Source organism: Aeromonas bivalvium, assembly GCF_000819765.1.
GTDB lineage: Bacteria > Pseudomonadota > Gammaproteobacteria > Enterobacterales > Aeromonadaceae > Aeromonas > Aeromonas bivalvium.
The window spans coordinates 143,955-200,136 of the sequence record NZ_CDBT01000008.1 but is presented as its reverse complement, the minus strand read 5'-3'; the positions used below and the strand labels follow the sequence as shown (position 1 = coordinate 200,136).

Here is a 56,182-nt window from a genome sequence, read left to right as displayed (position 1 = left end):
CGGGGAAGACAGAGGAGGGAGTGACCAAAGCTGACTAGGCTGATAACCATCAGGAGGCACCCATGAACCAGCGACTCTCCCTATGGCATACCCTCACCAGCACCCTGGCGGCCCTGTTTGGCGTGCAATCCCAGCGCAATCGCCAGCGGGACTTTGCCGGCGGCTCGCCCCTTCTGTTCATCCTGATGGGACTGCTGCTTATCGCCGCCCTGGTCGGCAGCCTCTGGCTGCTGGTGAGCTGGGTACTGGGGTAAGGCAGGCCTTGCTCAGGCGCTCGCCTCGCTCTCGATCAGATCTCCGGGATACCAGCCCTGCTCGGGGGCAATGCCGGGCGGATAGAGCGCCAGCAGCTCGGCCACCTTGTTGCGGGTGCCGCCATTGCGGCTGATGGTGCGCTTGACCAGGATCTCGTCGAGCCTGGCACCGCGATAGAGCTCACGGGTCAGCTCGATGTCGTGGTTGCTGATGAGCACGGGCACCCCCTTCTCGGCAGCCGTATGACGGGCCAGCCGGGCCAGGATCGCCTGATCGTCCAGGGTAAAGCCCCCGGCGGAATAGGTGGTGAAGCTGGCGGTGGTGGAGAGCGGGGCATAGGGGGGATCGCAGTAGATCACCCAGTCCTGCTCCGCCCGCTTGATGGCGTCGGCATAGCTCTCACAGATGAAGGTGGCTTTTTGTGCCTTTTCGGCGAAGGCCCACAGCTCCTTTTCTGGGAAGTAGGGCTTCTTGTAGGAACCAAACGGCACGTTGAAGCCGCCCTTCTTGTTGTAGCGGCACAGGCCGTTGAAGCCATGGCGATTCAGAAACAGGAACAGCAGGGAGCGATCGAAACTGCCCTGGGTCTGATTGAACTGGGTACGCAACCGGTAGTAAGCCGCCTTGTGGTTGTTGTCGGCCACGAACAGCTTGCGCGCCTCGGCGATGAGCCGATCCGGCTTCTGCTTGAGATGGTTGTAGAGCGCAATCAGATCCGGATTGATGTCATTGAGCACATAGGCGTCATAGTCGGTGTTGAGAAACACGGATCCGGCGCCGACGAAGGGTTCAAGCAACACACGCCCTGCTGGCAACCGCTCGGCAATCTCTTCCACCAGGGAGTATTTTCCCCCGGCCCATTTTAAAAAAGCGCGTGTTTTCTTCATGGAAATCCGGCGTTAAGGAGGCAGCAACCCAAAAAGGGGGACGATTCTACCCCCTTATCCGACCTGCCGCTATGGCTTCAGCTCTTTTTGTACCTGGGCGAACGACTTGGGCCAGGGTTGTCCCTTGAGCAGGGCCGGCGGCAACTGGCGGATTGCCGCCTTCGCCTGCTGGACGCTGCCGTAATCCCCCTGCAACACCACGAACCAGGGACTGCCGCGAAATTGGGTCTGATAGAGCCAGATCTTGCCGGCCAGACGGTGTTCTGCCACGAACTTGTCGACCGCCGGGCGATTGCTCGCCCCCATCAGCTGCACGCTGTAGTGGGTTCTGGCCTTCTTCTGCAAGGTGGCGACCGGCGTCAGGGGAACGCGGGGGGCGGCCACGACGGGTTCCGGGTGCTTGGTCGAGTCAGACTGGATTGTGCTCGTCTGGCGCTGGGCGGAAGCCGCATCCTGACGAGGCTGCGTCCCGGCCTGACTCTGGGGATTGACGGGGGCGGCCTCGCCGGTCAGCTCCTTGACCACCTGGGTCGGCAGAGCACCGCTGACGCCGGGCTGGGTCATCAGCTTCTCGACCACGTCATCGGAAATGACCAGACGACGCCCCTCATAGTTGCCGGCATCCGCGGTCACCGTCTCGCTCTGTACCGCCTTGGGCAGGTCCTGGCTCTCGGCCTGCCAGTCGCGCACCAGGGCGGTGTTGTCCTGATCGCCACTCCCGGTGCCGACCGCTCCGCTCTGGGCTGATCCCTCCTGGGTCACGGCCCCTTGCGACCCGTCGCCCGGGATGGGCAGAGGCAGCGGGGCATCGAGGGCTTGACTCCCCGCCACGTCTTCCTGTTTGTCCCCAAACAACGCGGGCACCAGGTAAGTGAGCGCCAACAAGATGCCGATGACGGCAACAAACCCCAGCACGACCGTCTTGATGGGCAACTTGGGTTGGGGCTTCTTGGGTCTTCTGTCGGTCATGATATCCTCCAGGGCCTGCATGATGGTGGACGGGTGTCCTTTCGCCTGGCTCAGGATCTCCTCTACCTTGCTTTTGGGCAAGAGGCTGGCCGGTATCTTCTGTGCCTTGGCCTTTTCATACAGGAAGATCCGCTGTTCGGGGGCGCTCAGGGGCGCGACCTCCAGCTCTAGGGCAGGCATGGCCCGCCCCTTCAGCCCAGCCCGTCCCCTGCGACACCAGCCGTCATCCCCGCTGAGCAGGATCGCCAACTGATGGGGTCTGGCCAGGGTGTCGTTGTGGCGGCACAGGGCCCACAGCTCGCCAAGCAGCTCGGCGGGCAGGTCACTGGCCCGCTCGATGAGCAGCAGCAGGGTGGCGGGTTTGCCCTCCAGCATGCGAAAGAAGCTGTCGGCCAGGGCATCCTGAGGATTGAACAAGGGCCTGTCGACCACCTGCTCGAGCAGTAACTGGCGCACCTCGGCCATCTTCATGTCGGGACGGCCGATGAGGCTCACCACTGTCACCTTCTCTGGCAGGCGGCCGAGCAAGGATTCGCAGAGGGTGGCACGGCCGCTGCCGGCCGGACCGGAAAGAAAAATGAAAGGGTGATTGAATTCAATCAGATGCAGCAGCCGTTCGACCAGCTGCCGCTGGGAGGGAAACTGGAGTAACTTACTCACATTCGGACTCGATCACCGACTGCAGTTGGGCATCAGACACATCGGCCACCACTTCGGCATGACCGATCCCCACCGGCAATACCAGGCGCAACTTGCCCGCCAGCACCTTCTTGTCCCGGCGCATGTGGCGCAGGTAAGCATCGAACCCCATGCCGACAGGGCCCTTCACCGGCAGCCCGGCGGCCAGCAGCAGGGCGCGGATCCGCTCCTCTTGCTCGCCATCGAGCTGGCCACGCAAGCGGGCCGTGGCGGCCGCCTGCATCATGCCTGCGGCAACCGCCTCACCGTGCAGCCAGTTGCCATAGCCCTGTTCCGCCTCGATGGCGTGACCGAAGGTGTGACCCAGATTGAGCAGCGCCCGTACGCCGTGCTCCGTCTCGTCCTCGGCCACCACTTCCGCCTTGATCTCGCAGCAACGCTTGATGGCATAGGCCAGCGCCGCCGGATCCAGCCGTTGCAGCCGGGACATGTTCTGTTCCAGCCAGTGGAAAAAATCCGCATCCCAGATGATGCCGTACTTGATCACCTCGGCCATGCCAGCGGCAAACTCGCGCGCGGGCAGGGTCTGCAGGCACTCGGTGTCGATGACCACCAGTTTGGGCTGGTAGAAGGCACCTATCATGTTCTTGCCGAGGGGATGGTTGACGGCGGTCTTGCCGCCGACGGAGGAGTCGACCTGGGAAAGGAGGGTGGTGGGCACCTGAATGAAGGGGATGCCACGCTGGAAACTGGCGGCCGCGAAGCCCACCACATCCCCTATCACACCCCCACCCAGGGCGATCAGTGTGGTATCGCGTCCATGGTTGGTCTCAAGCAGCGCAGACATAATGCGCTCGAAGGTCGCCAGGGTCTTGTGCGCCTCACCATCCGGCAGGATCAGGTGTTCTACCTGATAATCCGTCAGCAGCTGGCTCACCCGCTCGAGATAGAGGGGCGCCACGACAGTGTTGGTCACTATCATGACCCGCTTGCCCTGGATGGCCTGAGTCAGCGCCTCGGGGCGCTGCAACAGTCCAGCCGCAATTTCTATGGGGTAAGAGCGCTCACCCAGTTCGACCTTCAACCTTTCCATGGACGTCCTCGAGATTACATACCGATCAGCTTGACGATTTGATTGGCGACGACTTTAGCACTCTGATCATCGGTGTGGATAACAAAGTCGGCCACTTCCTCGTACAGGGCGTTGCGCTCTTGCGCCAGACGCTCCAATACCTCGCGGGGCGGCTCTTCGGTTTGCAGCAGCGGGCGGCGCTTGTCTCTCTGTGTGCGCGCCAGTTGCTTCTCTATGGTGGTTTCGAGGTAAACGACGATGCCGCGAGCAGAGAGCTTGTTGCGGGTCTCGCGGCTCTTGATTGCTCCGCCGCCCGTTGCCAGCACTATGCCTTGCTGCTCGGACAGATCGCCGATCACCTTCTCCTCGCGGATCCGGAAACCTTCTTCGCCTTCAACATCGAACACCCAGCTGATATCGGCACCACTGCGGCGCTCAATTTCATGATCTGAGTCGAAAAACTCCATATGCAGTTGTTCTGCCAGATGTCTACCTATGGTGCTCTTGCCCGCACCCATGGGACCTATCAGGAAAATATTGCGTTTCTCAGCCATGTCTTTTCGTTAGTAATTACAAACTGTACGACCCCGATGAACTATGGATCGGGGTACCTATGAACCTTATCTTTCGATGGATCAGGAGGGGGATTATCTCAATAGAAATCGGGACTGGCAACCGCAGCCCTTACGCCCCAGCCTCATTGGGGCGTAAGGTTATATGTGTTTTACCCTCACATGTAAAGCATTCAGAAGCTGTCGGTAACTATCCTCGGGGTCACGAAAATCAGCAGTTCCCGCTTCTTGTTCTCGCTGGTGGTCTTGCGAAACAGGGCGCCAAGACCCGGGATGTCCCCCAACAGCGGCACCTTGCTGACATCGTTCTTGATGGTCTGCTGATAGATGCCGCCCAGCACCAGGGTCTCCCCGTTGTTGACCAGCACCTGGGTGGTGATGGACTGGGCATTGATGGAGACCGCATCCCCGGTACCGGTCGGTACCGTCTCCCCCTTGGTGTCCTGGGTCACGGTCAGGTCCAGGATGACCCTGTTGTCCGGGGTGATCTGCGGCGTCACCTTGAGGCTCAGCACCGCCTTCTTGAACGTGACCGAGGTGGCGCCGCTGGAGGAGGACTCCACATAGGGGATCTCGGTACCCTGCTCGATCAGTGCCGGCTTCTGGTTCGCCGTGGTGACTCTCGGGCTCGCGATGATCTCCGCCTTGCTCTCTTTTTCCAGTGCAGAGAGCTCGAGATCCAGCAGGGTGCCGTTGGCGAGACGGGCCACCTGGAAGGCCAGGGTGCCGGCGGCATTGGTCACCGGCAGATTGACGTTGAGCCTGTCTTCGACACTCCCCGCCACCCCTGTGCCATTGGAACTGTCATTACCCTCTATGGTGCCCGAGGTGCTGTTGCCGTGACCATCGTTCTTGCTGACCCCCCAGCGCACCCCGAGCGCCTCGTCGAAGCCGTCATCTATGGTCACCATCCTCGCCTCTATCACCACCTGCTTGACCGGAATGTCGAGGATGTCCAGCATCCGCTTGATGTTGCTGATGACCTCCGCCGTGTCTTTCACCACCAGCACATTGGTGCGCTCATCCACGCTCACGGCACCCTTGGCCGAGAGCAGCTTGGTGCTCTCGGAGGAGAGCAGAGCCGCCACTTCCGACGCCTTGGCGTAGTTGATTTGCAGGTAATCGGTGTAGAGGGGGGCGAGATCCGCCACCTGATTGCGGCTCTCCAGCTGCTGCTTCTCGCGGGCGGCGATCTCTTCGGCCGGCGCCACCAGCAATATGTTGTCATCGAGCCGCTTGTCCAGCCCCCGTACCTTGAGGATGATGTCGAGCGCCTGCTCCCAGGGCACCCCATCGAGGCGCAGGGTGATGTTGCCTGAGACCGAATCCGTGGTCACCAGGTTGAGGTTGTTGAAGTCCGCGATGAGCTGCAACACGGTGCGCACCGGTATGTCCTGGAAGTTCAGTGAGATGGGCTTGCCCTTGTACTGCCTGGCAGCCGTGCCAACCGGTGCCCGTTTCTTCACCTCTATGATGAAAAGCTTGTCCGCCTGATCGTAGCGATAATCGAACTGGCCGGTCACCGCCAGTTCGAATCGGGTGTCATTGCCCTGGCGAAACGTCTCTATCTGGGAGACAGGGGTCGCAAAATCCAGCACATTGATGATGTTCAGCAAATCATCCGGGATCCGGGTGCCATGAAACTTGGCCACCACCTTCTGCCCGGTACTGCTGACATCGACGGCCGCCGAGCTGTTGTCCAGGCGCACCAGAAATTCCCCCTGGCCATCCTTGCCCCGGCGAAAATCGACCCCCTTGACCGAGTTGAAGTAGGCACCACTCTGAACGCCATTGCTGGTGGGCGAGACCATGGGGGTCTTGGCGACGGGGGTCGGCTCAGGCTTGGAGGCCTTGTCGCCGAGGGAGACCAGCAGCTTGTTGCCCTGCTGACGCACCTGATAGGGCATCAGTCTGTCCAGGGCGATCCGCACCTCCAGCCCGGTCCCCTTGCCATCGACCTTGATGCTGTCGACCCCCTGCTGCTGGATGGGCAGCGGGTTGACCTTGAGTGCCCCTACCGCCCCCGGGATGCTGAGCATCAGCTGGTTCGGTTGATAATCCAGGCGATCGGTAAACCCGGAGACGGGTTCGCTGAAGCCGAGCTCCAGCAGGAGTTCACCGGCCAACAGGGGGTTGACCTTGACCTCCTGCAGGGTCGGAATAGCCCATGCCAGCTGCAAGCCAGCGCCCAGTAACAGCGCAGCCACCCTGAAAAGTATCGCCATTGTTGTTCTCATCGACGCTCGTCCCTGATTATCGTTTTACTTCAAGAAGATGGGTCATTACCGGCCGCGAACCTCATGCTCATCCCTGATTATCTTTTTGCCTCGAGACCTGCCATCACCAACTGGGTCTCTCGCGTCACCCAACACCCCTTGCCGTCGGGTATCGTCTCCAGCAGATCGACCGCCGTCTTGCTGATCCGGATGATCCTGCCCTGATCCAGGCCCATGTAATGATTCAGTCCCATGCGCATCGACTGGCCATCGGGCGTGCGGATCAGCGCCCACAACTGCCCCTGACGGCCCATGGTGCCCTGCATGGCCAGGCTCGCCAGCGAATAGTTTTCCAGTACCTCCTTGGGTCTGTCGGCAACGATCTGGGCACAGCCGGCCTTGGGCTTTTGCTCCACCCCGGCGCGACTTTCCGGCTGGGGTGCGATGAATGGGCTTCGTTTGTCGCTCGAATCATAGCCCATGGGGGAGAAGGGCGTGATGGTGGGCAGCGGCTCTATGGCGACTGGCGGCCTGGCCCTGACCTCACTGAGGTAGCCATCCAGGTTTTCCTGGTTGTTGCAAGCGGTCAGCACGAGGGCGAGACCACATCCGATGAAGGGTCTCATTTCTGTTGCCCTCCGGCATTGTCATTGTACTTGTAGGTCTTGGCCAGCATGGACATGGCGATGATGTCGTTGCCCCTCCCCTGGCTCAGGGTAAAGGAGTCGAGGATGACGATGCGCGGCAGGGCCGCCATGGCGGCGGTGAACTTGCCAATCTCGTGGTAGCTGCCGGCCACCTCGATGCGCATCGGCAGCTCGGTAGAAAACTCATGGGGCGTCTCGGGCTCCCAATGGATGCGCTTGAGGGTGAGGCCGTTGTCGGTCGCGATGAAGCTGATGTCATCGAGCAGGCCGGCGACTTCATGGGTATTGGGCAACTGCTTGAGCTGGGTATCGACCAGTTGTTCCAGTTCGGTAAGCTGGGTCTTGTAGGCGGGCAAGTTGGCCGCCAGCATGGCCTTGCTCTCGAACTGTGCCTTGAGCTCCCCCTCCTTGTTGCGCTCCTGGGTCAGGGCGGTCGTGGAGTCCGCGATCACATAGTAATAGATGGCGCCGGCAAGCAGGGCACAGCCGAACAGGATCAGCACCACCTTGGCCGCCTTGGGCCAGTCCCCTATGTTGTTCAGGTCCAGATCGTTGAATTGCTGCAGATTCATGACTTGTTGCCTCCCGCCCCATCTACCGGCGACTCTGTGACCTGAAACATCATGGAGAACTGGCTGAGAGCAACGGGAGCCACATCCGAGGCGAAAATGGTGCTCAGTCGCGATGATCCCAGCCAGCCAGCCCCATCGATGCGCCGCATCATGCTGGCCACCCGGCCGTAGGCTTCCGCCTTGCCGTTTACATCGATGACATCATGCTTCAGTGCCAGTGTGTTGAGATAGACCCCATTGGGAACCAATAATGGCAACTGGTTGAACAGGCGCACCGGCAAGTTGCGTCTCTGCTGCAGCCGCTCGATGAGCTGCATCCGGTCGAGCAGGCCCTGACGCTTCTCCTTGATGAGACGGATCTCGCCCAACTGGGCATCCAGGGTGACCATCTCCCGCACCAAGCGCTGATTCACCTCCCGCTGGCTGGCTGTCTGCTGGTTGATGAACCAGTCCACCGCAAACCCCAGGGAGGCCGTCACCGCGAGACAAACCCCGAACAGCACCCCGAATTGCGCCTTCTCGCGCTTCTGCCTGGCTTCACGCCAAGGCAGCAAGTTTATATTTGACATGGGGTGAAGCTCCGCAAGGCCAGACCAAACGCCGTCATGTACTTGGCGCCATGACCACGGCTCTCATCGCCGCCACGGCCAAACAGGGCAAAGGGATCCGGGTGCAATACCTCCAGGGAGAGCTCCTGGTGCAGCGCCTCGGTCAGGCCGGCCACCAGGCTGCCCCCTCCGGTCAACACCAGCTTGGCCAGCTCCCGCTGTCCCGACGAACTGGCAAACAGCTGAATGTTGCGGCGCACCTGTTGCAGCAGATTCTGCAAATAGGGTTGCAGCACCTCCATTTCATGGTCGGCGGGCAACTGCTGCCGGACCTTGGCGAGCTCGGCTTCTTCCAGGGGAAGGTTATAAAAGGAGGAGATGGCCTGGCTGTACTGATCGCCACCAAAGTTTTGCAGTCGAAAATAGGTCACCTCGCCTTTTTGCAAGGAGGCGAAGGTCATGGCACTGGCCCCTATGTCGATGACCGCCACCGGTTTGTCCAGGCTGGCAAGATCGGGCTGGCAGGCCAGCACGGCGCGCACCAGGGCATGGGCCCCCACATCCACCACCCGGGTAGTCAGCTCGGCTTCGGCCAGGGCACTGACCCGGCCATTGACGCTCTCGGTGCGGGCGGCGCTGAGCAATACCCGCTGGCGATCCGTTTCCGATGCGCCGGCCAGCACCTCGAAGTCCATGCTGACTTCATCCAGGGGATAGGAGATGAGTTGCTCCGCCTGCAACTGCACCTGGGCCTCCAGCTCTCCCTCGCTGAGGTGGCCATCCACCAGGATCACCTTGGTGATCACATTGGAACCCGTGACGGCGGTGGCGACCTGCTGGTTGCTGCCGATGAGTTGACGCTTGAGGGTCTTGATGGATTGACTGACCCGCTCGATATCCTGCACCTGATAGTCGATCAATGCCCCCTTGGGCATGGCGACGTCGGCAACGGATTCGAGTCTGGGCTTGGCCGCAGAGCCGTTGAGGGTGACCGCCTTGATGGACTGGCTGCCAAAATCCACTCCTATCAAGGGGACCAGAGTTCCTTTCTTGAATAGCCCAACCATATACACATCCATGCGTTGCTGGTTTTGGCATTGATTGTAGAACAGCTAACGCCAGATGGCGGGTCGCGTGCAGTTAGAATGGTTGAATTATCAGTGCCATAACACATCCTTCCCAGATAGCGACTATCATGGTCATCCTGGCCCGGCTTGGTGAAAAGAGCCCGGGATGCTAATCTGGGCGCTCTTTGCCCAGCCATTCCCCCACCGGAAAATATCGAATTTTCGTCGGCAGTGGGGGTATACTCTGCGCCCTTTGGTTAATTTTAAGACGATTGGTAGTTCTTCCATGCTGAAATGGCTCGTACGCCTGTTTATTGTGATGATGCTGGGTGCCGTGCTGGGTGTCGCCAGCCTCATTGGCATCTATTTCTACATCAAGCCCCAGTTGCCGGATGTCTCGGCCCTGCGCGACGTCAAACTGGCCACCCCCATGAAGGTGTACAGCCGCGACGGCGAATTGATCGCCCAGTTTGGCGAAATCCGTCGCATTCCGCTGCAGTTGAACGAGATCCCCCAGCCCATGATCGATGCGGTGCTGGCCACCGAAGACGCCCGTTTCTACGAGCATCCCGGCATAGACCCCATCGGGATCCTGCGGGCCGCCACCGTCTGGGCCGTCTCTGGCCGTCCCCAGCAGGGGGCCAGTACCATCACCCAGCAGGTGGCGCGCAACTTCTTCCTGACCAATGAGAAGACCATAGTGCGCAAGGTGAAGGAGGTTTTCCTCGCCTGGCGTATCGAACAGAACCTCACCAAAGACGAAATTCTGGCGCTCTATCTCAACAAGATCCCCCTGGGCTATCGCTCATTCGGGGTCGGCGCCGCCGCCCAGGTCTACTTCGGCAAGGAGGTGAGCGAGCTCACCCTGGACGAGATCGCCATCATTGCGGGCCTGCCCAAGGCCCCCTCCATGCTCAACCCCATTCGCTCCCCCGAGCGCGCCTTCGCCCGCCGCAACGTGGTGCTGGGCCGCATGCTCGATACCGGCAAGATCACCCAGGCCCAGTATGACGAAGCCAGCAAGATGCCCATCAAGGCTCGCTACCATGGCGCCGAGACCACACTGCACGCCCCCTATCTGGCCGAGATGGTGCGCCAGAAGATGGTGGAACAGTTCGGCGAAGATGCCTACACCATGGGGCTGCATGTCTACACCACAGTCACCGCCAACCGCCAGCGTGCCGCCAAGGAGGCCCTGCTGGAAGGCATCATCGCCTACGACACCCGTCACGGCTACCGTGGCCCGAGCGCCCAGCTCTGGAAGGAGGGGGAGCCCCAGTGGGACTACAACCAGATAGTCGCACACCTCAACAAGGAGCCTGCCTACTCGCCCCTGATCCCCGCCGTGGTGACCAAGCTGGGGGACAAGAGTGCCAGCCTGGTGCTCAAGAACGGCAAGCAGGCCGAGCTGAACTGGGATGGCATCAAGTGGGCTCGCGCCTTCATCACGGACTCCCGCCAGGGCAATGCCCCCAAGAGCGCCAGGGATGTGCTGAAAGTGGGTGCCCAGATCTGGGTGCGCGAGCAGGGTGAGACCCTGATCCTGGCCCAGATCCCTGACGTCAACGCAGCCCTGGTCGCCATGAACCCGGCCGATGGTGCCATCGAGGGCCTGGTGGGCGGCTTCAGCTTCGAGTTGTCCAAGTTCAACCGGGTCGACCAGGCGCGTCGCCAGATCGGCTCCAACATCAAGCCCTTCCTCTACGCCACCGCTCTGGAGCAGGGCTATACCCTGGCGTCCATCATCAACGATGCGCCGATCAACCAGTGGGACCCGGCCAAGGGCCCCATGTGGCAGCCGAAGAACTCCCCGGCCGTCTATGATGGCCCGACCCCCCTGCGCATCGGTCTGGCCAAGTCCAAGAACGTGATGTCGGTGCGGCTGATGCGGGCCATCGGGCTGGATACCTATATCGACGGCCTGACCCGGTTCGGTTTCCCCCGCGAACACATACAGCGCCATGAATCCCTTGCGCTCGGGGCTGCCGAGTTCACCCCGCTGGAGGTGGTGCGCGGCTTCGCCATGCTCGCCAATGGCGGCTATCAGGTGACCCCCTATTTCATCACAGAGGTGAAAGACAGCTTCGACAAGACGCTGTTCTCCGCCAACCCGGCCGCCGCCTGCCGTGGTTGCGGCACCCTGGCCGCCGCCGACATGAACGCCCCCGATGCCTACCTCAACGTGCCCGGTGACTGGCGCGCCCAGTGCGCCATCGACCCCGTTGTTCCCAACAATCTGGCGCCCCAGACCATCAGCGCCCAGAGCGCCTTCCTCATCACGGACACCCTGACCACCGCCATCTGGGGCGGTCGGGGCTGGATGGGCACCGGCTGGCGAGCGGCCCGCGACCTCAAGCGCCGCGACATCTCGGGCAAGACAGGGACCACCAACGAATCCCGGGATGCCTGGTTCTCCGGCTATACCCCGAATCTGGTGGCGACCGCCTGGATCGGGTTTGACAATCATCAGCGGGCCCTGGGCCGGGCCGCCTACAACCCGAACATGGGCCGCGATCAGACCGCGGGAGGCGAGTTTGGCGGCAACGCGGCGCAGCCCATCTGGATCGACTTCATGAAGGTGGCCCTCGACAAGGTGCCCGAGCAGCCGATGCCGGTGCCCGAGGGCATCATCAAGCTGCCGATCGATGGCGAGACCGGGTTGCTCTCCCACAGCGGTGCCACCACCACCGAGTATTTCAAGGAAGGGACGGAGCCGACCCGCTATGCGACCCCGAGCTCGGACGGCAATCGCGTCTATGGCGACGGCTACTATGGCGAGGGCCCCGTCTCCACCGACGATCTGTTCTGATCCGAAGCGGCTCCCTCGAGGAGCCCATGAAAAAAACCGGCGCACTGGCACCGGTTTTTTTTTGCATCAGATCCCTGGGTTCAAGACGCCAGATGTGCCTTCATCAGGGTGCGGATGCGGGCCGCCAGCTCATTGAAGCAGGGGCGACGCACCGAATAGTGGCGATAGAGCAGCGAGATGGCCCGCCCCGGCACGGGATCGACCACGGGCCTATAGCTGACCCCGCCCTCGTCACGCTGGGCAGGCACCGCCAGCCGGGGGATCAGGGTCATGCCGCTGCCCGCCGCCACCATGTTGCGCAGCGTCTCCAGGCTGGTGCCCTTGAAGCGCACGTCCTCCCCCACGCCGGCGGCGAAACAGAACCCCATGGCCTGATCCCGCAGGCAGTGGCCGTCTTGCAGCATCAGCAGCTTCTTGCCCTTGAGATTGCCAAGCGGCACCGCCTTGGCCTGGGCCTCAGGGTGCTGCCTGGGCACCGCCAACCACATGGGCTCCTCATAGAGCGGCAGAGAGCCGAAACCATCCATGCCATCCAGTTCCGCCAGGATCACGCAGTCCAGCTCCCCCTCCTCCAGCCGCTTCATCAGCAGTTGGGTCTGCTCCTCATAGAGGTAGAACTCGAGTTTGGGAAAATGTTCGCGCAGATCCTGGATGATGTGGGGCAACAGATAGGGGCCGACCGTGGGGATGAGGCCGATGTGGATCTCCCCCGACATGGGTTCGGCGAAGTGCTGGCCTATGCTCTTGAGCTCGCGCGCCTCCCGCAGCACCTTGCGGGCCTGCTCGGCCATGGCGTCACCGGCGGGGGTGAACAGCACCTTGCGGGAGGTACGCTCGATCAGGATCACCCCCAGCTCGTCCTCCAGCTTGCGCAGCTGACCGCTCAGGGTCGGCTGGCTGACGAAGCAACGCTCCGCCGCCTTGCGAAAATGCTTCTCCTCTTCCAGCGCCACCAGGTATTCGAGATCGCGAAGGTTCATATATCCCCACTGCTTGCCGATAAAATCGGCCCCTAGCATGCCCAATAAGTGCCTGAGGAACAAGGCGATCGACGCCAGAGCCCGCCTGCCATCGCCTCCCTTGGGCGCCCCCGCAGGCCATCAGTCCTGCTGCAGACGGGCCAGGAAGGCGGCGGGATCCCCCAGATAGGCACCGACCGCTATGGGCTGCAACTCGTCCCCCCACGCAAGCCCCAGGGTCGGATAACCCTGACCTCCGAGGCGGCGCAACCAGGTCTGGCTCTCCCTCAGGGCGGGCTCCAGCGCCTGCTGTTCATAGGCGTGGCGAAAGGCCCCCTCCTCCAGCCCCAGCTCGGTCGCCAACCGGGTCAGCGTGGCGAGATCCCCGACCCAGACACCGTCCCGATAGTGGGCGCTCTGGATCCGTTGCAGCAGGGCCAGCTCGTCCGCCCCCAGGAAGCCGGCCGCAAGGATGGCACGAATGGGGGGCGCCGAATCGAGCATGAGCGCCTCGTTGAGCAGCAAGCGGTTGAAGTAGGCCTCACCGAAGGGTTGGCCCGTCATCGCCTGGATCCGTGCGTCGTGGGGTTTGACGTAGTCCCGCAGCGCCGGTCCCATCCGTTGTCGCCGCTCCCCAAGCCAGAGTCCGCCCGGATGGAGCCGGATGCTCACCGTCGCCAGGGTGGCCGCAGCGGCCAGCAGGGGCGCCGCGCCATAGCACCAGCCACAGAGGGGGTCGTACACATAATGCAGTGTCTTGTGAGGTATCGACATGTTGTTCGTCTCTTTGTTCAATGACAAAAAAACCGGGCCCGGGCCCGGTAAAAAACACAGGGAAGCAGGCGTTGGTCTTACCAGCTCATTTCGCCGGTATTGACCTTGGCGCCGATGGCCAGGCCATCATCGACCGGCAGGGAGGGGTAAGCCTGCTTCAACCCTTCGATCAGCGCAGCTGAACCCTTGCTACTGGCCAGCTCCTGCTCGAAACGCTGCACATAGTCACGGGTAAAGGTGACGGCATCCACGCCCTTGGGCTCGTCCCCCAGGAAGTGGCCGGGCACGACGCGCTCGGGTTTCAGGGCCAGCAGTTCGTTGAGGGTCTTGACCCAGTGGGCGCGGGCTTCCCTGGTCTGGCTGTCGGCCATCCATACGTGTACGCCGCTGTAGACAGGCACGCCACCGAACGCGGTCTTGATGGACGGCGCCCACAGGTAGGCAGTCGGAGTATTCATCTCCTTGACCTCGATCGTCTCCCCTTCCAGGGTCAGATGGCTCGCCGTCATCACCTGGGGAAGGGTCAGGCTCTTGGGCGCATTTTCACCCAGGATCGGACCCCAGTACGCCAGCTTGGCATCCTTGGTCTTGTTGATATGGTCGACCACGTGCTGATCGGCCAGCACCTTGACGTTCGGGAAGGCCGCCATGATGGGCTCCAGACCGAAATAGAAGTCGGGGTCGCCACCACTGATGTAGACCGTGGTCAGCTGCTTGCCGCTCTGCTTGATCATCTCCACCAGCGCCTGGCCGCTCTTCACGTCAAACTGGGCATCGATCAGGATGGCTTCCTTGTCACCGGCCACCAGGGAGGAGGAGACGGGGAAGATGGCATGTTCACCGGGGTTGTAGACGGTGACGCTGAGTGGCGCCGCCATGGCGGCGCCGCTCAGCAGGGTGGTCGCCAGGGTCAGATTGCGGATCAGGGTGCGGTTCATTCGATATTCCTCAACAGGTTAGCGGGGGTTCATCAGATGGACACAGTGTATTGGATCACTTAAGTTACAAATACCGCATGAAAAGCGCACCACTGTTGCACACATCGAACATATAGAGGTCTGAAGATGGATCGACTCACCGCGTTGCGGGTCTTCGTCAGCGTCGTAGAACAGGGCAGCCTGAGCGGTGCCGGAGAGAGGCTGGAGATGTCCCGGGCCATGGTCTCCCGTTACCTGGCCGAGCTGGAGCGCTGGATGGGGGCCCGCCTGCTCCACAGGACTACCCGTCGCCTCAGCCTGACCGGGCCGGGGGAAGAGGCGCTGAACCGGGCCAGGGCCATGCTGGCACTGGGGGAGGAAATGGAGCAGATCGCCATCCGGGGCGACGAGACGCCCAAGGGCCAGCTGCGCATCACCAGCAGCTACTCCCTCTCGGATGCCCTGCTGGTGGGGGCGGCCAACGAGTATCTGGCACTCTACCCCGACACCGCCATCGACATACTGCTGCTGGACAGAACCGTCAACCTGGTGGAGGAGCGCATCGATCTGGCCCTGCGCATCACCAACGATCTGGACCCCAACCTGGTGGCCCGCCGCCTCGGCACCTGCCACTCCGTGGTCTGCGCCAGCCCGGCCTATCTGGCCAGACACCCGACCCCGCAGCGCGTTCAGGATCTCGCCCTGCACAACTGCCTCACCTACACCTATTTCGGCAAGAGCCTGTGGGAGTTTCAGGGGCCAGGCGGCCCCCAGTCGGTGCCGGTCAGCGGCAACCTCAGCGCCAACATCTCCAACCTGCTGCTGAGTGCCACCCTGGCGGGCGCCGGCATCAGCCTGCAACCCCGTTACTCGGTGGTGCAGCACCTGGCACGCGGGGAGCTGGTGGCCCTGTTGCCTGAGTGGCAGCCCAAGCGGCTCGGGGTCTACGGTGTCTATGGCACCCGCAAGCAGATGTCTCCCCTGCTGCGCAGCTTCCTCGACTTTCTGGTGGCCCGCATGGCCGAGGATCCGCTCTGGCAATAAAAAAGGGGCCGAACGGCCCCTTGTCTATCGCGGTATCAGGCTTCGAAGCCCGTCATGGGGAGTGGCTCCTCCTCCCCGGGTGCGAGGAAAATATCCTGATAGGCCATGTAGATGGAGTAGTTGAGGGCGGGCAACACCACCAGCAGGCCGATCAGCATCAACAGGGTGCCAAGCAGCAACATGGCGCACCCCAGCAGGCCCCACCAGAGGAAGGGCCACATGTTGCGCAGGCACCCCTGAAAACTCAGCCTGACGGCCTGCCAGACGCTCACATCGTGAAAATAGATCAGCGCCGGGGCGAAGGTCACCGCCATCAGCACGGGTACCAGCAGGGCCATCCCCACCAGCAGGCAGAGCAGCACGCCCCTGGCCTGCTCCACCGTCAGGGTGAGCTGCTCCGGATCCTGGCTGAATATATCCTCCAGCCCCCACAGGGAGAGCAGCCCCAGACAGAGCATGACCACCAGGGTGAAGAGTCCCAGGGTGAGCAGGCCACCCATCACCAGTGGCGTCAAACGGTGACGAAAACCGGCGAAGAGATCGGAAAAGGTCAGCCGCCCCTGCTCGTCACCGCCCTTGGCCACCACCATCCAGCCCGCCATCCACACCATGTAGAGCAGCTGGGAGATGAAACCACCGGCCGGCAACTGCTCAATCAGCAGGCCGATGCCGAGCCAGAGCAGCAACATGGCGACACTCGGCCCCATGCCCTTGTTGAAGATGTCGAATCCGCTGCGGATCCACAACCAGCCACGACCCAGGGGGTGGCGCTGGGGCTCGACGCGCAAGGCGCGGTTACTGTTCATCATTAAGCCTCGGTTCGGTTGTCGGGGAGGAGGGCGCTCAGGGCACTGTCACCGTCACCATGATGGTGGCGGTATAGGATCCGGTTCGCACCGGCTGGCCCGGCAGCCTGGTCGGGTACACCCTCACCCTGTAATCTGTCTTGTGGGTAATGTGCGAATAGGGTACCGCGATGCCGGTATCCAATGGAATAGGTGTGTCCCCATCCTGCTCGAGCAGTCCTATGCCCACCCCCGCCAGAGAGGTGGTGATGAAGTTGCCCTGGCTGGCGAGGGCGCCGCCGAAACGGTAATCGAGGGGAGTGACATAGTCGCTCGGCACCTGACTGCAGGTCACGCTCACGTTGACGCTGCGCGGAGCATAGCCCTGGGGCACGCCTCCCTCGACGAAGGCGCTCTGGGCCACGGCACCGAGATCCAGAGGAATGCTGCTGCCCGCCGGGAACTGGCAACTCGGGGTCGAGGTGACGCTGATGTTCATGGCCAGCCGGCTGAACTCGTTGCCGACTCCGGTATCCGGTGCATTGACCCGGCGCACGAACAGGCTGGCGACCGTGCCGCTGAAGGTCTGGGTGCCCGTGATCCCCTTGAGCAGCTTGAGGGTGTAGCTGCCGCCATTGACATGAATGCCGCCGAGCGCCAGGTCGAGCAGATTGCCGACACAGAGCAGCAGCACGCCTGACGTGGTCGCATTGAAGGGCACGGTACGATCGCTCCCCCCCACATTGAATGCCACCCTGAGCCCGAAGTAGTCATTGAGCTTGATCAGGGTGCCCATCGGATCGGCCAGGGTGGGCAGCGTGGTGGTTCCCTGATAATGGGTGGTCTGCAGCAGGCCCAGATTGATGCCGGTGCAGTTGCAATTGGCCGAGCTGGTGGTGGCAAACATGCCGCCGGTCTCCTCCCCTGGCTGGTAGAGCGCCGACGGGCTGGTCAGGGGCACGGTCGCCATGAAGGCACTGGTGCACTGGCCGTTGACGGCATGGGCCCCCGGCAGGTAGCAGAGCGTCACCAGCAGGATGAGTACAGCGCCAAGCCCCCTCATGCCCGACCCCTTGCGATCTTCCCCCATCATCCCCCTCCCAGCCCAAAACCCTGTTCATGGTAATTGCCATCGTCATCGATCCAGCGCAACCGGCCATAACTGACCCCTTTGAGCCCCACCATGGGCAGCCTCAGCTCCCCCAGGGGCGGGATCAACGCCGCCTCGCGCCAGGCCTGCGGCCCCTGCCCTCCTTCCAGCAGCACCTCGCTCACGCTGATGTGAAAAGGGCTGTCATTGCGCACCCTCAGTCCCTGCCCAGGCTCCAGCCGCCACACCAGGCGAGCCACCGCCTGACGAGGGGATCCCGCCAGGCCGGCGGGACGATAGAACAGCTTGATGCGGGTGCGATAGGCGATCTGCACCCTGGCCCCCGTCGCTTTCGCCCTGGGGGGCAATCCCAGCACGTTGAGCCAGAACAGGGATTCCCGATCCCGGGCCAGGGCGCGATTCGCCACCCTGTAGATGCGCAGCGCCTGCCCCTTGCCCGCCCCCAGTCGCATCACGGGCGGCGTCACCAGGAAGGGGGCCTGGCTCCTGTCTGGCCCCAGGTTCGCATTTCCCTCATCGACCCAGGCCTGCAACAGACTGGGAGCCCCATCGTCGTTGCGCACCATGAGGCTGGTCTCGGTCGCATCTGCCGGGTAGATGAGGCGGGTCGCCAGCAGGTTGATGGCCCCCTGCACCTCGCCCTGAACCAGCAGGATCCCGCACAGCAGCCCATATCGAATCCTATTTGTCATTCTCCCTCCCCGGCCAGCCTGACCCGCGCGGCAGGACGCACTGCTCTCCCCCATCACTGCGCCTCCTCCCGCAGGCAGCGAGCCGCCACCTGCTGATAGGGAATGGCGGGATCCACCTCGGGTTGCCGATAGTCCAGGCGGCAGCGTTGATGGCTGCCCTTGCCCCACTCCACATGGAGCGGCCCCGATTCACCCCGCACGAAGATGAGGCCGCCCTGGCCCACCACGGCCACGGAGCGGCCGCTGGCATCCACCACATCGGCGCCAAAGGGCAGCGGCTCCTGGCTCGCCAGGCTGGCCTGCAGCAGCAGGGGCTGGCCAATCCGGGTCTCGTAATCGAGCTTGACGATGGCACCGCGCCTGGGCGCCACCAGCTGAGCGCTGCCGTCTATCTCCACGTCCACCGGCAGGCCGCTCGGATCCAGGCTGATGATGTTGTTGCGATAGGGATTGAGTCCGGCCACGACGGCGTAGCCATCTCCATCCACCTCGCTGCCGATCCCCTGGCTTATCCTGGCCCCCTGGGCACCCCTGGCCTCCACCAGCGCCATTGTTTCCCCCTGGCTCTGGCCGAGGGCCCAGCCCTCCTCGTGGATCAGCAGAGTCCCCTTGGCCGAGGCCACGTACTGGGCGTAATCCTCCCCCTGGCTGGTGCTGACGCCGAGCTGGGTCTTGGCCCCCTGATACTGCAGGTTGCCGCCATAGCCATAATGGCTGCCGCCATGGCTGGCATAGAGGCCGTAATAGAGGCGGCCATCGCGGGCTCCGCCATTGAGATCCGCCCGGATCAGATGGCCCTGCCCCTCCTGGTAGGAAAAGGTGCTGCCGAGGCGAGGGCTGCCCAGGCTCTCCCCTATGGGGATGCTGAGGCTCAGCACATACTGGTTCCCGCCGTCATCGTCGAGGGAGTGACTGGCGGAGAAGGTGAGGCTGCCCCAGGCGAACCCCTTGTTGTAGCCAAGCTGGAAGCTGCTGCTGTTCCCCTCTCCTCCCCAGTAGTTGCGGGTGATGCCGCTCAGATAGAGATCCCCCAGTTCCCCCACGGGTTGGCTGATATTGAGCTGGAAGCGGTTGCGCTCCCGCTGCACCAGGCTGGGGTTATCCCCCTGCAGCACCGCCATGTCGTTCAGATCCAGATACCCCTCGCTCGAGAAACGGTAGGCGGCCAGGGTGACGTAGGTGCGGGTGTAATCCATCTGCTTGCTGTAGGCCAGGCGGTAGCTCTGACCCGACTGCGCCTCGGCAAGGCCAGACTCGGCGGGCAGGTCCCGCGCCCAGGAGCCGGTGACGTCGAGGGCCAGGGCGCCATAGTCGGAGCCGACCGCCAGGCCGCCGAGCAGGGCGCCATAATCCTGGGCCCCGATGAGTCCGCCGTAGAGGGTCAGGGTGTTGGAGAGGCCGCGCCGGTAGGTGCTCTGCAGGAAGTTGGGGCCCTGATCCCCGTTGTCGCCGCGATGGCGGCCCAGGGTCAGGCTGAAGCGGGACGCATCTGCGCGCAGCATCTGCACCACGGAGGAGAATGGCAGGGTGAAGCTGCGGCTGCGGCCATCCGCCTCCGTGATGGTGACATCGAGATCCCCGGCGAAGCTGGTGGCATAGAGGTCATCGATGGCGAAGGCCCCCGGGGCGACCTGGGTCTCATAGATGAGGGCATCCCCCTGGCGTATGGTGACCCTGGCATTGGTGTCGGCGCTGCCGCGCACCACGGGGGCGAAGCCCCGTTCGAAATCCGGCAGCATGGCATCATCGCTGGCGAGCTGGATGCCGGTGAAGGGGACGCTGTCAAAGCTGTCTCCCGGGGTGAAATACTCCCCCAGGGTGAGCTGGGCCCGCATTGCCGTGACATCCCGCTGGACATAGCTGTTGAGCGCTCGATAGTCCCCATGACCCTCGAAGGATCCGTTGTGGCGCAAGCGCCAGCCCCCCAGATTGAGCCCGCCATTGAGGTTGACGTTGCCGCTGAGGTGCTCGGAGGTACCACGCTGGTCGCTGTAATAGAGGTTGGCGTTATACCCGACGAAGGCGGCGTTGATCCCCTCGACCCACTGATCCGGCCCCACATGGTTGCGGCGTACCCGTCCGACATAGGCCTGGGGCAGGCTGAGTGATCCGGTCAGGCTGGGCAAATCCATGGTGAAGCTGGCCTCGGGCACCAGGGCTGCCACCTCGATGCAGTCGCTCTTGAGCAGTCTCTTCACCGTCCGCTGACGGGGGAGGCGCTCGACCAGCAGGCCCCACTGCTCGACCTGGCTGGCCTTGAAACAGAAACGGGGGGCATCTGGGGTCTCCCCCGCCCGTATCTCCAGGCGCTGGCTCAGCTTCTCCTTGCCATTGATGATGATGTCGAGCTGATAGAGCCCGGGGGGCACGAAGTCGGGGCGGGAAAAACGGGTCAAGTCTATCTCCATGCCGAGGCTGCCCAGCAGCTGGCTGTCAAACTCCACCTCGGCGGCGGGCGCCGCAGCCGGTTCGGCGGCCATGGCCCCCTGGCCGATGAGCAGCAGAAGCGGGAACCACCCGGGATGAGCGCCCCGCCACAGCGTGCGGATGCCGGGAAGCGCAAAGGTGGGGGAGCACATGGCAGCAAGCTCACGGACTGTCAGGGCTCACCTCCTTCCTGAGACGAACAAGGGCCGGATACGGGACTGAAAACGCCGATCCCTTACGCGTCAGTTGAACGAAAACCGGCCCATCTCCCGGGCACCGTAGTCATTGAGCCAGTAGAAGGTCACCGCCTTGGCCTTCACGGCACCCCGCAACTGTTCCAGCGGAAAATCGAAGCTGCCCCCCGGCGCCACCATGCCGCCGCTGCGGTTGCTGAACGTCCTGGCCTGGGCTGTCTGCAACTGGAGATTGCTGATGCTGACGTGAAAACGGCCCGGATTGCTGGCCCGCAGCACATAACCCTCGGCCCGGGGCACCAGCTGCCAGCGCAAGCCATTGGCCGACTGCTGGATATCACCGGGCAACCCCTGAGGACGGTAGAACAGCTTGATCCGGGAGCGAAAGGCGAGCTGCACCAGGTTCTGACCTGCCATGGCCGCCTTGGCACTGGGGGGCACCTCCAGCACATTGAGCCAGAGCACGGACTCCTTGTCCCTCGGCAGGCCCTGCCCCACGTAGGCGACGCGAAGGGATTGGCCCCGCTGCGCCTCGATGCGGGTGATGGGAGGGGTGATGAGAAAGGGCAGCTTGTCGGCCCCAGGCCGGATCCGGCGATCGCCGGCATCCATCCAGACCTGCACCAGCGCCGGCGCCATGCCCTTGTTGGTCAGCTCCAGCGTCACCTCACGGGCCGTGGCGGGGTAGATGACCCGGGTGCCGGATATCTGGACCTGAGCCCAGGCCAGCATGGGGAGCAGGGCCAGGGTGCACATCAGCAGACGACCACACCACCTGACGCCCAGGGTCTGACTCGCCAGCGGGATCATGGGAAGTCACTCAGTGATAGTCGAGGGAGTAGATGAGATCCGCCGACACCAGACCGGCTCCCACCGTCCCGGTGGCTATGTAGCGGGCGCTGTAATAGAGGGTGGCATCACCGGTGGCGCTGAAGTCGACCAGCACATCATTGCCCGTGTTGTCCCTCAGATCGATGGCCGTGCTGTTGGCCGACAGGATCTGTACCTCGACGTTGGCTGCTGGGTTCTTGCCGCCGGATGCCACCGCCTTGTTGCTCAGGTTCCCGGTACTCTGCTCCACCCCTATGTTCTCAAAGTAGGCGCGCACCGAACCCGTGGTGGGGCAGCTGGTAAGATCCAGTTTGAAGCCCGTGGTGCCGGCGGTCTGTCCGAGACCGGAGAGGGCATTGGTGCTGACGGTGGGCAGGGTCACGAACGCCGACGAGTTGCCACCGTTGACCGAGATGTCACAGGTGCCAGCGGTGACTTCGCCCGTGATGGTGATGGTGCCGTTGAACGCCAGGGCGGCGCCCGACATCAGCAGACCGCTTGCGATGCCAATCGTTACTAGGGGGGTCATTTTCATCACAGCCTCCAGCAAAGCCGTTGGAGTAGAGGCGCCTGGTGTGCGGTGGCTGAACCGCGGCTCACCCGGTACAGGGTCATTTAGCGCCCGAACATTACTGACATATAAGTAAATAGCACACAGCCATGAAACCCGCTTGCGTCGCCTGAAAATGACGCAAGCCGTCATGGCGACTCCTCCGGGTCTGCCCTGCCGACGACCTGCGCCAGACAGCCGGATGACAATGTGGCATCATCGCCCCCTCAATGACCCATGCCGGAGCCCCCATGCGCCTCTTGTTCTCTGTGTGCCTGCTGCTGTGCAGCGCCAGCCTCCATGCCGAAACCGGCTTCATCAGCCGCCTGCTCAACCAGCCGGTTCCCGGCGGCGTCGCCGTCATTCCCCTCGACGAGGGGAGTCAATCCCCCGCCCCCCGCTATCAAGACAAGCCGGTGCTGGTGGTCAAGGAGGAGGGGAGACAGTGGATCGCCATCGTCGGCATTCCGCTCAAGAGCAAACTTGGCGAACACCGGCTCGTCCTGGCCGATGGCCGCACCCTCACCTTCAACGTCGCCGACAGGCACTACCGCGAGCAGCACATCAAGCTCAAGAACAAGCGCCAGGTCAATCCCGATCCGGACGATCTCGCCCGGATCCAGCGCGAGCTGGCGGAGCAGACCCAGGCCTATCAGACCTTCAGCGCCACCCAGCCAAGCAACTTGCTGTTCGACAAGCCGGTGCAGGGCCCGCTCTCCAGCCCGTTCGGCCTGCGCCGCTTCTTCAATGGCGAGGAGCGCAACCCCCACTCCGGCCTCGACTTCGCGGTCGGCGCCGGCACCCCCATCAAGTCCCCCGCCGCCGGCAAGGTGATCCTCGTGGGCAACTACTTCTTCAACGGCAATACGGTATTCGTCGATCACGGCCAGGGGCTCATCAGCATGTTTTGCCACCTGTCGAAGGTCGACGTGAAGCCGGGTCAGAGCCTGCCACGCGGCGGCATCGTCGGCCGGGTCGGCTCGACCGGCCGCGCCACCGGCCCCCACCTGCACTGGAACGTCAGCCTCAACGATGCCCGCGTCGATCCCGCCATCTTTATCGGCGCCTTCAAGCCCTGAACGGGGCATCAAAACCAGGAGGGCAGCCCATCGGCTGCCCTCCTGCTATTCCTCATGGGATGAGTTCCCCTGTCAGGACAGTGTCGCCGTGCCATGGCGAGCCGACTCCTGCCTCATGGCCCACACCATGATGATCACCAGCAGGGTGCTGCTGGTGGGCAGCGCCAGCCAGACCCCGGCCACCCCCCACAGGGAGGAGAAGGCCCACAGGAAACCGCCAATCAGTACCAGCTTGCCCCCGGTGAGCAGGGAGGCGATGCGGGCCCGGTTGATGGCCTGGAAATAGACAGCCCCTACCAGCAGCAAGCCCTCCATGGGCAGGCCCCAGAAGTAGAGCCAGATGCCGAGGCTGGCCACCGGCAAGAGGGCCGCGTTGTCACCGGCAAAGAGATAGACCACCCCCTCAGGCCAGAGGTAGAGCGGTATCATGCCGTACAGCGCCACCGCCAGGGTCACCCCCAACGCCAGGTTGCGCACCCGCAGCACCCGCTGCCAGTTGCCCGCCCCGGCGTTGAAGCTGGCGATGGGCTGGATGCCCATGGCGATCCCCTCGAAGATGAGATAGAAGAAAGCCTCGCTGTAGCTGATGACGCCGTAGGCGGCCACGTGCAGGGAGCTGCCGACCGACAGCAGCGCCTTGTTGTGCAGCGCCAGCACCACCGACAGATAGAGGTACATCAGGAAGCTCGACGCCCCGAGTCGCACTGTTTCCCCCATCAGGCGCCAGTCCGGCATCAGGGTATCCCAGCGGATGCGCAACTGGCTGCGGGGGGTGAAGAAGTGCCACAGGCACAGGCCCCCGGTCACCGCCTGGGAGAGCATGGTGGCAATCGCCGCCCCCGCCAGTCCCCAGGGGATCAACGCCATCAGCAGGTAGTCGAGCAGCACGTTGAGCACGCCGCCCCCCACCAGGATCCAGGTGGTGAGGCCGGGTCGCCCGTCGTTGCGCAGCAGGGCGGTGAACGCCATGGAGAGCACGGCGAAGACCCCGAGCCAGGCGTACCACTGCAGGTAGGCAAACCCGGCGTCGAAGATGACCCCTTCGGCCCCCATCCAGATCAGCATCTCCCTTCCGTACCGGATGCCGATGAAGGCGAGCACGGCGGAGGCGACGAGCACCATCACCAGGGCGTTGCCGACGATGTGGCGCGCCTTGGCCTGCTCCCCCTTGCCCAGATAAAACGAGGCGAGGGACGAGGAGCCCATGCCGATCAACGCCCCCACCGCATAGAGCACGGCGCAGATGGGGTAGGCCAGCATCATGCCCGCCAGACCGTCCTGGCCCAGGATATGACCGACGAAGATGCCGTCTATGGTGACATAGACGCCGGTGACCAGCATGGCGGCCACCGTCGGGGTAACGTAACGCAGGAAGAGACGAGAGAGGGGGGCCGTGCCCAGATCGACAGTGGACATAAATTGCTCAAGGGAGGGGAACGGCCAGAATAATAGCCAAACAAGACCCGGATCACCCGTTATTTATGTTGCAGATCATTCATGTGGAAGGCTTTACCCACCCCAGCCCCTGCTTTAGGCTAAGGCGACTTCTCATGATCGGAAACGCGCCTCATGTTGCACCGCCTGCTCCCCCTGCTTTTCCTCTGCCTTCCCCTGCTCTCCCAGGCCGATGACGCCACCATCCAGATAGAGGAACTGCTCCAGAGCGTGCCCAAGGGCGAGACCCCGGAGAATCAGAAGCTGAGAGAGAGTTACCAGCAGGCGCTGCAATTTGCCCGGGATGCCGAACGCTATCGGGCCCAGGGCAAGGCCTACCAGCAGCTGATGATCGACTATCCCAAGGAGTCGGCCCGGCTCAAGGATGCCCTGCACAACTACCAGCCCGTCAACCGGGTGGCCCTCGCCAGCCTGAGCGAGGATGCCCTGCGCCAGGCGCTGGGGCTGAGCAGCAGCCGTCAGCTCAATCTGCGCAAGGAGCGCCAGGAGCTGCTCGACGGCCTCAATCAGCAGGAGATCACCGGCCAGGAGTTCCACCTGCGCATCGATGAGCTGCGCAAGCAGTTGCAGCAGACCCGGGCCCAGCTCGATCGCATGAGCTTCAGTGGCGAGTCGGATCGCCTGCACGAGGCCCAGCAGCTGATGACCCGTCTCAAGGAGCAGTCCCTGTCGGACAGGATCCAGATGCTGGAGCTGGAGCAGCTCTCCGCCCAGCAGCGCAGCGATCTCGCCAAGCTCAAGGTGCAGGGGCTCAACCTCGCCATCACGGACGAGGATGAGTGGCAAAACGCCCTCGTCAATCAGCAGAACCTGCTCAGGCGCAAGAACACGGAGCGTACCCTGGCCGAGAGCGAGCGCCTCCAGGCCCAGCTCACCGCCGACATGCCGCTGCTGCAAGAGCAGCAGCAACAGAACCAGACCCTCTCCATCCAGCTCGGCGCCCTGGAGGAGCGGATCGAGGGGGTGCAAGACGAGCAGCGGGATGTGGACAACAGCCTCTCCCACCTCAACGATCTGGTGAACTCGGTACGAGAGCAGCTGGAATGGCTGCAAATAAGCAACGCCTATGGCGAAAACCTGCGCAGCAAGCTGGCCGACCTGCCCGCCCTCTTCCCCCTCGACAAGCTCGAATCGGCCATAGTGCAGTCGCGCATCGCCAAGTACAGGTATGAGGGGGAGCAGGAGGAGCTCAAGGATCCGGCCAAGGTGCGGGATCAACTGCTCAAGGAGGAGGACAAGCTGGATCGCGCCCAGCTCACCGTGCTCGACAACCTGCTCAAGACCCGTCGCCTGCTGCTGACCCGGCTCAACGATGCCGCCGACACCCTGATCCAGGAGCAGACCCGGCTCAAGCTGCTCTATATCCGCCAGAACAGCAAGATAGACGAGATCCGCGAACTCAGTGCCAGTCATCTGTTCTGGCTGCCCGACGTGCCGCCACTGGCCCCGGCCGTCCTGCTCGGGGTGCCGGCCGCCCTGGGGCTGGCCCTCGACCCCGCCAACTGGTGGCAACTGCCCCTGGCCCTGTCCGAGGGGGGCGCCACCCGGCTCACCTTCACCGTGCTCGCCCTGCTGCTGCTGTTCGTGACCTGGATCCGGCTGGCCCGCCACCTGAGCCACTTCAGCCAGCAGATAGCCCCCAGGATCGGCAAGGTGACCCAGGACAAGTTCAGCCTCACCAGCCGCCTGCTGCTGCGCTCCCTGATGGCCGCCCTGCCCCTGCCCGCCATGGCGCTGCTGCTGCGCTATCAGCTGGAAGGGGCCTGGCAGTATCCCTTCGCCATCGCCATCGCCAAGGGGCTGGGGGAGATCTGGTTCCTGCTGCTGGCGCTGCTGCTGGTGCGTCATCTGACCCTGGAGAAGGGGATCCTCATCCACCACTTCGGCTGGAACGGCGCCCGGGTCGCCCGGGTCTGGGGCCAGTTTCGTACCCTGCTGCTGATCCTGATCCCCAGCTTCTTCGTGCAGGGCATGGCCGACAGCTACCAGGAACACGCCTTCTACGACACCCTGGGCCGACTCGCCTTCATGGTGGGGGCGCTCTGGCTGCTGCTGTTCTTCGTGCGTCTCAACCGGGAGCGCCTGCCGCTCACCTGGGGCCAGGCGGACATGAACAAGCCCCACCTGCTGCACCACTTCATCTGGAACGCCCTCATGCTGGCCCCCCTGGTGGCGGTGGTGGGCGCCCTGCTCGGCTACTTCTACACCTCCCGCACCCTGCTGCGCCAGCTGGAGGTCAGCCTGCTGATGGGGCTGGGCTGCCTGCTGGTCTACTACCTGGCGCGGCGCTGGATGCTGATCCAGCGCCGTCGCCTCGCCTTCGATCGCGCCAAGAGCCGGCGGGCCGAGATCCTGGCCCAGCGGGGACGCGAGGAACAAGATGACCTCAGCTCGGAGATCCCGGACGTGGTGGAGGAGCAGGAGCTGGATCTGGACACCATCAGCGCCCAGTCACTTGGCCTCATCCGCACCCTGCTGATGCTGGGCTTCACCATGCTGCTGGTGGTGCAGTGGTCCGATCTCAACTCGGCCTTCAGCTTCCTCAGCAACATAGAGGTGTGGCAGGTGAGCAGCAAGGTGGCGGGGATAGAGCAGCTCTCGGCCATCACACTGCAGGATCTGATGCTGACCCTGTTCGTCTTCATCCTGACGGTGATGACGGCGCGCAACTTGCCTGGCCTGATGGAGCTGACCCTGCTCCAGCACCTCAGCCTCTCCCCCGGCACCGGCTTCGCCCTGACCACGGTCAGCAAGTACCTGGTGATCCTCATCGGCGCCCTCACCGGCTTCTCCATGCTCGGCATCGACTGGTCCAAGACCCAGTGGCTGGTGGCGGCGCTCTCGGTGGGGCTGGGCTTCGGGCTGCAGGAGATCTTCGCCAACTTCGTCTCCGGCCTCATCATACTGTTCGAAAAGCCGATCCGGCTCGGCGATACCGTCACCATTCGCGATCTGACCGGCACCGTCTCCAAGATCAAGACCCGGGCCACCACGATCGTGGACTGGGACAGGAAGGAGATCATCGTCCCCAACAAGGCCTTCATCACCGAGCAGTTCATCAACTGGTCCCTGTCCGATGCCATCACCCGGGTCAAGCTGCGCATCCGCATCGGCCTGACCCAGGATCCGAAGCGGGTGCAGCAACTGCTGGAGCAGTGCGTGCAGGAATCCAGCCTGGTGCTGGATACCCCGACCCCTGAGGTGTTCCTGATCGAGTTCACCGATTCGGCCCTCATCTACGAGATCCGCCTCTACGTCAACAACATGGACCACAGGATGCCCATCACCCACGAGGTACACTCCGCCATCCTGGAGAAGCTCCATGCCCTGGGCATGCACCTGCCCCACCAGCAGATAGACATCAGGATGAGCCGAGGCTGAGCCAGCCCCAAAGAGCGACAAACCCGGCGCCGTGTCTCTACGTAGCGACACAGACAACAGGAGCCCATGATGCAGGGCTGGTAGAGTGCGACAAGCGCAGCGCCGTGCACCAACAACAGGAGCCTATCATGCAGATCATCGCCCACCGCGGGGCCAGTGGCCTGGCCCCGGAGAATACCCTCAAGGCCATCCGCCTCGCCCTGACCCTGGGGGCCCCCGCCATCGAGATCGACGTGCAGCAGGCCGATGGCGAGCTCTGGGTGTTCCACGACCGTCGCCTGGAGCGCTGCACCGACGGCCACGGGGTGCTGACCCGGCAGAGCGCCGACTACCTGAGGGGCCTGGATGCCGGTGAGGGGGAGCCCATCCCGACCCTGTGGCAGGTGATGGCCGCCATCGCGGGACGCTGCGAGCTGCACATAGAGCTCAAGGGGAGCGACACGGCAGAGGGAGTGGCCATGCTGACCCGGCGGGCCGAGCGCGATCTCGGCTTCACCCCGGCCCACTGGCTGGTCTCTTCGTTCCACCACCCCGAGCTGGCCCGCTTCGGCCGGTTGCGCCCGGATGTCCGGCTCGGCGCCCTCATCGCCCACCGTCCCCTGGCGCTCTCCCCGCAAACCCAGGCCCTCGCCCCCTGGTCCCTCAACTGCGACCTCGACTTCGTTGATCAGGCCCTGGTGCACGAGATCCATGACCGCGGCCTCAAGATCCTGGTCTATACGGTCGATGATGTGGACGATGCCAGGCAGCTGGCCGAGTGGGGTGTCGATGGCATCTTCACCAACCATCCTGAGCAAATGCTCAAAGAAACCCAAATGGGTCAAAACGGCCCAGACCGCGAAAATAAAGGCTCGCAGGGGATAAAGAAGCCGGAAATCGGCCGATAACCTAGGGGACCAAAACAATAAAATACATCCCCATGACTAACGCAGACTGACGCTCACAAGGACGTAGATATGAACCTATCCATCAAGAACAAGCTGGTACTGGCCGTCGGCCTGATCATCCTGATCATCACAGGGCTGCAGGTCTGGTACAACACCACCCAGCTCAAGGGGGAAACCCAGCGCCTGGTCTGGAACATCATTGACGAGAGCTCCAGCTCCAACGTCAAGGGGATCTCCCGCTGGCTCGACTCGCGCATCGGCATGGTCACCTCCGCCAAGGAGGCCTTCACCGACCAGGATGCTCCCATCAGCCATCTGGCCCAGGCCATGAATGCAGGCCACTTCGATCTGGTCTATGCCGGCACCCAGGACGGCAAGATGATCCAGAGCAAGCCCACCGACCTGCCTGCCGGCTATGATCCGCGCCAGCGCCCCTGGTACAAGGCGGCCATCGCCGCCGGCAAGCTCATCGTCACCGAGCCCTATGCGGACATCACCACAGGCCAGCTCATCGTCACCATCGCCGAGCCCTTCACCCGGGGCAACACCCAGGGGGTGATCGCCGGTGACGTCTCCATCGACAGCCTGGTGCGCGACATTCTGGCCATGAGCCAGGAGGGCACCTACGCCATGCTGGTGGACAAGAATGGCACCGTCATCGCCCACCCGGACAAGACGCTGGCCCTCAAGCCCGCCACCGAGATCTCCCCCGAGCTGACGGCGCCCAGGATCAACGAGCTGGCCCATGACGGCATGATTTCCGACATGGTGATCGGCGGCAAGGCGAGCGTGTTCGACCTCACCGAGATCCCCAACTCCAACTGGTATTTCGGCATAGTTGTGGACGAGGCGGTCGCCTACCAATCCGTCTCCCGCATGGTCACCTCCACCCTGCTGCAAGGCCTGCTGACCATCCTCATCGTCGCAGGTTTCTCCTACCTGGCCATCAGCCGCGCCCTCTCCCCGTTGCAGATCCTGGGTGACGCCATCGCCGATCTCTCCCGCGGCAACGGCGATCTGACCCGCCGCATCAAAATAGAGCGGGAAGATGAGGTCGGGGCCGTGGCCAAGCACGTCAACACCTTCATCGAGCGCATCCATGTCATGGTGCAGGACATCTCCAACTCCTCCGGCCAGCTCAACCTGCAGGCCCGCTCCTCCCACGACATGGCGGAGAAATCGAGCCAGGGTCTGGCGCGCCAGCAGAACGAGATCTCCCAGATAGCCACTGCGGTGCACGAGATGTCCGCCACCGCGGTCGAGGTGGCCAGCAATGCCGAGCAGACCGCAGACGCGGCGCGCACCTCCTCCGAGAGCTGTGAACACGGCAAGCAGGTGATCGCCCGCAACCAGCGTTCCATCACGGATCTGGCGGGTCAGGTGGAGCAGGCTTCCAACATCATCCAGGAGCTGGAGAAGAACGCCCAGGAGATCAACACCATCCTCTCCACCATCCAGGGCATCGCCGAGCAGACCAACCTGCTGGCCCTCAACGCCGCCATCGAGGCCGCCCGGGCCGGCGAGCAGGGCCGCGGTTTTGCCGTGGTCGCCGACGAGGTGCGGGTACTCTCCCAGCGTACCCACAGCTCCACCGTCGAGATCCGCAACATGATAGAGACGCTGCAACGCAACACCCAGGGGGCGGTCAGCACCATGCACGAAGGGCAGCTGCTGGCCCAGAACAGCGTGGACGATGCCAGCAACGCCACCCTGGCCCTGGAGCAGATCACCGCCTCCATCAACCAGATCTCCGACATGGCGACCCAGATCTCCAGCGCCGCCGAGGAGCAGCGAGCCGTCACCGACGAGGTGAGCCGCAACATCCAGGCGGTGAAGGATGTCTCGGACGAACTGGCCGGGGATGCGGACAGCTCCCGCAACCTCTCTGCCCAGCTCAAGAACATCTCGGGCGAGCTGAGCAACCAGGTCGGCATGTTCCGCATCTGATCCCGGCATGGCACTCGCCAGCCACCATGAGAAAGGGGCCGCACGGCCCCTTTCTGCTATGGCCTCGCCATGGTCTCCCTTCCCCTCTCCCCCCAACTGGCTCGAAACAGGCATCCTCATATGAGGCATGTTCTGTTATAAAACAGTATGCTATCGCCGACTTCGAATTAGTTTTTTGAAGCCGATACCAGAGCGGCTCATCAGCGAATAATTCTTATTAAACAATTTTGATAAAAAACTTAAAAACTTTAGGGTTAATACCTAAAAAGAGAGGCATTTCTCATTTTGCCGACAGAAAACTTCGTACAATTCTGAGGTTAAAATAACCAAATCAAGGCGTGTGGCTGATCCTGATCACTGATGGATGGCGATAATTCTGGTGTTTTCATCCAAGGAATGGGGTGACTCTAATAAAAGTCACCATTGCCAAGCACTAAAACAGAGCAGTTTGACTTGCATCAAGCCTGAATTTTTTTGATAGAGCAAAATCGTGCCCAGCAAATCTATCCCTAAGGAGGCAGATGTGGATATTATCAAGACCGATGTCGCCATCATCGGTGCCGGTGGTGGTGGCCTGCGTGCCGCTATCGCCATAGCAGAAGCCCATCCCGACCTCGAGATCGCCCTGATCTCCAAGGTCTATCCGATGCGCAGCCATACCGTCGCCGCCGAAGGTGGCGCCGCCGGCGTCGTCCGTGACGACGACTCCCTCGAAAACCACTTCAACGACACCGTCTCCGGTGGCGACTGGTTGTGCGAGCAGGACGTGGTCGACTACTTCGTCGAAAACTGCACCAACGAGATGATCCAGCTGGAGCATTGGGGCTGCCCCTGGAGCCGCAAACCGGACGGCAAGGCCAACGTGCGCCGTTTCGGCGGCATGAAGATCCCCCGCACCTGGTTCGCCGCCGACAAGTCCGGCTTCCACATCCTGCACACCCTGTTCCAGACCTCCATCAAGTACCCGAGCATCAAGCGCTTCGACGAGCACTTCTGCCTGGACCTCATCGTGGAAGAGGGCCGCGTCCAGGGCGTGCTGACCTTCGACATCCAGAACGGCATCACCCGCTTCATCCAGGCCAAGTCGGTGATCCTGGCCACCGGCGGCGCCGGTCGTGTCTATCGCTACAACACCAACGGCGGCATAGTCACCGGCGACGGCATGGCCCTGGCCTACCGTCACGGCGTGCCTCTGCGGGACATGGAGTTCGTCCAGTATCACCCGACCGGCCTGCCGGGCACCGGCATCCTGATGACAGAGGGCTGCCGTGGCGAAGGCGGCATCCTGGTCAACAAGGATGGCTACCGCTACCTGCAAGACTATGGTCTGGGCCCGGAGACCCCGGTCGGCGAGGCCAAGAACAAGTACATGGAGCTGGGTCCGCGCGATCGTCTCTCCCAGGCCTTCTGGCAGGAGCAGCAGAAGGGACGCACCATCCCAGGCCCCATGGGCGACGTGGTGCACCTCGACCTGCGCCACCTCGGCGAGAAGTACCTGAAAGAGCGCCTGCCCTTCATCTGCGAGCTGGCCAAGGCCTACGTGGGTGTGGATCCAGTGAAAGAACCCATCCCGGTCCGTCCGACCGCCCACTACACCATGGGTGGCATCGAGACCAACGGCCAGTGCGCCACCCGTATGCCGGGCCTCTATGCCCTGGGCGAGTGCGCCTCCGTCGGTCTGCACGGCGCCAACCGTCTGGGTTCCAACTCCCTGTCCGAGATAGTGGTGTTCGGCAAGGTGGCCGGTGAGCACGCCGGTGAATTTGCCAAGACCCAGCAGCATGGCAACACCCAGGCCCTGGCCGCCAAGGCCGAGGCGCTCATCAAGCAGCACCTCTCCCTGCTCGATATCGACGGCACCGAAAACCCGGCGGATATCCGCAACGAACTGGGTCTCTCCATGGAAGCCGGGGTCGGTATCTACCGCACCGAAGAGCTGATGCAGGGCACCATCGACAAGATCAACGAGCTGAAAGCCCGTTACAAGAAGATCAAGATCAACGACAAGTCCTCGGTCTTCAACACTGACCTGCTGTACGCCATCGAGCTGGGCTACATGCTGGACGTGGCGGAAGCCATGGCCCACTCCGCCATCAACCGCAAGGAGTCCCGCGGTTCCCACCAGCGGCTGGACGGGTTCGAGGAGCGTGACGACGTCAACTTCCTCAAGCACACCCTCTCCTTCTACAACCAGGAAGGCACCCCGACCATAGACTACTCGGATGTGAAGATCACTAAATCCCAACCGGCGAAACGCGTATACGGCTCCGAGGGTGAGAAACAAGACGAGGCTAAGAAGCATGGCTGAGATGATCGAAATTGAAATCCTGCGCTACCGTCCGGAGCAGGATAACGAGCCCTGGATGCAGACCTTCCAGGTGCCTTACCTCAAAGAGATGTCCCTGCTGGACGCCCTGCAGTACATCAAGGATCAGCTGGACTCTACCTTAAGCTTCCGCTGGTCCTGCCGGATGGCGATCTGCGGCTCCTGCGGCATGATGGTCAACGGCATTCCGAAACTCGGTTGCAAGACCTTCCTGCGGGACTACCTGCCAGGCAAGATGACCATAGAGCCCCTCAACAACTTCCCCATCGAGCGCGATCTGGTGGTGGACATGTCCGATTTCATCGAGAAGCTGGAGAGCATCAAGCCCTACATCATCCCGTCTGAGCCGCGCAGCCTGTGCGACGGCGAGTACACCCAGACCCCGGCCGACATGGCGAAGTATCACCAGTTCTCCATGTGCATCAACTGCGGTCTGTGCTACGCCGCCTGCCCGCAATATGGCATCAACAAGAAGTTCACCGGCCCGGCGGCCCTGGCACTGGCCTATCGCTACAACGCCGACAACCGCGACAGTGCGTCCAAGGAGCGGATGAAGATCATCAGCCAGGACGAGGGCGTCTGGGGTTGCACCTTCGTGGGCTACTGCTCCGAAGTGTGCCCTAAGGGCGTGGATCCGGCCGCCGCCATCCAGCTTGGCAAGGTCGAGAGCGCCAAGGACTACATGATCGCCATGTTCAAGCCGGATTGAGACCAGGAGTGAGACCATGAACAACACCCAGAGCAAACGTAAGCCCTACGTGCGCGAGATGAAGAAAGACTGGTGGCTGAAGAATGCCTTCTACACCGGTTACATGATCCGCGAAGGCACCAGCATCTTCGTCTCCATCTACGCCGTGGTGCTGATGTGGGGTCTGCTGCGGCTGGTACAGGGTCAGGAAGCGTTCAACGGCTGGCTGGAATCCCTGCAAAGCCCCATCGCCATCCTGTTCCACGTCATCGCCCTGGCCGCCTGCCTGTTCCACGCCAAGACCTGGTTCGCACTGGCCCCCAAAGCCATGCGTATCTTCCGTGGCGAAGAGCTGGTGCCGGAGAAACCCATCGTCATCGCCCAGTATGTGGCACTGGCGGCGGTATCCCTGCTGATCCTGTTTATCGTGGCTTGAGGAGATTAATAATGAGACGTTCTGACGAGCCCATGTTTATTGGCGTCTGTTTGGTGCCGATAGCGCTATATGAGGAAAAATCATGAGACGTTCTGACGAACCCATTTACTGGGGACTCTTTGGTGCCGGTGGCATGGTGGTTGCCATGCTGCTGCCGGTAATTGTCCTCATCACAGGTCTACTGGTGCCCATGGGCATCATGGACGTGGAGACCATGAGCTTTGAGCGCGTGCATGATTTCGCCAGCTCCTGGTGGGGTGCCTGCATCCTGCTGGTCATCATTGCCCTGCCCGTCTGGCACGGCATGCACCGCATCTACCACGGCCTGCACGATCTCGGGATCCACACCACCAAGCTGCACCACTATGTGTTCTATGGCTTCGCCTTCCTGATGTCCGCCATCACGGTCGGCCTGCTGATGGTGCTGGTGCTCCAGTAATCCTTACGTTGCCAGCAACAGATGATAAAACCGGGCCCAGTGCCCGGTTTTTGTTTGGCCTATGACCGCCACGCAATTCTTCGTTTGGCGGCATGGAGCTCAAGGAAGCGGCATTGCCTCCTGCCACAGGGTCAGCAGGGGCGCAGGGATGGCGCCGTAGCGCAGGGTCGGGGTCTGGTGCCAGTGCGCCAGTTTTTGCAGCGCCTTCCCCAGATCCTGCGCCAGGGCGCGCGTCACCCTGACCCCGCCTTCCAGGTAGAGGCTCTTGACCTCGAACACCCCCTCCTTGCGATGGGCCTTGGCGTCCATCCTGCCCACCAGCTTGCCGCGATGCAGCAAGGGCAGCACGAAATAGCCGTACTGGCGCTTGGGGGCCGGGGTGTAGCACTCGATGCGATAATCAAAGCCAAACAGCTCGCTGGCCCGCTTGCGATCCCACACCAGAGGATCGAAGGGTGAGAGCACGGCGGTGTGAGTCGCCTTGAGGCTGCCAGCCTGGGCCTGGGCCAGTTCATCAAAGAGCGAGGCATGAACGAAGGCGCCGTGCTGCCACCCCTCCACCCGCACCGGCAACAGCTCCCCCTCGTCCGCCAGCTGATGGAGCAGGGCGTCGTATTTGCCCCGTTTAAGGCGATAGTAATCCGCCACCCAGCCGGTCTTGACCAGCCCCAGCGCCCGGCAACTGGCTCGCACCATGTCCCGCTGGGCCTGCTCGACACTCGGCAGATCCCGCTCGTCGTCCCACTCCGGCATGACCCGCTCGGCGAGATCGTAGACCCGCTGGAAGTTGCGCCGCTCGCGCACCATCAGCTGACCTGCGGTAAACAGCACCTCCAGGTGGCGCTTCTCGGGCTTCCAGTCCCACCAGCCGTTGCCCTTGCCCCCCTTGCGTTCGAAATCGCTGGCCCGCACCGGGCCATCCTGGCGAATGCGCTCCACTATCTGCGCTATCTCTCCGCCGTGGGTCTTGAGCCACTGGGCGGAGAACTTCCAACCCATGGCGGCGGGATCCAGCATGCGATGGCGCAGCAGCCGGTAATCTTCCCGGGGGACGAAACAGGCCTCGTGGGCCCAGTATTCGAAGAGGTCACCATCGGCCAGCAGTTGTTCCAGCCAGCGCGGATCGTAGTGACCAAGGCGGCTGAACAGCACCAGATAGGGGCTGCGGGCCACCACGGAGATGGTGTCTATCTGCAGCAACGCCATGCGTCTGATGCAGGCAAGCAGATCGGAGGGAGAAGCCTTGGCGCGGCGCGGGGTCAGCAGCCCCTGAGCCGCCAGTTGCAGGTGGCGGGCGTCTTGCAATGAGAGGTGGGGGATCGACATGGAGATAGGAGCATCCGTTCCTGGGTATCAGGCCACCAGCATGCCCAACTCATGGCCAAATGAAAACGCCCCGCTCAGAACCTGTTCACGATCTGTGACGAGAGGTCGTCAGCAAGGTAAAGAGCAGCGCAGGAACCAGAGTGTATATGAATACATGAGGATTCCGAGCAGCACATGAGCCTTGATCACGGCCTCACAGTAAGAGCATGAGCAGGTTCTCAAGGTTTGGTGAACACCGCCACATCCGCATGAGGAAACTCGACCTCTGCCTGCCAGCGGACCGCCAGGGCACGGAACGAGGCCTCGGCGAAGAAGACGATATGGGTGGGATCGTGGCGATAGCGCCAGGTCTTGAAGCGATCGTCCCCCAGCACCCGCTGGGTCTGCAACACCAGCACCCCGCCGGGCTTGAGGCAGCCCCAGAGCGTGTCCAGCACGGCGCGGGGGGTGGCGATGTGCTCTATCACCTCGGTGCTGGTGATGAAGTCGTATTGCCTTGCCAGGCACTCGGGGTCGTCGGCATAGAACTTGTCGTAGCCCGCCATCTCGAAGCCCGCCTCCCGCCCCATGGCGATGAGGGCAGGTCCGGGGCCGCAGCCAAAATCGAGGCCGCTGGCAGGAGGCGACACCCAGGTCAGCACCTCGCCGAAGGCCCGCATCAGAAAACCGCGATATCGGGGATCGTCCACCCGGTTGTCGTGCCCGTCATAGACCGCCTTCTCGGCCCCCTCGTCCAGGTGGTCCGCCTCGTCCATCCAGACCAGCTCGCACGCCAGGCAGCGGTAATAGCCCTTGCCCGCCACCGGCAGGGCATGGTGCCGACGGGAGAGACACAGGGGACAGTGAACAGGGGATGACATGGCAGCTCCTCGGGTGGCGACAGCGGGGCAGATTGCCTGCCACGCCCGCTGCTGGCAACTGTTTTGTCTTGGGCCCCCATCGGCCCGCTCTCGCCCCCCGTCAGAATTTTTCTTCTTTTGGTGCTCCTTAAGGGTTTCTTAAGTTTGCCCTCTTACGCTCAACCCATCCCAAGAGAAGGAGCCAACCATGACCATAGAGATCCAGGCACCCTACCAGTTGCTGCTAGCCAAGTCCCCGCAGCAGGTCATGGCGCTGCAAACCTATATCCAGGCCGCCTATACCCAGGAGTTCAACGCCCGCATTCCCCATTTTCTGCCCTGCCTGCTCGGGCTCTACCGGGCCGATGGGGTGCTGGTCGGAGCCTGCGGCCTCAACCAGGCCTGCCATGGCGAGCACGCGCAGCCCCTCTATCTGGAGCAGTATCTGGAGCAACCCGTCGAGGCCGCCATCGAAACCCGTCTCGGGGTACGCCCGGCCCGCCACCGCATCATCGAAGTGGGCAACCTCGCCTGCCGCGAGCCGGGCAATGCCCGCCTGATGTTTGCCGCCCTGTGTCGCCTCTTGTGTGACAACGCCCTCGACTATGTGGTGTTCACCGGCACCGCCCGGCTTCGCAACAGCTTTGCCCGCCTGCGCCTCAACCCGGTGGAGCTGGCCCCAGCCCAGGCTCATCAGGTGGGAGAGGATGCCAGTGCCTGGGGGGAATACTACCGCTGCCAGCCCAAGGTGATGGCAGGCGACATCAATCAGGGGCGCGAGGTGCTCGCCCAGAGCAGCCTGCTGCTCAACCTGCTGGGGCCCATGCCCCGCCTTTTTAACCATGCCGACATCGACAAGAGGTGTGCTCAATGACGCTGTTCGACACCATAGCCCGCCATGCCAGCCAGACGCCACAACAACCGGCACTGCAAGGCAGCCAGGGCGAGCTGGATTACCAGAGCCTGTGGCAGCAGATCGAGCAACTGGCAGGAGCGCTGCAAGGGGCCGGCATCCGCCGCCTGGCCCTGCAACTCGACAACGGCCTGCCCTGGGCGCTGATCGATCTGGCCTGCACCCGGGCCGGCATAGTGGTCATTCCGGTTCCCCACTTCTTCAGTCCGGCCCAGCAGGCATGGCTGCTGGAAAGCAGCGGCGCCGATGCCCTGGTCGGCCCCGAGCATGAGGGCTGGCAGGCCGCTGCCCCCCTCATCCTGATGACGGGCAGGCCGGATGAACAGGCGCTGCCCCTGTGGCGCCGCATCCCGGCCAGCCTGCCCGAGCTGCCGGCGGGCACCGCCAAGATCACCTATACCTCGGGCACCACGGGCCAGCCCAAGGGGGTCTGCCTGTCCCTGGAACAGATGACCTCGGTCTGCGAGTCCCTGGCCCTGCGGGTCGCCCCTGCCCGGGTCGGGCAGCACCTGACCCTGCTGCCGCTTGCCACCCTGCTGGAGAACCTGACCGGTCTGTACGTGCCGCTGCTGACCGGCGCCTGCAGCCGCATCCCCTCCCTGGGGGAACTCGGCTTCTCGGGCTCCAGCAAGCTGGATCCTGCAGCCCTGGCCCAGGCACTGCTGCGCTGGCCCAGCCACAGCCTGGTGCTGGTGCCCGAGCTGCTGCGCCTGCTGCTGGCCCTGTGTGCCAATACCCCGGCCCTGGCCGAGCGGCTCAAGGGGCTGCGCTTCGTCGCCGTGGGCGGCGGCAAGGTCGCCCCCGAGCTCATCGGCCATGCCCGCGCCCTAGGGCTCCCTGTCTATGAGGGCTATGGTCTGTCGGAATGCGGCTCTGTCGTGGCGCTCAACGGCCCGGACGCCGACCGCCCGGGCAGCGTCGGCCTGCCCCTGTCCCACTGTCAGGTGACGATCGCCGCCGACGGCGAAGTCATGGTGAGCGGCAGCGCCATGCTGGGCTATCTGGGGGAAGAGGCGCCCGCCATCCCGAGCATCGCCACCGGCGATCTGGGTCGGCTCGACGAGGAGGGTTTTCTCCATATCACGGGGCGCAAGAAGAACGTGCAGATCACCGCCTTTGGCCGCAACTTCTCCCCCGAATGGGTGGAGGCCCAGGCCCAGCTCTGCCCGGCCATCGCCCGCATCGTCATCTTCGGTGACGGTCAGCCCGCCAACGTGGCCCTGATCCAGCCGCTGCCGGGCAGCCAGTCCCACTTGCCAGAGCAGATTGCCCGGCTCAACCAGCAACTGCCCGATTACGCCCGCATCCATCACTGGCTGCCGGTGGCGCTGGATCAGCTCCCCGGCCTGCTGACGGCCAACGGCCGCCCCCGTCGCAACGAGATTTATCACCACTTTTCCCGGCAGATCGACCAATGCCTGACCCAAGGCCTCACAGGAGAATCCTCATGAGCTTCTACCAGACCCTGCAACAAGCCACCGCCTGCGAGCGCGAACGCCTGTTCAATGCCCCCATCATCGAGGCCTGCCGCCGTGGCGACATCAGCCGTGACACCTACCTCGCCTTCCTGGCAGAGGCTTACTACCACGTGCGCCACACGGTACCGCTCCTGATGGCCACCGGCGGCAAGCTGGGGCAGGAGTACGAATGGGTACGCGGCGCCATCCGGGAGTACATCGACGAGGAGTACGGCCATCAGGAGTGGATCTTAAGCGACATCCGCGCCTGCGGCGGTGACGCCGAGGCGGTGCGCCATGGCCAGCCGGGCCTGCCCATCGAACTGATGGTGGCCTTCCTCTACGACCAGATCCAGCGCGGCAACCCCATGGGCTTCTTCGGCATGGTGCAGGTGCTGGAAGGTACCAGCGTCGCCATCGCCCTGACCGTCGCCGACCAGCTCAAGCGCGGTCTGGGGCTGCCACCCCAGGCCATGAGCTACCTGAGCTCCCACGGCGCCCTGGATCAGGAACACCTCAAATTCTTCGAGTCCCTGATGAACCGGGTGGAAGACCCGGCAGATCAGGCGGCCATCATTCACGCCGCTCGCGTGGTCTACCGCCTCTATGGCGACATGCTCTATCAGCTCACGGGATCCTGCCAATGAAGCTTGAAGGGAAACGCATACTGCTCACCGGCGCCAGTGGCGGCATAGGGGAAGCCCTGGCCATGGAGCTGGCGGCCCAGGGGGCGCACCTGCTGCTGCACGGGCGTCGGGCCAGCGCCCTGGAGCGCCTGCGCCGGGAGCTGCCCCATCCGGAGCGCCACCAGACGGTGACCGCCGATCTCGGCTCACCCCAGGAGCGGGCCAGACTGCTGCAACACCCGGCGCTGGAAGAAGGCCTGGACGTGCTCATCAACAGCGCGGGCTGCAACCAGTTCGCCTGGCTGGAGGATCAGAGCGGCGAGCAGGTGACCCGCCAGTTGCTGCTCAACATAGAGGCCCCCATCCAGCTCACCCGGGCCCTGCTGCCCCGGCTGCGCAAGCCCGCCATCATCATGAACATAGGCTCCAGCCTCGGGGCCATCGGCTATGCCGGTTACAGCGTCTATTGCGCCAGCAAGTTCGCCCTGCGGGGCTTTAGCGAGGCCCTGGGGCGGGAGCTGGAGGGCACCGGCATCAAGGTGCTGCACTTTGCCCCCCGCGCCACCCGCACCCACCTCAACTCCGAGGCGGCCTATGCCATGAATGCCGAGCTCGGCACCCACACCGACAGCCCCCAGGACGTGGCCGAGGAAGCCGTCATCGCCCTGTGCAACGAGACACGCCGCCGCTGGCTCGGCTGGCCGGAGAAGCTGTTCGTGCGGCTCAACGGCCTGCTGCCCGCCGTGGTCGACAAGGCGCTGGCCAGACAACTGCCCATCATAGAACGCCATGCCCGCCACCCTGTCCCCCTGGCCACAGATCACGGGGACAACCCCGCCTGTGCCACACACGAGAAGGAACATTGAGATGAAACACGCCACTTTCCGCCCCCGATTGGGTCACAGTGTCCTGTTGCTCGCCCTGGCAGGCACGCTGGCAAGCGGTCTGGCCCAGGCCGCCGATGCCCTGCCCACCATTCAGCAAGAGTGGGCCCACTGCCAGTACCAGCAGATCGGCAACGCCAAGGAGCGCTGCCTGGAGACCCTGAGTGCCAAGGCCGATGAGGCGAGCGCCAAGGAGGCATTTCGCACCGATCTGCTGATCTGGTCCGCCATCGTCAAAAGCACCTGGGCCGGCGCCAAGGGCGGCCTCGGCGCCCTGAGCCTGGTGAAGGAGGCCAAGGCCAAACTGGAGATCGCCATCAGGCAGGATCCCAGGGCGCTGGAAGGCTCGGCCTATACCAGCCTGGGCTCCCTCTATTATCAGGTGCCGGGCTGGCCGGTCGGCTTCGGGGATGACGACAAGGCCGAGCAGTTGCTCAAGCAGGCGCTCGCCATCAACCCCAACGGCATCGATCCCAACTTCTTCTACGGCGACTTCCTGCTGGATCAGGGGGACAAGGCCCAGGCGAAGCGCTATCTGGACAAGGCCCTGGCCGCCCCGGCCAGACCGGGCCGCGAGGTGGCGGACGAGGGCCGTAGAATGGAAATCCGCGAGCGTCTCGCCAAGCTGTAAACACAAGCAGATCAGTGCGCTATTTAAACTCTGCCCACCCGCTTGCATACTGGTGGGCAGCGTCATTTGAGGGAGAGAACAATGCGAGTCCTGTTGGTGGAAGATGATGTGATGCTGGGAGACGGCATGGTGGATGCACTGCGCAGCAGCGGCTACACGGTAGACTGGCTCCAGCAGGGGCTGCCGGCCCTCTCGGCACTCAAGAGCGAGGAGTTCGCCGCCCTTATCCTGGATCTCAACCTGCCGGACATCGACGGCATCAGCCTGCTGCGCAAGCTGCGCCGGGAGGGGCAGACCCTGCCGGTACTCATCCTCACCGCCCGGGATGCCCTGGACGATCGGGTGCTGGGGCTGGATGCCGGCTCCGACGACTACATGGTCAAGCCCTTCGCCCTGCAGGAGCTCAACGCCCGCCTGCGCGCCCTGGTGCGCCGCAGCAAGGGGCAGGCCCAGGCAGTGCTGGAGTACGGGGAGTTGCAGCTCTTCCCCGCATCACAGCAGGTCACCTATCGGGGCGAGCCGGTCAAGCTCACCCCCCACGAGTACAAGTTGCTGCAGGAGCTCATCACCCAGAGCGGCCGGGTCCTGAGCCGGGATCAGCTGCAACAGAGCCTCTACGGCTGGGACGAGGGGGCAGAGAGCAACGCGGTGGAGGTGCACATTCACCACCTGCGCAAGAAGTTCTTCCCCGAGCTCATCCGCAACATTCGCGGCGTCGGCTACATAGTGCCGCAACAGGAGGGTCAGGGCACCAAGGGGGCGCCAGCCCCATGAGCCGCGTCCGTTCCATCCGCCGCTTCCTGCTCTCCGGCATCCTGGCCCTGGTCAGCCTCAGCCTCGCCATCAGCGGCCTGATCGGCTACCTGCAGGCCAACCACGAGATGGAAGAGCTGTTTGATGCCCGTCTCGCCCAGTCCGCCCGCATCACCAACCAGCTGCTGGCCACCTACCTCAAGCAGAGCAAGACACTGCCCGCCGATGGCACCCTCTATCAGGAATGGACCCGGAAAAACCCCGACAGCGGCCCCGAGGAGCAGGGATTCAACCTCAGGGGCGAGGACAGAGAACTGACCCCCTACGGCCATGAGTTTGAACGCAATCTCACCTTCCAGCTGGCCGATGACGAGGGCCGTCTGCTGCTGCGCTCCCCCAGCGCGCCGCCGCGGCTGCTCGGCAAGCTGACCATCGGCTTTGACACAGTGCGTCGGGATGGCCATGACTGGCGCACCTTCACCCTCTACAACCAAGGTGAACAGACCTGGCTCATCGTGGCGGAGCGGGATGACGAACGCAGCGAGCTGGCCAGCAAGATGGCCACCCTCACCATGCTGCCCCTCTTCATCACCCTGCCCTTCCTGCTCGGCCTGCTGTGGTGGCTGGTCACCCGCGGTCTGGCGCCGCTGCGCCAGCTGACCCAGGCCATCGGCGAACGTCACCCCGCCAACCTGAGCCCCCTCAATCTCGCCATCAAGGCCGAGGAGCTGACGCCCCTGGTGGGGGAGATCAACCGGCTGATGCACACCCTGGCCGATACCCTGGAGCGGGAGAAGCAGTTCACCAACGAGGCCGCCCACGAGCTGCGCACGCCCCTCGCGGTGCTGAGGATCCACAGCGAGAACGCCCTGACGGCGCAGGATGAAGCGAGTCGACGCCAGTCGCTGGCCAAGATGCTGCTGGCCCTCGATCGCAGCGACCGCCTGCTGCGCCAGCTGCTGACCCAGGCCCGCATCGACAACCAGCAGGATCTCGTGCTGGAGCGCGTCGATCTTGGCCAGCTGCTGCAAGGCTGTCTGGCCGCCCTGACCCCGCTGGCACTGAACAAGGAGCAGCAGATCTCCCTCGAGCGCAGCGGCCGGGTAGAGATCATGGGCCAGCCCACCCTGCTGGAACTGATGTTTGGCAACCTCATCGACAATGCGCTGCGCTATACCCCGTTCGGCGGCGTGATAGCAGTCGCCGTCGAGCCATCGGGCAACCGGGTACGGGTAACGGTCAGCGACAATGGCCCAGGCATCCCCGCCGAGGCGATGGCGCGCCTGTGTGAACGCTTCTTCCGGGTCAATCCCCAGGCAGGGGACGGGGTGGGCCTGGGGATGGCCATAGTACGCCGCATCGCCGAGCTGCACGGCGCGGACATGAGTATCCACAACCGGCCAGAGGGGGGGCTTGAGGTGAGCCTGCTGCTGCCGGCACCGCCGATCTAGCCGGGCACCGGAACAAAAAACGCGGGGGCCCTGGCCCCCGCGCGTGATTCATGCTCCCAGGAGCAGACCCTTAACCACAGCTGGGCTGCACCGTGAAGGTGCGGGCGGAGTCCACCGGACCCAGCTCCGCCAGCAGGCGACGGCCGATCAGCACGGGATAGAGCATGTCGCTGCGATCCCGCAGGGTGAACCACTCCTTGTAGACCTTGTCGCCGAGGCAGACGGACAGGGTGACTGTGGGGCGCTGCTCCATGCCGCCCGCCCCGCGCACCGTCACGCTGCGCTCCACCGGCCGCTCCAGGGTCTGGCGCACCACCTTGTCGGTGTCGGCATCGGTCAGCACCAGGGTGAAGCGCACCCAGGGCTTGTCGTCACGCTTGAAGTGGTGCAGATCCCGCGCATCCATCGAAGAGGTGAGGGCCCCGGTATCGAGTTTCATCTTGACCGCCACGGCGCTGGGCATGATCAATCCCTTCTCGATCCAGCCATAGACGGTGGGGGACGCCGCCATCCCGGGCAGGGAGAGGCAGGTCAGTAACAGCAAGGTCATGGTTCGCAATGCAAGCACGTTCGCTCCTGATCAAGGCCGGGCCGACGCTGGCCCCAGAGGCCAAGAGTGGGGATGGAAAGGCCAGCTGTCAACCGGCGAGAGGCGGCGCCCTGGGCAGGATGGCGCCTCTCGCACCGCCCGCGTCAGGATCCGGACTGGGGGTGAAAAAAGGGAGTCAAGGGAGGCATTCCTGGCAGGCACCAAGGGGGGATATCCCGGGGAAATGGGTGCCTGGGCTGTACTCAGGTTGTGACGCCAAAGGCTACCACAGCGATGCGTGAATTATCAGTCTTGTTCTGACGGGATTTTTGCCTACACTGCTGTAAACCGGAGGCCCTGAAAACCACCGGTTTTTTTGTGCCTGCCGAAAAGTTGCCACTGCAAAGTGACCTCTCACACAAGGCTCAATAAGGAATTTGCAATGCGTATCGAAGAAGACCTGAAGCTCGGTTTCAAGGATGTGCTGTTTCGCCCCAAGCGCTCTACCCTCAAGAGCCGCGCCCAGGTCAGCCTGACCCGCCAGTTCACCTTCAAGCACACCCGGACCCAGTGGCAGGGGACCCCCGTCATCGCCGCCAACATGGACACCGTCGGCAGCTTCGCCATGGCGCGCACCCTGGCCGGCTTCGAGATGATGACGGCGGTGCACAAGCACTACAGTCTGGCCCAGTGGCAAGCCTTCGTCAGCGAAACCGATCCGGCCCTGCTGGGCCATGTCATGGTCTCCACCGGCACCTCGGAGGAGGACTTCACCAAGACCCGCCAGATCCTCGCCATGTCCGAGGCGCTGCGCTTCATCTGCGTCGACGTGGCCAACGGCTACTCCCAGCACTTCGTCGAGTTCCTGCGCAAGATACGCGAAGCCTGCCCCAACCACGTGATCCTGGCGGGCAACGTGGTGACCGGCGAGATGGTGGAGGAGCTGATCCTCTCCGGCGCCGACATCGTCAAGGTGGGCATAGGCCCGGGTTCGGTCTGCACCACAAGGGTCAAGACCGGGGTCGGCTACCCGCAGCTTTCCGCTATCATCGAGTGCGCCGATGCGGCCCACGGCCTGGGTGGCCAGATCGTCGGTGACGGCGGCTGCACCTGCCCGGGAGATGTGGCCAAGGCGTTTGGCGGCGGCGCCGACTTCGTGATGCTCGGCGGCATGCTGGCGGCCCACGAAGAGTGCGGCGGTGAAATCGTCGACGTCGATGGCGAGCCCTTCATGAAGTTCTACGGCATGAGCTCGGCCAGCGCCATGGACAAGCACGCCGGCGGCGTCGCCGAGTATCGCGCCTCCGAAGGCAAGACGGTGCTGCTGCCCTACCGCGGCCCGGTGGAAAACACGGTGCGCGACATCCTGGGCGGGGTGCGATCCACCTGCACCTACGTCGGCGCCAGCCAGCTGAAAGAGCTGACCAAGCGCACCACCTTCATCCGGGTGCGCGAACAGGAGAACAACGTCTACGGCAAGGAGTAACCTGTCGCAGGCTCCGTCAGGCGCTGACGGTTAGAAGCCAGCCAACCGGTGTGCTACCCTGCGCACCGGTTTTTTGCATCTGGAACCCCGAGCCATGACAAGCCCCCTGCCCCCGTTCGACTGGGACATCTTCTGCACCGTGGTGGACAACTTCGGCGACATCGGCGTCACCTGGCGGCTGGCCCGCCAGCTCAAGCGGGAGGGGAGGATAGAGTCCCGGGGCCATGGCACCTCGGGGGGGACGACGCCCGCACAGGCCGGTGACATGCAGGTACGGCTCTGGGTGGACGATCTGGCGAGCTTCGCCCGCATCTGCCCTGGGCTGGATCCCGCACGGGATGGCCAGTGGGTCGACGGCATCTATGTCCAGCACTGGCACGAGCGCCTGCCCGCCGACGTCGTTCCGGCGAACGTGGTGATCGAGGCGTTTGCCTGCGAGCTGCCCGCCCCCTTTATTGAACGAATGACCGAGCAGAGCCCTCCCCCCTGCTGGATCAACCTGGAGTACCTTTCGGCCGAGAGCTGGGTCGAGGATTGCCACGGCCTCGCCTCTCCCCAGCAGGTGGGCAACAAGCGCCTCGACAAGTACTTCTTCTTCCCGGGCTTCACGGCCAGAACCGGCGGTCTGCTGTGCGAGCAGGGACTCATCGCCGAGCGGGATCGCTGGCAGCAGGACGAGGCGGGGCTTGCCGCCTACTGGGCCAGCCTGGACCTGCCCCCCCAGGCAGAGCACGAGATCAGAGTCAGCCTGTTTGCCTACGAGAGCGAGGCGATCCGTTCTCTGGTGATCGACTGGCAGGCCAGTCCCACCCCCGTCACCCTGCTGCTGCCCCTGGGGCGCGCCGTACCAGACGTGCTGCGAGGCCTGGGCCGGGAAGGAGAGGCGGTGAAACCCGGGGATCTGCTGCGCGCCGGCAGCCTCGCCGTCAAGCTGCTGCCGATGACGGACCAGGCGGGATACGATCGCCTGCTGTGGAGCTGCGACCTCAACTTGGTGCGCGGTGAAGACTCCTTCGTGCGGGCCCAGTGGGCGGCACGGCCCTTCCTGTGGCACATCTATCCCCAGGAAGAGCAGGCCCACATGGTCAAGCTGGACGGCTTCCTCGACCACTATCTGGCCGACCTGCCCCCGGAGACAGCAAGCTGGCTGCGAGCCTGCAACCACGCCCTCAACCAGGGGGAGGAGACCCGCGAGCTCTGGGCCCAATGGCCGCAATACGCGGCCAGATGGCGGCAACATGGGCGAGACTGGTCACAGAAGCTGCACCGGGATGGGGATCTCGTCACGCGATTGGTGAAATTTCTGGAAAGCCGTATATAATCTGGCAGTTTTTTATTCGTCCGTTTCACGAACAGGAATTTTGACATGAAAACCGCACAGGAAATCCGCGCTGGTAACGTAGTCATGATCGGCACCGAGCCGATGGTGGTGCAGAAGGCTGAGTTCAACAAATCCGGCCGTAACTCCGCCGTGGTCAAGATGAAGCTGAAAGGCCTGCTCAATGGCAGCGCCACCGAGACCGTCTTCAAGGCTGACGACAAGCTGGAAGTGGTTCAACTGGAGCGTAAAGAGTGCACCTACTCCTACTTCTCCGATCCCCTGTATGTCTTCATGGACACAGAGTACAACCAGTACGACGTCGAGAAGGACAACCTGGGTGATGTGCTGAACTACCTGGTAGACGGCATGGAAGACATCTGCGAAGTGACTTTCTACAACGAGAAAGCCATCTCCGTCGAGCTGCCGACCACCATAGTGCGCGAAATCGAGTACACCGAGCCGGCCGCCCGTGGCGACACCTCAGGTAAAGTGACCAAGCCTGCCCGCCTGAAAGGCACTGGCTACGAGCTCGCCGTTGCCGCCTTCGTCGAGATCGGTGACAAGATCGAGATCGACAGCCGCACCGGCGAATTCAAGCGTCGTCTCTCCTGATAGACTCTTGAATCGAATGCAAAAAAGCGAGCCCAGGCTCGCTTTTTTATTGGTCGCTCCCCGCCCCAGCCTTGCCGCTCCCGGCGTTCGAATGGGCAGCTAGATGCCGGGCAAACTGACCCCCATGCACAGCAGGGCGGCCCGCCGCACACATGCCCCCTTCAGAAATGGCCCGAGCCGCCGTTAACAGGAGACCCAGTCCCGGGACGAAACGAGAGGGGCCCATGGCCAGAGTGTCACTATCGCTGTGTTTGCTGAGTCTGTGCTGCCTGAGCGGCGGGGCAGCCCGTGCCAGCGAGATCGCTCCGCCTCCCCCCGTCGACTACTGGCAGAGCGCGGACTGGCAGGGGCTGCCGGACAGCACCCAGATAGAGCAGCAGACAGTGCTCTATGCCAGGCACGACGGTGACAGCTATCTGGGGCTGGCCATCTTGCTGCCGGACTGGCAGCGCAGCGGCCAGCTGTGGCAACTGACCCGGGATCTGGGACGCCTGGGTTTCGACACCCTGCTGCTGCTCCCCTCCCCCCGGCAAAGCGAGCTGGATCCTGCCGCCGAGAAGCGGCAACCCGCCATGGAGACCTTTCGTGACCAGTTCGCCGAGCGCATCACCAAGTTGGGGGATGCCAAGTGGAAGGAGGGGGGCTTCAGGCTGCTGCTGGCCCAGGGCACCAGCGCCGCCTGGGCCGCCAATCTCATCGCCAGCGACAAGCTGCCTGCCCCGGATGCCCTGGTGCTGCTCGACGGCTTCTTCCCCCTGCCCCAGAGCAACCAGGCCCTGGCCAAGCAGGTGGCCCAGACCAGGGTGCCGACCCTGGATCTCTATCAGGACGAGCCGGGGCGCTGGCCGCAACTGGCCGCCGAGGCCCGCCAGAGCGAGAGCCGGCGCAGCCACAAGCTCAACTACCGTCCCTACGCCTTGCTGACCCTGGACGAGACCCCTGCCCGCATCCAGGGCTGGCTCACCCACCTCGGCTGGCTCTGATCCCGCCACTATGGCCGCTCCCCAGCCTGACGGCATGCGGGCTGACGCTGATCCCGCCACTCTTGCCGCTCCCCAGCCTGACGTCATTCGGGCTGGCTCTGATCCCGCCACTCTTGCCTCTCCCCAGCCTGACGGCATGCGGGCTGGCTCTGATCCCGCCACTCTTGCCGCTCCCCAGCTTGACGGCATGCGGGCTGGCTCTGATCCCGCCACTATTGCCGCTCCCCAGCCTGACGGCATGCGGGCTGACGCTGATCCCGCCACTATTTGCAGCTCCCCAGCCTGACGGCATGCGGGCTGGCTCTGATCCCGCCACTCTTGCCGCTCCCCAGCCTGACGTCATTCGGGCTGGCTCTGATCCCGCCACTCTTGCCTCTCCCCAGCCTGACGGCATGCGGGCTGGCTCTGATCCCGCCACTCTTGCCTCTCCCCAGCCTGACGGCTTTCGGGCTGGCTACTGGGCGCCACTCTTTGGCATCATGGCCCCATCAATGGCAGGAGGCTTCATGCAGCAAATCGTGTTTCTCGACAGCGACACCCTGGATGCGAACGTGCATCTGCACCGTCCCGATTTTCCCCACCACTGGCAAAGCTACCCGAACACGGCCCCCGAACAGGTGGTGGCGCGGCTCAGGGAGGCCAGCATCGCCATCATCAACAAGGTACGCATAGGCAAAGCCGAGCTGGCCCAATTGCCCGAGCTGCGGCTGATAGCCCTGGCCGCCACCGGCAGCGACAACCTGGATCTGGAGGCCTGCCGCGCCGCCAATGTCGCCGTGTGCAACATCCGCAACTACTCGGGCCCCTCCGTGCCCGAACACGCCATGGCGCTGATGCTGGCCCTGTCGCGCAACCTGTTCGCCTGGCGCCAGTCCCTGCTGGAGGGGCGCTGGCAGCAAAGCGGCCAGTTCTGCTTCTTCGATCACCCCATCATGGACTTGCAGGGCAAGCGCCTCGGCATCATAGGCAAGGGCACCCTGGGCCAGGCCCTGGGCGAGCGGGCCCTTGGCATCGGCATGGAGGTGCGCTACGCCCAGAGCCAGGTGGGGGCTGCCACCGAGGATGACCGCCTGCCCCTGGATGCCCTGCTGCAGAGCTCGGATGTGGTGAGCCTGCACTGCCCGCTCACCCCCTACACCCGTCATCTCATCGGCCCGCGGGAGCTGGCCATGATGAAACCGGGGGCCCTGCTGATCAACGTGGGTCGCGGCGGCCTGGTGGACGAGCAGGCCCTGCTGGAGGCCCTGGCCAACGGTCGCCTCGGCGGCGCCGGGTTCGACGTGGCAAGCGTGGAGCCGCCGCCCCCGGATCATCCCCTGATGCAGGCCCTGCAATACCCCAATTTCATCCTGACCCCCCACGTGGCCTGGGCCAGCGAAGAGTCGATGCAGCGCCTCGCCGATCAGCTCATCGACAACATCAACGCCTTCGCCGCCGGCAGGCGTCAGCACCGACTGGTCTGACACAGGGCTGCCCCTCGCGGATCCGCTCATCGACAACATCAACATCTTCGCCGCCGGCAGACGTCAGCACCGGCTGGTCTGACACAGGGCTGCCCCTCGCGGATCCGCTCATCGACAACATCAAGTCCCTCCCGGCCAGACGGCGTCAGCACCGCCTGGTCTGAACGAGGGGCACGAAAAAGGGGCCCCTGGCCCCTTGCTGCATCTCCTGACCGACCTCAGTCGTCATGCCATCTGTGTTTGCGGTGCTTCTTGTAGTATTTCTTCTTGTGCTTGGGGTGATGGTGATAATGGCGATCGCCACGGTGGCGATGCCCATCGTAGCGTCGCCCGTCCCTGTCTGAGCCACGGGCCTCGTGCCCGTCACCGGTCCGTGCCCCTATGGCGGAGCCGCCGGCGCCACCTATGCCGGCCCCGATCAGCTGACCCGTGTCCCCGCTCAGGCTCTTGCCGATGGCGGCCCCCCCCAGGGCACCCACGGCCCCCCCGATGGCGGCCTCGTTCTTGTTGCCCCGATTGGCAGTCGCCGCCCCACCGGCGGCGCCCCCCAGGGCCGCCCCCACCAGGGCCCCCGTATCACCGCCGAGCTGTTTGCCCAGCATGGTGCCCGCCACGCCCCCCACACCGCCACCGAGCACGGTGTTGAGGGTTTCGGAGGCCTGAACCGCACCGCTCATCAGCAGCAGTGAGCCCAACAGGGCCAGGGCGCTCATGCCGTGTCTTCTCATCTCCATGGGGTACTCCTGTCAAACCTGATTAATTTCCCCTGCACTATACGAATGGCCGTTCTGGACGCCAGCCGCCCCAATGGGGTGAGGTTTAATCCAAAGGAATCCCGCCTTGGGCACCGGAGGGAGATGAAAAAGTTAACAGCATGAAAGACAAGATAAAAAAATCCATTTCTACCCGAAAAACCCGCGACCTTGTCCCGGACAGCCCTGTCGCAGCGCGCCCCGGGGCGGGCCCTGTCAGACAGATACTGTCATCGCCCGGGAGCCAGAGTCACTGTCTGACTCCCGGGGTGCGAACAGGTGCCAGCGATCCCGCCCCAGTCGTTTGCTCTGATAGAGGCACTCATCGGCCCGCTCGAACAGCAGCGGGGCATCATCCGGGTAGTGGGCGCCCCCCGCGCTCAGGGTGATGGAGGCCTCGAACTCCCGCCATTTCAGGGCCTTCACCCGACCAAGCAGATGGGTCAGCCGGCATTCCAGCTCCGCCTGATCCCAGGGCAGCAAGGCCGCAAATTCATCGCCGCCGATGCGATAGACCTGCTCATCCCCCAGGGTTCTCGCCATGATGGTGGCCACCCGGAACAGCACCGCATCCCCCACACTGTGGCCCCAGCTGTCGTTGACCCCCTTGAAGTTGTCCACATCGAACAGTACCAGCCAGTAGGGCACCCCTTCCTGCTCCAGTCTGCCCCTCTGCTGATCGAAGGCCCGTCGGTTCATGATGCCGGTGAGGGGGTCGTGAAGCAGGGCATCCTGTCCTTCCAGCAGACTGTTTCTCATCTGCTCTATCTCTCCCAGGCTGCCGTGCACGAACCAGGTTCGCTGACGCCGCTGGATCGCCTTTCTCGCCTCATCCCGGATGAGACCGCTGAGGGAGCCCTGCACCAGGGCCTGCTCCTGACGAAATATCCGCACCAGAAACCACAGGCTGCACAACCAGATGAAGAGCAGCGCCAGAGCGGGCAGCACCACCATCAGCAGGGTGTCTTGCAGGTTTGCATGAAAATGGGAGGGGGCCAGATAGACGTTGAGATCCCACTCCATCCCCTCCAGGGCGTGTTGCAGGTGGCGACCTTCCCAGAACACGTCCAGCCCGGCCCCCTGCTTCTCCCGATCGAGGCGGGACGGCAGCAGTTGCAGATTGTGACCCACCACCAGCTTGCCCCCCTTGCGCGCCGTGATGTAGAGGGCCACCTGATCCTCGCCCACCGCCCGTTGCAACGCCCCCTGCAAGGCGCTGAACGACATGTCGACCATCAGCAGTCCCAGCAACTGCCCCCCATCATCCTTGACTCGCTTGATCAGGGTCAGCACCTGCCCGGCACTATCGAACTCAGGGTAGGGACCGAACCAGATGAGGTCGTCACCCTCGCCGGAGAGTGCCTGATACCAGGGCCGCGCTTGTGCCTGGTAGCCCTCGGGTTGCTGCCAGTCGGGATAGCCGTCGAGCCGCTGGGTGCGCGCGTTGTAGAAATAGAGAAAGTGGGCGTCGTGTTTGAACTGATGGGCAATGGCCCAGATGGGATTGATGGCCGATGCCCCGGCGGCGATGGCCCGCTTGTCCAGGGAGGCCTCCAGCACGCCGAGCTGGCGGCGGTTGTCCTGCGCCATCTCCTGGATCAGGGTGGCGTCGAGGGCGGCGAGCATGTGACCGTAACCCGCCATGGTCTTGTCGATGCTCCCGAGGTAACTGGCTGCCGCCAGCAACAGGGTGGCGATCAGCACCAGCCCTCCCAATAGCAGCGACAGCGGAGTCAGTATGTAATAGCGTTCCTTGATCAGCGCTGCCGTCATGCCACCCTCTATAAAATGTCATATTTGATGGATTTTATAGTTTAAACATCTGACAAAGTTATTGATTGAAGTCATCAAGCGCCACTGTTAATGATAAAAAACACATCAGCATCCCCCGCGGCCATCTGCGCCTTTGCCGCGTGAATATCCATGAACAGTAGAAACAGTCATCACCCTGAGTTGACGGTTTATTGCGCGCAAGGTGTTATAGTCGTTGACTCTAGAAATCGGAGCCAGATGGCCTTTGTCGCCATGACTGGTGGCGATGATTCATCAACCAAGGAGATGTTATGAGCAGTCCGTTTATCGAACAGATCAAAGCACGTCGTACCATCTATGCCCTGGGCAACCGGGTGACCCATTCCGAGGCCCAGCTGACGGCGATCATCAAGGATGCCATCAAGCACAGCCCCTCCTCCTTCAACTCCCAGAGCTCCCGCGCCGTGATCCTGTTCGGTGATCAACATCATGCCCTGTGGGATCTCACCAAGGAGACGCTGCGCAAGATAGTACCGGCCGAGGCCTTCCCCCAGACCGAGAACAAGATCAACGGCAGCTTCCGCGCCGGGTTTGGCACCGTGCTCTTCTTCGAGGACACCGCCGTCATCGAAGACCTTCAGCAGAAGTTCGCCCTCTACGCCGACAACTTCCCCATCTGGTCGGAACACGCCACCGGCATCGCCCAGTTTGCGGTCTGGACCGCTCTGGCCCAGGAGGGAATTGGCGCCTCCTTGCAGCACTACAACCCCCTCATCGATGACGAGGTCCGCCAGCGCTGGGAACTGCCAGCGAGCTGGCTGCTGCGCGCCCAGATGCCCTTTGGCAGCATAGAGCAACCCGCCGGCGACAAGACCTTCATGGATGACGCCGAACGCTTCCGGGTCTTCAAGTAACCCAGATTGCCCCCGTCTCTGGCCCCCGCTCGTCGGGGGCTTTTTGTTGCCAGCGCCTCGTCAGATCAGCAGGACCAGCTGCAATCCTCCCCCCTCATCGAGGCGCACAGTCACCTGGCGCCAATCCTGGATCACCGCCAGCACGGCCGGATCGAGCCGCTCCTTGCCGCCGACCTGCACCACGGGGCAACCGGCCGCCAGGGCGCTGCGGATGCCTGCGGGGGCATCCTCGAACACCAAGCAGTCGGCGGGGGCCAGCCCGAGTCGCCCGGCCGCCAGCAGATAGGGTTCGGGATCCGGCTTGCCATGCTCTACCTCCTGTGCCCCCACCAGCAGGGATGGCAACGGCAGACCGGCGCTCTGGAGCCGATGACGGGCCACCTCCTGGCTGGCGGAGGTCACCAGGGCCCAGCACCCCGCCGGCAAGGCGCTCAACACGGCGCGACACCCCTGGATCGCCTCGCCCTGCCCCGTGTGGCGGATCTCCAGCTCATCGAGCAGCGCCACCTCCCGGGCCAGATCCAGCTGCGGCGCCAGGGCCCGTATCACCTCCCGCGAGCGCACCCCGTGGCACATGGCCAGCACGGGCTCGGGATCCAGCCGATGACGCCGACACCAGAGCCGCCACACCGTTTCCACCTCGCCGCCGGAGTGAACCAGGGTGCCATCCATGTCCAGCAGCAGGGCGGCGGCCCTCAGGGTGAGCTGGCTCATGATGCGCCCCCCGTCAGCACATCGGCGAAGGCCTGACGCTGGGCCAGGGGTTCGTAACAGGCGAGCGCCTGCTCGGCATTGCCCGCCCACACCGGCAGAGGGCCGACGACGAAACCCTGCTGCAGCAGGCCGACAAGCAGCTCCCCCGTCTCAGGGGCTGCCACGGGTTGGGCCATCACCAGACTTCCCTTGATCAAAAACAGATAGCGTTCGCTCGACATGAGATGACTCCTTGTGACTGGTCAGGGGCAAAAGGCCCGTTTCGAGACCATTAGAACAAGGCAGTTAGATAATTTATAATCAATTAATCGTCACATTGGATAACCAAATGGAATGAAACTCGACTTAAGACAGCTGCAAGCCTTCGTCATGCTGGCCGAGACCGCCAACTACCGGGAGGCGGCCGGTCGGCTCTTCATCACCCAGCCGGCCCTGACCAAGCAGATCCAGGGGCTGGAGCTGGCCCTCGGCGCCACCCTGTTCAACCGAGGCCGCCACGGCGCCGAACTGACCGCCATCGGTGCCCAGCTGCTCACCCAGGCCAGCGCGCTGGTCGACCATGGCAAGGGGTTCGAGCGCCACGCCCTGGCCCTGGCCAGCGGCATCGCCGGGCGGCTCAAGATAGGGTTCGGACTGTCGAGTTTCGCACTGGCTCCCTCCCTGGTGGCCCGCTTCAAGCAGCAGGCCCCCGATGTGATGGTACATCTGCAGGACATGACCTCCGCCATCCAGCAGGAGCGACTGCTGTCGGGTCAGTTGCAGCTGGGCTTCATGCGAAGGCCAGAGGCGCCCCAGCTGCGGGAGCACAGACTGCTGACCGACAGGCTGGTGCTGGCCGTGCCCAGCCAGATGACGGGGTCGAACCCGGCCACCTTCGACGTGGCCTGGGCGCTGGCCCATCAGCCGCTGCTGCAGATGGTGGGACACCGCTGCCCTGGCCTCAGCCAGCAGATAGCCCGCTTCCTCGGCAGCAACCGGCTGACGGCCACGGTCCAGGAGGCGGAGGATATCCAGACCCTGGTGGCCCTGGTGGCCGCGGGCATCGGCAACGCCATCCTGCCCCGCAGCGTCAGCTTCATCGCCGGCCCCGACGTGACCCTCTACCCCCTCTCGGGCCCCTGGTCCGAGTGGGAAATCAGTCTGGTGTGGAATCCGGCCTTCGCCGATCCCATCCGGGATCATTTTCTGCAGATGGTGACGACCCAGGTGCCGCTCGCCGCGTCTCCCCGGGCAGACACCCCAAGCCCCTGAGTTGCGACCCGGCCAGGTCTGGGTGTATGGTCAGCGGCACTGACTCAGCCTGGAGGTATGATATGAGATTGATACGCTACGGCGCCCTGCCCTTGCTGCCCTTGTTGGCCCTGACCGGCTGCGCCGAGTCAGGCTCGGCGCCCGCCCCGGCCAGCATAGGCACCCCCAATCCGGCGTCCGTCTACTGCGCCGATCAGGACGGCAAGCTGGTGCTGGAGCAAGAGCCGGGGGGCACGGTCGGCTACTGCCACCTGCCGGATGGCACCGTCATGGAGGAGTGGACCCTCTACCGCGCCGCCCAGCAGGCCCGCTAAGGCCAAGGCGCGATATTCACCAGGCAACAAGGCCGA

At 63.5% G+C, this 56,182-nt stretch carries 52 protein-coding genes; 26 read left to right on the top strand and 26 right to left on the bottom strand.

Translation table 11 applies throughout. The annotated features are described in order from the left end of the window. The first annotated feature begins 62 nt into the window (after positions 1-62). Positions 63-254, top strand: coding sequence for a DUF2970 domain-containing protein (locus tag BN1119_RS01985; RefSeq protein WP_041993102.1), 192 nt, complete (start codon positions 63-65; stop codon positions 252-254). 12 nt (positions 255-266) lie between these two features. Here BN1119_RS01985 and BN1119_RS01980 read toward each other — a convergent pair whose 3' ends face one another. The 9 genes from BN1119_RS01980 to pilM all read right to left on the bottom strand — a co-directional run bounded on the left by BN1119_RS01980 (position 267) and on the right by pilM (position 9,444). Continuing rightward, positions 267-1,142, bottom strand: coding sequence for a Dam family site-specific DNA-(adenine-N6)-methyltransferase (locus BN1119_RS01980; protein ID WP_041993100.1), 876 nt, complete (start codon positions 1,140-1,142; stop codon positions 267-269). A gap of 69 nt (positions 1,143-1,211) precedes the next feature. Beyond that, complete coding sequence (locus BN1119_RS01975; RefSeq protein ID WP_041993097.1) at positions 1,212-2,771, bottom strand: SPOR domain-containing protein; 1,560 nt, start codon at positions 2,769-2,771, stop codon at positions 1,212-1,214. Next, positions 2,764-3,843: a 3-dehydroquinate synthase gene (aroB, locus tag BN1119_RS01970; protein WP_041993093.1), complete on the bottom strand. Its 1,080-nt coding sequence runs from the start codon at positions 3,841-3,843 to the stop codon at positions 2,764-2,766. Before aroB ends, BN1119_RS01975 begins: the two co-directional genes overlap by 8 nt. Positions 3,844-3,857: 14 nt before the next feature. Then, the gene (gene aroK, locus BN1119_RS01965) at positions 3,858-4,376 is read right to left on the bottom strand and encodes a shikimate kinase AroK (protein ID WP_041993090.1); all 519 of its coding nucleotides are present in this window, start codon (positions 4,374-4,376) and stop codon (positions 3,858-3,860) included. Between the two features lie 191 nt (positions 4,377-4,567). Beyond that, positions 4,568-6,631 carry a type IV pilus secretin PilQ gene (locus BN1119_RS01960; protein WP_041993087.1) on the bottom strand — a complete coding sequence of 688 codons (2,064 nt, stop codon included), beginning with the start codon at positions 6,629-6,631 and terminating at the stop codon, positions 4,568-4,570. A 77-nt stretch (positions 6,632-6,708) separates the two neighbouring features. Beyond that, complete coding sequence (locus BN1119_RS01955; RefSeq protein ID WP_041993084.1) at positions 6,709-7,236, bottom strand: pilus assembly protein PilP; 528 nt, start codon at positions 7,234-7,236, stop codon at positions 6,709-6,711. Further along, positions 7,233-7,829 (bottom strand): PilO family type IV pilus biogenesis protein TapO, encoded by a 597-nt coding sequence (gene tapO / locus BN1119_RS01950; RefSeq protein ID WP_041993081.1) that lies wholly within the window; start codon positions 7,827-7,829, stop codon positions 7,233-7,235. The genes BN1119_RS01955 and tapO overlap by 4 nt, the downstream gene beginning before the upstream one ends. Beyond that, a complete protein-coding gene (gene tapN / locus BN1119_RS01945) occupies positions 7,826-8,398 on the bottom strand; it encodes a PilN family type IV pilus biogenesis protein TapN (RefSeq protein WP_041993078.1) in 573 nt (190 codons plus the stop codon). The genes tapO and tapN overlap by 4 nt, the downstream gene beginning before the upstream one ends. After that, positions 8,386-9,444 (bottom strand): type IV pilus assembly protein PilM, encoded by a 1,059-nt coding sequence (pilM, locus tag BN1119_RS01940; RefSeq protein ID WP_041993074.1) that lies wholly within the window; start codon positions 9,442-9,444, stop codon positions 8,386-8,388. The genes tapN and pilM overlap by 13 nt, the downstream gene beginning before the upstream one ends. 286 nt (positions 9,445-9,730) lie before the next feature. Between pilM and BN1119_RS01935 the strand changes: the two genes are divergently transcribed. Next, positions 9,731-12,253 (top strand): penicillin-binding protein 1A, encoded by a 2,523-nt coding sequence (locus BN1119_RS01935; protein WP_041993071.1) that lies wholly within the window; start codon positions 9,731-9,733, stop codon positions 12,251-12,253. A gap of 80 nt (positions 12,254-12,333) precedes the next feature. On the opposite strand, the gene oxyR is transcribed toward BN1119_RS01935, so the two are convergent. The 3 genes from oxyR to BN1119_RS01920 all read right to left on the bottom strand — a co-directional run bounded on the left by oxyR (position 12,334) and on the right by BN1119_RS01920 (position 14,924). Then, positions 12,334-13,233 (bottom strand): DNA-binding transcriptional regulator OxyR, encoded by a 900-nt coding sequence (gene oxyR / locus BN1119_RS01930; protein ID WP_041993824.1) that lies wholly within the window; start codon positions 13,231-13,233, stop codon positions 12,334-12,336. Between the two features lie 120 nt (positions 13,234-13,353). Continuing rightward, the gene (locus BN1119_RS01925) at positions 13,354-13,986 is read right to left on the bottom strand and encodes a DsbA family protein (RefSeq protein ID WP_041993066.1); all 633 of its coding nucleotides are present in this window, start codon (positions 13,984-13,986) and stop codon (positions 13,354-13,356) included. 77 nt (positions 13,987-14,063) lie between these two features. Continuing rightward, positions 14,064-14,924, bottom strand: a complete 861-nt coding sequence (locus BN1119_RS01920) for a Vmh family MBL fold metallo-hydrolase (RefSeq protein WP_041993064.1) — start codon at positions 14,922-14,924, stop codon at positions 14,064-14,066. Positions 14,925-15,050: 126 nt separating this feature from the next. Between BN1119_RS01920 and BN1119_RS01915 the strand changes: the two genes are divergently transcribed. Further along, complete coding sequence (locus BN1119_RS01915; RefSeq protein ID WP_041993061.1) at positions 15,051-15,947, top strand: LysR family transcriptional regulator; 897 nt, start codon at positions 15,051-15,053, stop codon at positions 15,945-15,947. 35 nt (positions 15,948-15,982) lie between these two features. Here BN1119_RS01915 and BN1119_RS01910 read toward each other — a convergent pair whose 3' ends face one another. From BN1119_RS01910 to BN1119_RS01885, 6 genes are all read right to left on the bottom strand, one after another. Beyond that, complete coding sequence (locus BN1119_RS01910; protein WP_041993058.1) at positions 15,983-16,753, bottom strand: BPSS1780 family membrane protein; 771 nt, start codon at positions 16,751-16,753, stop codon at positions 15,983-15,985. 37 nt (positions 16,754-16,790) lie between these two features. Beyond that, the gene (locus BN1119_RS01905; RefSeq protein WP_041993054.1) at positions 16,791-17,825 is read right to left on the bottom strand and encodes a fimbrial protein; all 1,035 of its coding nucleotides are present in this window, start codon (positions 17,823-17,825) and stop codon (positions 16,791-16,793) included. Next, positions 17,822-18,535: a fimbrial biogenesis chaperone gene (locus tag BN1119_RS01900; RefSeq protein WP_041993051.1), complete on the bottom strand. Its 714-nt coding sequence runs from the start codon at positions 18,533-18,535 to the stop codon at positions 17,822-17,824. Before BN1119_RS01900 ends, BN1119_RS01905 begins: the two co-directional genes overlap by 4 nt. 53 nt (positions 18,536-18,588) lie before the next feature. Beyond that, positions 18,589-21,114 carry a fimbria/pilus outer membrane usher protein gene (locus BN1119_RS01895; protein ID WP_244463663.1) on the bottom strand — a complete coding sequence of 842 codons (2,526 nt, stop codon included), beginning with the start codon at positions 21,112-21,114 and terminating at the stop codon, positions 18,589-18,591. Positions 21,115-21,204: 90 nt separating this feature from the next. Beyond that, a complete protein-coding gene (locus BN1119_RS01890) occupies positions 21,205-21,966 on the bottom strand; it encodes a fimbria/pilus periplasmic chaperone (protein WP_084205247.1) in 762 nt (253 codons plus the stop codon). Positions 21,967-21,976: 10 nt separating this feature from the next. Next, positions 21,977-22,522, bottom strand: a complete 546-nt coding sequence (locus BN1119_RS01885) for a fimbrial protein (protein ID WP_041993048.1) — start codon at positions 22,520-22,522, stop codon at positions 21,977-21,979. Between the two features lie 266 nt (positions 22,523-22,788). Here BN1119_RS01885 and BN1119_RS01880 point away from each other — a divergent pair, with 266 nt between their 5' ends. Continuing rightward, the gene (locus tag BN1119_RS01880) at positions 22,789-23,616 is read left to right on the top strand and encodes a M23 family metallopeptidase (protein WP_041993045.1); all 828 of its coding nucleotides are present in this window, start codon (positions 22,789-22,791) and stop codon (positions 23,614-23,616) included. A gap of 72 nt (positions 23,617-23,688) precedes the next feature. Here the strand turns inward: BN1119_RS01880 and BN1119_RS01875 are convergent, their stop codons facing one another. Then, entirely contained in the window at positions 23,689-25,032 is a 1,344-nt protein-coding gene (locus BN1119_RS01875; RefSeq protein WP_041993043.1) for an MATE family efflux transporter, read from the bottom strand. 153 nt (positions 25,033-25,185) lie between these two features. Here BN1119_RS01875 and mscM point away from each other — a divergent pair, with 153 nt between their 5' ends. The 7 genes from mscM (at position 25,186) to frdD (ending at position 35,175) form a co-directional block, all read left to right on the top strand. Then, a complete protein-coding gene (gene mscM / locus BN1119_RS01870; RefSeq protein ID WP_041993039.1) occupies positions 25,186-28,452 on the top strand; it encodes a miniconductance mechanosensitive channel MscM in 3,267 nt (1,088 codons plus the stop codon). Positions 28,453-28,580: 128 nt separating this feature from the next. Continuing rightward, the gene (locus BN1119_RS01865) at positions 28,581-29,339 is read left to right on the top strand and encodes a glycerophosphodiester phosphodiesterase (protein ID WP_041993036.1); all 759 of its coding nucleotides are present in this window, start codon (positions 28,581-28,583) and stop codon (positions 29,337-29,339) included. 69 nt (positions 29,340-29,408) lie between these two features. Continuing rightward, entirely contained in the window at positions 29,409-31,286 is a 1,878-nt protein-coding gene (locus BN1119_RS01860; protein ID WP_041993033.1) for a methyl-accepting chemotaxis protein, read from the top strand. Between the two features lie 523 nt (positions 31,287-31,809). Further along, entirely contained in the window at positions 31,810-33,594 is a 1,785-nt protein-coding gene (gene frdA, locus BN1119_RS01855; protein WP_041993030.1) for a fumarate reductase (quinol) flavoprotein subunit, read from the top strand. Continuing rightward, entirely contained in the window at positions 33,587-34,321 is a 735-nt protein-coding gene (locus BN1119_RS01850; protein ID WP_041993027.1) for a succinate dehydrogenase/fumarate reductase iron-sulfur subunit, read from the top strand. Before frdA ends, BN1119_RS01850 begins: the two co-directional genes overlap by 8 nt. 16 nt (positions 34,322-34,337) lie before the next feature. Continuing rightward, positions 34,338-34,736: a fumarate reductase subunit C gene (locus BN1119_RS01845; RefSeq protein ID WP_041993025.1), complete on the top strand. Its 399-nt coding sequence runs from the start codon at positions 34,338-34,340 to the stop codon at positions 34,734-34,736. A gap of 82 nt (positions 34,737-34,818) precedes the next feature. Continuing rightward, entirely contained in the window at positions 34,819-35,175 is a 357-nt protein-coding gene (frdD, locus tag BN1119_RS01840) for a fumarate reductase subunit FrdD (protein ID WP_041993022.1), read from the top strand. Between the two features lie 99 nt (positions 35,176-35,274). Here the strand turns inward: frdD and BN1119_RS01835 are convergent, their stop codons facing one another. Next, on the bottom strand, positions 35,275-36,501 hold the full coding sequence (locus BN1119_RS01835) for a winged helix-turn-helix domain-containing protein (RefSeq protein ID WP_041993019.1): 1,227 nt from the start codon (positions 36,499-36,501) through the stop codon (positions 35,275-35,277). A gap of 218 nt (positions 36,502-36,719) precedes the next feature. Next, positions 36,720-37,361 carry a class I SAM-dependent methyltransferase gene (locus BN1119_RS01830; protein WP_041993016.1) on the bottom strand — a complete coding sequence of 214 codons (642 nt, stop codon included), beginning with the start codon at positions 37,359-37,361 and terminating at the stop codon, positions 36,720-36,722. 187 nt (positions 37,362-37,548) lie between these two features. On the opposite strand from BN1119_RS01830, the gene BN1119_RS01825 reads away from it, so the two are divergent. From BN1119_RS01825 to BN1119_RS01795, 7 genes are all read left to right on the top strand, one after another. Next, the gene (locus BN1119_RS01825) at positions 37,549-38,214 is read left to right on the top strand and encodes a thermostable hemolysin (protein ID WP_041993013.1); all 666 of its coding nucleotides are present in this window, start codon (positions 37,549-37,551) and stop codon (positions 38,212-38,214) included. Continuing rightward, positions 38,211-39,704, top strand: a complete 1,494-nt coding sequence (locus BN1119_RS01820) for an AMP-dependent synthetase/ligase (protein WP_041993011.1) — start codon at positions 38,211-38,213, stop codon at positions 39,702-39,704. The genes BN1119_RS01825 and BN1119_RS01820 overlap by 4 nt, the downstream gene beginning before the upstream one ends. Continuing rightward, positions 39,701-40,357: an iron-containing redox enzyme family protein gene (locus BN1119_RS01815; protein ID WP_041993009.1), complete on the top strand. Its 657-nt coding sequence runs from the start codon at positions 39,701-39,703 to the stop codon at positions 40,355-40,357. Before BN1119_RS01820 ends, BN1119_RS01815 begins: the two co-directional genes overlap by 4 nt. Beyond that, complete coding sequence (locus BN1119_RS01810; protein ID WP_041993006.1) at positions 40,354-41,202, top strand: SDR family oxidoreductase; 849 nt, start codon at positions 40,354-40,356, stop codon at positions 41,200-41,202. The genes BN1119_RS01815 and BN1119_RS01810 overlap by 4 nt, the downstream gene beginning before the upstream one ends. Before the next feature lies 1 nt (position 41,203). Then, positions 41,204-41,851 carry a tetratricopeptide repeat protein gene (locus BN1119_RS01805; protein ID WP_041993003.1) on the top strand — a complete coding sequence of 216 codons (648 nt, stop codon included), beginning with the start codon at positions 41,204-41,206 and terminating at the stop codon, positions 41,849-41,851. Positions 41,852-41,932: 81 nt separating this feature from the next. After that, positions 41,933-42,625: a response regulator gene (locus BN1119_RS01800; protein WP_041993000.1), complete on the top strand. Its 693-nt coding sequence runs from the start codon at positions 41,933-41,935 to the stop codon at positions 42,623-42,625. Further along, complete coding sequence (locus tag BN1119_RS01795; RefSeq protein WP_041992997.1) at positions 42,622-44,055, top strand: ATP-binding protein; 1,434 nt, start codon at positions 42,622-42,624, stop codon at positions 44,053-44,055. The genes BN1119_RS01800 and BN1119_RS01795 overlap by 4 nt, the downstream gene beginning before the upstream one ends. Before the next feature lie 70 nt (positions 44,056-44,125). Here the strand turns inward: BN1119_RS01795 and rloA3 are convergent, their stop codons facing one another. Further along, a complete protein-coding gene (rloA3, locus tag BN1119_RS01790; protein WP_041992994.1) occupies positions 44,126-44,623 on the bottom strand; it encodes a retropepsin-like aspartic peptidase RloA3 in 498 nt (165 codons plus the stop codon). A gap of 403 nt (positions 44,624-45,026) precedes the next feature. On the opposite strand from rloA3, the gene BN1119_RS01785 reads away from it, so the two are divergent. The 5 genes from BN1119_RS01785 to BN1119_RS01765 all read left to right on the top strand — a co-directional run bounded on the left by BN1119_RS01785 (position 45,027) and on the right by BN1119_RS01765 (position 50,449). Next, the gene (locus tag BN1119_RS01785) at positions 45,027-46,070 is read left to right on the top strand and encodes a GMP reductase (protein WP_041992991.1); all 1,044 of its coding nucleotides are present in this window, start codon (positions 45,027-45,029) and stop codon (positions 46,068-46,070) included. Positions 46,071-46,164: 94 nt separating this feature from the next. Continuing rightward, positions 46,165-47,391 carry an elongation factor P maturation arginine rhamnosyltransferase EarP gene (gene earP, locus BN1119_RS01780; RefSeq protein ID WP_041992988.1) on the top strand — a complete coding sequence of 409 codons (1,227 nt, stop codon included), beginning with the start codon at positions 46,165-46,167 and terminating at the stop codon, positions 47,389-47,391. A gap of 45 nt (positions 47,392-47,436) precedes the next feature. Beyond that, complete coding sequence (gene efp, locus BN1119_RS01775; RefSeq protein WP_041992985.1) at positions 47,437-48,003, top strand: elongation factor P; 567 nt, start codon at positions 47,437-47,439, stop codon at positions 48,001-48,003. Positions 48,004-48,227: 224 nt separating this feature from the next. Then, positions 48,228-48,986, top strand: coding sequence for a DUF3530 family protein (locus BN1119_RS01770; protein ID WP_041992982.1), 759 nt, complete (start codon positions 48,228-48,230; stop codon positions 48,984-48,986). A 506-nt stretch (positions 48,987-49,492) separates the two neighbouring features. Continuing rightward, positions 49,493-50,449, top strand: coding sequence for a D-2-hydroxyacid dehydrogenase (locus tag BN1119_RS01765; RefSeq protein ID WP_041992980.1), 957 nt, complete (start codon positions 49,493-49,495; stop codon positions 50,447-50,449). A 218-nt stretch (positions 50,450-50,667) separates the two neighbouring features. Here BN1119_RS01765 and BN1119_RS01760 read toward each other — a convergent pair whose 3' ends face one another. After that, on the bottom strand, positions 50,668-51,183 hold the full coding sequence (locus tag BN1119_RS01760; RefSeq protein WP_041992977.1) for a YMGG-like glycine zipper-containing protein: 516 nt from the start codon (positions 51,181-51,183) through the stop codon (positions 50,668-50,670). 234 nt (positions 51,184-51,417) lie between these two features. Then, positions 51,418-52,974 (bottom strand): sensor domain-containing diguanylate cyclase, encoded by a 1,557-nt coding sequence (locus tag BN1119_RS01755; RefSeq protein ID WP_041992974.1) that lies wholly within the window; start codon positions 52,972-52,974, stop codon positions 51,418-51,420. A gap of 290 nt (positions 52,975-53,264) precedes the next feature. Here BN1119_RS01755 and BN1119_RS01750 point away from each other — a divergent pair, with 290 nt between their 5' ends. Then, positions 53,265-53,867: a nitroreductase family protein gene (locus BN1119_RS01750; RefSeq protein ID WP_041992971.1), complete on the top strand. Its 603-nt coding sequence runs from the start codon at positions 53,265-53,267 to the stop codon at positions 53,865-53,867. 60 nt (positions 53,868-53,927) lie between these two features. Here the strand turns inward: BN1119_RS01750 and BN1119_RS01745 are convergent, their stop codons facing one another. Both BN1119_RS01745 and BN1119_RS01740 read right to left on the bottom strand, forming a co-directional pair. Then, positions 53,928-54,581 carry an HAD-IA family hydrolase gene (locus BN1119_RS01745; RefSeq protein WP_041992968.1) on the bottom strand — a complete coding sequence of 218 codons (654 nt, stop codon included), beginning with the start codon at positions 54,579-54,581 and terminating at the stop codon, positions 53,928-53,930. Continuing rightward, the gene (locus tag BN1119_RS01740) at positions 54,578-54,802 is read right to left on the bottom strand and encodes a hypothetical protein (RefSeq protein WP_041992965.1); all 225 of its coding nucleotides are present in this window, start codon (positions 54,800-54,802) and stop codon (positions 54,578-54,580) included. Before BN1119_RS01740 ends, BN1119_RS01745 begins: the two co-directional genes overlap by 4 nt. A gap of 112 nt (positions 54,803-54,914) precedes the next feature. On the opposite strand from BN1119_RS01740, the gene BN1119_RS01735 reads away from it, so the two are divergent. After that, positions 54,915-55,832 carry a LysR family transcriptional regulator gene (locus BN1119_RS01735; protein WP_041992963.1) on the top strand — a complete coding sequence of 306 codons (918 nt, stop codon included), beginning with the start codon at positions 54,915-54,917 and terminating at the stop codon, positions 55,830-55,832. Positions 55,833-55,894: 62 nt separating this feature from the next. Then, on the top strand, positions 55,895-56,146 hold the full coding sequence (locus BN1119_RS01730) for a putative hemolysin (protein ID WP_041992960.1): 252 nt from the start codon (positions 55,895-55,897) through the stop codon (positions 56,144-56,146). Positions 56,147-56,182 lie beyond the last annotated feature (36 nt).

Coding starts and splice junctions, on each gene's coding strand:
- BN1119_RS01985 (WP_041993102.1), top strand. CDS start 63: ATGAACCAGCGACTCTCCCTATGGCATACCCTCACCAGCACCCTGGCG.
- BN1119_RS01980 (WP_041993100.1), bottom strand. CDS start 1,142: ATGAAGAAAACACGCGCTTTTTTAAAATGGGCCGGGGGAAAATACTCC.
- aroB (WP_041993093.1), bottom strand. CDS start 3,843: ATGGAAAGGTTGAAGGTCGAACTGGGTGAGCGCTCTTACCCCATAGAA.
- aroK (WP_041993090.1), bottom strand. CDS start 4,376: ATGGCTGAGAAACGCAATATTTTCCTGATAGGTCCCATGGGTGCGGGC.
- BN1119_RS01960 (WP_041993087.1), bottom strand. CDS start 6,631: ATGAGAACAACAATGGCGATACTTTTCAGGGTGGCTGCGCTGTTACTG.
- BN1119_RS01955 (WP_041993084.1), bottom strand. CDS start 7,236: ATGAGACCCTTCATCGGATGTGGTCTCGCCCTCGTGCTGACCGCTTGC.
- tapO (WP_041993081.1), bottom strand. CDS start 7,829: ATGAATCTGCAGCAATTCAACGATCTGGACCTGAACAACATAGGGGAC.
- tapN (WP_041993078.1), bottom strand. CDS start 8,398: ATGTCAAATATAAACTTGCTGCCTTGGCGTGAAGCCAGGCAGAAGCGC.
- pilM (WP_041993074.1), bottom strand. CDS start 9,444: ATGGTTGGGCTATTCAAGAAAGGAACTCTGGTCCCCTTGATAGGAGTG.
- BN1119_RS01935 (WP_041993071.1), top strand. CDS start 9,731: ATGCTGAAATGGCTCGTACGCCTGTTTATTGTGATGATGCTGGGTGCC.
- oxyR (WP_041993824.1), bottom strand. CDS start 13,233: ATGAACCTTCGCGATCTCGAATACCTGGTGGCGCTGGAAGAGGAGAAG.
- BN1119_RS01925 (WP_041993066.1), bottom strand. CDS start 13,986: ATGTCGATACCTCACAAGACACTGCATTATGTGTACGACCCCCTCTGT.
- BN1119_RS01920 (WP_041993064.1), bottom strand. CDS start 14,924: ATGAACCGCACCCTGATCCGCAATCTGACCCTGGCGACCACCCTGCTG.
- BN1119_RS01915 (WP_041993061.1), top strand. CDS start 15,051: ATGGATCGACTCACCGCGTTGCGGGTCTTCGTCAGCGTCGTAGAACAG.
- BN1119_RS01910 (WP_041993058.1), bottom strand. CDS start 16,753: ATGAACAGTAACCGCGCCTTGCGCGTCGAGCCCCAGCGCCACCCCCTG.
- BN1119_RS01905 (WP_041993054.1), bottom strand. CDS start 17,825: ATGATGGGGGAAGATCGCAAGGGGTCGGGCATGAGGGGGCTTGGCGCT.
- BN1119_RS01900 (WP_041993051.1), bottom strand. CDS start 18,535: ATGACAAATAGGATTCGATATGGGCTGCTGTGCGGGATCCTGCTGGTT.
- BN1119_RS01895 (WP_244463663.1), bottom strand. CDS start 21,114: ATGTGCTCCCCCACCTTTGCGCTTCCCGGCATCCGCACGCTGTGGCGG.
- BN1119_RS01890 (WP_084205247.1), bottom strand. CDS start 21,966: ATGATCCCGCTGGCGAGTCAGACCCTGGGCGTCAGGTGGTGTGGTCGT.
- BN1119_RS01885 (WP_041993048.1), bottom strand. CDS start 22,522: ATGAAAATGACCCCCCTAGTAACGATTGGCATCGCAAGCGGTCTGCTG.
- BN1119_RS01880 (WP_041993045.1), top strand. CDS start 22,789: ATGCGCCTCTTGTTCTCTGTGTGCCTGCTGCTGTGCAGCGCCAGCCTC.
- BN1119_RS01875 (WP_041993043.1), bottom strand. CDS start 25,032: ATGTCCACTGTCGATCTGGGCACGGCCCCCCTCTCTCGTCTCTTCCTG.
- mscM (WP_041993039.1), top strand. CDS start 25,186: ATGTTGCACCGCCTGCTCCCCCTGCTTTTCCTCTGCCTTCCCCTGCTC.
- BN1119_RS01865 (WP_041993036.1), top strand. CDS start 28,581: ATGCAGATCATCGCCCACCGCGGGGCCAGTGGCCTGGCCCCGGAGAAT.
- BN1119_RS01860 (WP_041993033.1), top strand. CDS start 29,409: ATGAACCTATCCATCAAGAACAAGCTGGTACTGGCCGTCGGCCTGATC.
- BN1119_RS01850 (WP_041993027.1), top strand. CDS start 33,587: ATGGCTGAGATGATCGAAATTGAAATCCTGCGCTACCGTCCGGAGCAG.
- BN1119_RS01845 (WP_041993025.1), top strand. CDS start 34,338: ATGAACAACACCCAGAGCAAACGTAAGCCCTACGTGCGCGAGATGAAG.
- frdD (WP_041993022.1), top strand. CDS start 34,819: ATGAGACGTTCTGACGAACCCATTTACTGGGGACTCTTTGGTGCCGGT.
- BN1119_RS01835 (WP_041993019.1), bottom strand. CDS start 36,501: ATGTCGATCCCCCACCTCTCATTGCAAGACGCCCGCCACCTGCAACTG.
- BN1119_RS01830 (WP_041993016.1), bottom strand. CDS start 37,361: ATGTCATCCCCTGTTCACTGTCCCCTGTGTCTCTCCCGTCGGCACCAT.
- BN1119_RS01825 (WP_041993013.1), top strand. CDS start 37,549: ATGACCATAGAGATCCAGGCACCCTACCAGTTGCTGCTAGCCAAGTCC.
- BN1119_RS01820 (WP_041993011.1), top strand. CDS start 38,211: ATGACGCTGTTCGACACCATAGCCCGCCATGCCAGCCAGACGCCACAA.
- BN1119_RS01815 (WP_041993009.1), top strand. CDS start 39,701: ATGAGCTTCTACCAGACCCTGCAACAAGCCACCGCCTGCGAGCGCGAA.
- BN1119_RS01810 (WP_041993006.1), top strand. CDS start 40,354: ATGAAGCTTGAAGGGAAACGCATACTGCTCACCGGCGCCAGTGGCGGC.
- BN1119_RS01805 (WP_041993003.1), top strand. CDS start 41,204: ATGAAACACGCCACTTTCCGCCCCCGATTGGGTCACAGTGTCCTGTTG.
- BN1119_RS01800 (WP_041993000.1), top strand. CDS start 41,933: ATGCGAGTCCTGTTGGTGGAAGATGATGTGATGCTGGGAGACGGCATG.
- BN1119_RS01795 (WP_041992997.1), top strand. CDS start 42,622: ATGAGCCGCGTCCGTTCCATCCGCCGCTTCCTGCTCTCCGGCATCCTG.
- BN1119_RS01785 (WP_041992991.1), top strand. CDS start 45,027: ATGCGTATCGAAGAAGACCTGAAGCTCGGTTTCAAGGATGTGCTGTTT.
- earP (WP_041992988.1), top strand. CDS start 46,165: ATGACAAGCCCCCTGCCCCCGTTCGACTGGGACATCTTCTGCACCGTG.
- efp (WP_041992985.1), top strand. CDS start 47,437: ATGAAAACCGCACAGGAAATCCGCGCTGGTAACGTAGTCATGATCGGC.
- BN1119_RS01770 (WP_041992982.1), top strand. CDS start 48,228: ATGGCCAGAGTGTCACTATCGCTGTGTTTGCTGAGTCTGTGCTGCCTG.
- BN1119_RS01765 (WP_041992980.1), top strand. CDS start 49,493: ATGCAGCAAATCGTGTTTCTCGACAGCGACACCCTGGATGCGAACGTG.
- BN1119_RS01760 (WP_041992977.1), bottom strand. CDS start 51,183: ATGGAGATGAGAAGACACGGCATGAGCGCCCTGGCCCTGTTGGGCTCA.
- BN1119_RS01755 (WP_041992974.1), bottom strand. CDS start 52,974: ATGACGGCAGCGCTGATCAAGGAACGCTATTACATACTGACTCCGCTG.
- BN1119_RS01750 (WP_041992971.1), top strand. CDS start 53,265: ATGAGCAGTCCGTTTATCGAACAGATCAAAGCACGTCGTACCATCTAT.
- BN1119_RS01745 (WP_041992968.1), bottom strand. CDS start 54,581: ATGAGCCAGCTCACCCTGAGGGCCGCCGCCCTGCTGCTGGACATGGAT.
- BN1119_RS01740 (WP_041992965.1), bottom strand. CDS start 54,802: ATGTCGAGCGAACGCTATCTGTTTTTGATCAAGGGAAGTCTGGTGATG.
- BN1119_RS01735 (WP_041992963.1), top strand. CDS start 54,915: ATGAAACTCGACTTAAGACAGCTGCAAGCCTTCGTCATGCTGGCCGAG.
- BN1119_RS01730 (WP_041992960.1), top strand. CDS start 55,895: ATGAGATTGATACGCTACGGCGCCCTGCCCTTGCTGCCCTTGTTGGCC.